Origin of the sequence: Caballeronia sp. EK (assembly GCF_014384845.1) — a bacterium.
GTDB classification, from domain to species: domain Bacteria; phylum Pseudomonadota; class Gammaproteobacteria; order Burkholderiales; family Burkholderiaceae; genus Caballeronia; species Caballeronia jiangsuensis.
On the sequence record NZ_JACSUE010000006.1, the window covers coordinates 280695 to 338365 of the forward strand.

51 protein-coding genes and 1 pseudogene (2 of these 52 cut by a window edge) are annotated in these 57671 nt (G+C 64.5%); 23 read left to right on the plus strand and 29 right to left on the minus strand.

The window, feature by feature from the left end; genetic code table 11:
* Nucleotides 1-1070, plus strand: the 3' portion of a protein-coding gene (locus IAG25_RS41470; protein WP_255503817.1) for a hypothetical protein. The gene continues 70 nt to the left of window position 1, outside the view; the window shows 1070 of its 1140 coding nt (coding positions 71-1140); its start codon lies off the left edge, out of view; its stop codon occupies nt 1068-1070.
* Here the strand turns inward: IAG25_RS41470 and IAG25_RS42260 are convergent.
* The 4 genes and pseudogenes from IAG25_RS42260 to IAG25_RS19800 form a co-directional block, all read right to left on the minus strand.
* Nucleotides 971-1489, minus strand: a pseudogene (locus IAG25_RS42260) (ESPR domain-containing protein); the annotation flags it as partial. The gene IAG25_RS41470 and the pseudogene IAG25_RS42260 sit on opposite strands and share 100 nt — an antisense overlap.
* 766 nt (nt 1490-2255) lie before the next feature.
* Entirely contained in the window at nt 2256-3092 is an 837-nt protein-coding gene (locus IAG25_RS19790) for a 3-keto-5-aminohexanoate cleavage protein (RefSeq protein ID WP_187606362.1), read from the minus strand.
* 185 nt (nt 3093-3277) lie between these two features.
* A complete protein-coding gene (locus tag IAG25_RS19795) occupies nt 3278-3682 on the minus strand; it encodes a DUF3303 domain-containing protein (protein WP_309243948.1) in 405 nt (134 codons plus the stop codon).
* Between the two features lie 36 nt (nt 3683-3718).
* Nucleotides 3719-4060, minus strand: a complete 342-nt coding sequence (locus IAG25_RS19800; protein WP_255503819.1) for a hypothetical protein — start codon at nt 4058-4060, stop codon at nt 3719-3721.
* Between the two features lie 249 nt (nt 4061-4309).
* Here IAG25_RS19800 and IAG25_RS19805 point away from each other — a divergent pair, with 249 nt between their 5' ends.
* From IAG25_RS19805 to IAG25_RS19815, 3 genes are read left to right on the plus strand one after another with little or no spacing between them, the layout of a single operon-like run.
* On the plus strand, nt 4310-4612 hold the full coding sequence (locus IAG25_RS19805) for an EF-hand domain-containing protein (RefSeq protein ID WP_187606364.1): 303 nt from the start codon (nt 4310-4312) through the stop codon (nt 4610-4612).
* Between the two features lie 12 nt (nt 4613-4624).
* A complete protein-coding gene (locus tag IAG25_RS19810; protein ID WP_035501976.1) occupies nt 4625-5338 on the plus strand; it encodes a response regulator in 714 nt (237 codons plus the stop codon).
* A 23-nt stretch (nt 5339-5361) separates the two neighbouring features.
* Nucleotides 5362-6708, plus strand: a complete 1347-nt coding sequence (locus IAG25_RS19815) for an ATP-binding protein (RefSeq protein WP_187606630.1) — start codon at nt 5362-5364, stop codon at nt 6706-6708.
* Nucleotides 6709-6711: 3 nt separating this feature from the next.
* Here the strand turns inward: IAG25_RS19815 and IAG25_RS19820 are convergent, their stop codons facing one another.
* Nucleotides 6712-8103, minus strand: a complete 1392-nt coding sequence (locus tag IAG25_RS19820) for a polyhydroxyalkanoate depolymerase (RefSeq protein ID WP_187606365.1) — start codon at nt 8101-8103, stop codon at nt 6712-6714.
* A gap of 209 nt (nt 8104-8312) precedes the next feature.
* Here IAG25_RS19820 and IAG25_RS19825 point away from each other — a divergent pair, with 209 nt between their 5' ends.
* Nucleotides 8313-8966: a glutathione S-transferase family protein gene (locus tag IAG25_RS19825; protein ID WP_187606366.1), complete on the plus strand. Its 654-nt coding sequence runs from the start codon at nt 8313-8315 to the stop codon at nt 8964-8966.
* A 77-nt stretch (nt 8967-9043) separates the two neighbouring features.
* Nucleotides 9044-9751 carry a Crp/Fnr family transcriptional regulator gene (locus tag IAG25_RS19830; RefSeq protein WP_187606367.1) on the plus strand — a complete coding sequence of 236 codons (708 nt, stop codon included), beginning with the start codon at nt 9044-9046 and terminating at the stop codon, nt 9749-9751.
* A 24-nt stretch (nt 9752-9775) separates the two neighbouring features.
* Here the strand turns inward: IAG25_RS19830 and IAG25_RS19835 are convergent, their stop codons facing one another.
* Nucleotides 9776-10765 (minus strand): zinc-dependent alcohol dehydrogenase family protein, encoded by a 990-nt coding sequence (locus IAG25_RS19835; protein ID WP_187606368.1) that lies wholly within the window; start codon nt 10763-10765, stop codon nt 9776-9778.
* 383 nt (nt 10766-11148) lie between these two features.
* Entirely contained in the window at nt 11149-11295 is a 147-nt protein-coding gene (locus IAG25_RS19840; RefSeq protein WP_187606369.1) for a hypothetical protein, read from the minus strand.
* Between the two features lie 23 nt (nt 11296-11318).
* Between IAG25_RS19840 and IAG25_RS19845 the strand changes: the two genes are divergently transcribed.
* Nucleotides 11319-11693 (plus strand): DUF3564 family protein, encoded by a 375-nt coding sequence (locus IAG25_RS19845; RefSeq protein WP_255503821.1) that lies wholly within the window; start codon nt 11319-11321, stop codon nt 11691-11693.
* Nucleotides 11694-11709: 16 nt separating this feature from the next.
* Here IAG25_RS19845 and IAG25_RS19850 read toward each other — a convergent pair whose 3' ends face one another.
* Nucleotides 11710-11901: a DUF2964 family protein gene (locus tag IAG25_RS19850; protein WP_187606371.1), complete on the minus strand. Its 192-nt coding sequence runs from the start codon at nt 11899-11901 to the stop codon at nt 11710-11712.
* A 343-nt stretch (nt 11902-12244) separates the two neighbouring features.
* On the opposite strand from IAG25_RS19850, the gene phaP reads away from it, so the two are divergent.
* A complete protein-coding gene (phaP, locus tag IAG25_RS19855; protein WP_035501984.1) occupies nt 12245-12667 on the plus strand; it encodes a phasin family protein in 423 nt (140 codons plus the stop codon).
* 49 nt (nt 12668-12716) lie between these two features.
* Here phaP and IAG25_RS19860 read toward each other — a convergent pair whose 3' ends face one another.
* A complete protein-coding gene (locus IAG25_RS19860; RefSeq protein ID WP_187606372.1) occupies nt 12717-14861 on the minus strand; it encodes a serine/threonine protein kinase in 2145 nt (714 codons plus the stop codon).
* A 454-nt stretch (nt 14862-15315) separates the two neighbouring features.
* On the opposite strand from IAG25_RS19860, the gene IAG25_RS19865 reads away from it, so the two are divergent.
* Entirely contained in the window at nt 15316-15537 is a 222-nt protein-coding gene (locus IAG25_RS19865; protein WP_035501985.1) for a hypothetical protein, read from the plus strand.
* 36 nt (nt 15538-15573) lie between these two features.
* Here the strand turns inward: IAG25_RS19865 and IAG25_RS19870 are convergent, their stop codons facing one another.
* Complete coding sequence (locus IAG25_RS19870) at nt 15574-19941, minus strand: Lhr family helicase (protein WP_187606373.1); 4368 nt, start codon at nt 19939-19941, stop codon at nt 15574-15576.
* A gap of 173 nt (nt 19942-20114) precedes the next feature.
* Here IAG25_RS19870 and IAG25_RS19875 point away from each other — a divergent pair, with 173 nt between their 5' ends.
* Together IAG25_RS19875 and IAG25_RS19880 are read left to right on the plus strand one after the other, a co-directional pair.
* Nucleotides 20115-21407, plus strand: a complete 1293-nt coding sequence (locus IAG25_RS19875; protein ID WP_187606374.1) for a hypothetical protein — start codon at nt 20115-20117, stop codon at nt 21405-21407.
* Between the two features lie 163 nt (nt 21408-21570).
* A complete protein-coding gene (locus IAG25_RS19880) occupies nt 21571-23970 on the plus strand; it encodes a phosphoketolase family protein (RefSeq protein ID WP_187606375.1) in 2400 nt (799 codons plus the stop codon).
* 76 nt (nt 23971-24046) lie between these two features.
* Here IAG25_RS19880 and IAG25_RS19885 read toward each other — a convergent pair whose 3' ends face one another.
* The 8 genes from IAG25_RS19885 to amaB form a co-directional block, all read right to left on the minus strand.
* Nucleotides 24047-25384, minus strand: a complete 1338-nt coding sequence (locus tag IAG25_RS19885) for an MFS transporter (RefSeq protein WP_187606376.1) — start codon at nt 25382-25384, stop codon at nt 24047-24049.
* Nucleotides 25385-25415: 31 nt separating this feature from the next.
* Entirely contained in the window at nt 25416-26363 is a 948-nt protein-coding gene (locus IAG25_RS19890) for a hydroxymethylglutaryl-CoA lyase (protein WP_187606377.1), read from the minus strand.
* On the minus strand, nt 26360-27553 hold the full coding sequence (locus IAG25_RS19895; protein WP_187606378.1) for a CaiB/BaiF CoA transferase family protein: 1194 nt from the start codon (nt 27551-27553) through the stop codon (nt 26360-26362). Before IAG25_RS19895 ends, IAG25_RS19890 begins: the two co-directional genes overlap by 4 nt.
* 814 nt (nt 27554-28367) lie before the next feature.
* Complete coding sequence (locus IAG25_RS19900) at nt 28368-29285, minus strand: LysR family transcriptional regulator (RefSeq protein WP_187606379.1); 918 nt, start codon at nt 29283-29285, stop codon at nt 28368-28370.
* A 17-nt stretch (nt 29286-29302) separates the two neighbouring features.
* A complete protein-coding gene (locus IAG25_RS19905; protein WP_187606380.1) occupies nt 29303-29689 on the minus strand; it encodes a PaaI family thioesterase in 387 nt (128 codons plus the stop codon).
* A gap of 302 nt (nt 29690-29991) precedes the next feature.
* Nucleotides 29992-30183 carry a hypothetical protein gene (locus tag IAG25_RS19910; protein ID WP_035507395.1) on the minus strand — a complete coding sequence of 64 codons (192 nt, stop codon included), beginning with the start codon at nt 30181-30183 and terminating at the stop codon, nt 29992-29994.
* A 268-nt stretch (nt 30184-30451) separates the two neighbouring features.
* Nucleotides 30452-31624, minus strand: coding sequence for an NAD(P)/FAD-dependent oxidoreductase (locus IAG25_RS19915; protein ID WP_187606381.1), 1173 nt, complete (start codon nt 31622-31624; stop codon nt 30452-30454).
* 7 nt (nt 31625-31631) lie between these two features.
* Entirely contained in the window at nt 31632-33131 is a 1500-nt protein-coding gene (gene amaB, locus IAG25_RS19920) for an L-piperidine-6-carboxylate dehydrogenase (RefSeq protein WP_187606382.1), read from the minus strand.
* A gap of 234 nt (nt 33132-33365) precedes the next feature.
* On the opposite strand from amaB, the gene IAG25_RS19925 reads away from it, so the two are divergent.
* Nucleotides 33366-34007 carry a helix-turn-helix domain-containing protein gene (locus IAG25_RS19925; RefSeq protein ID WP_187606383.1) on the plus strand — a complete coding sequence of 214 codons (642 nt, stop codon included), beginning with the start codon at nt 33366-33368 and terminating at the stop codon, nt 34005-34007.
* 4 nt (nt 34008-34011) lie between these two features.
* Here IAG25_RS19925 and IAG25_RS19930 read toward each other — a convergent pair whose 3' ends face one another.
* From IAG25_RS19930 to IAG25_RS19965, 8 genes are all read right to left on the minus strand, one after another.
* A complete protein-coding gene (locus tag IAG25_RS19930; protein WP_187606384.1) occupies nt 34012-35478 on the minus strand; it encodes a cytochrome P450 in 1467 nt (488 codons plus the stop codon).
* Nucleotides 35479-35579: 101 nt separating this feature from the next.
* The gene (locus IAG25_RS19935; RefSeq protein ID WP_187606385.1) at nt 35580-35864 is read right to left on the minus strand and encodes a type II toxin-antitoxin system RelE/ParE family toxin; all 285 of its coding nucleotides are present in this window, start codon (nt 35862-35864) and stop codon (nt 35580-35582) included.
* Entirely contained in the window at nt 35861-36058 is a 198-nt protein-coding gene (gene relB / locus IAG25_RS19940; RefSeq protein ID WP_187606631.1) for a type II toxin-antitoxin system RelB family antitoxin, read from the minus strand. The genes IAG25_RS19935 and relB overlap by 4 nt, the downstream gene beginning before the upstream one ends.
* Nucleotides 36059-36145: 87 nt before the next feature.
* Nucleotides 36146-36994 carry an IclR family transcriptional regulator gene (locus IAG25_RS19945; RefSeq protein WP_187606386.1) on the minus strand — a complete coding sequence of 283 codons (849 nt, stop codon included), beginning with the start codon at nt 36992-36994 and terminating at the stop codon, nt 36146-36148.
* A 72-nt stretch (nt 36995-37066) separates the two neighbouring features.
* Entirely contained in the window at nt 37067-37891 is an 825-nt protein-coding gene (locus tag IAG25_RS19950) for a sugar phosphate isomerase/epimerase family protein (protein ID WP_187606387.1), read from the minus strand.
* 12 nt (nt 37892-37903) lie between these two features.
* Entirely contained in the window at nt 37904-38515 is a 612-nt protein-coding gene (locus IAG25_RS19955) for an NIPSNAP family protein (RefSeq protein WP_187606388.1), read from the minus strand.
* Nucleotides 38512-40248, minus strand: a complete 1737-nt coding sequence (locus IAG25_RS19960; protein WP_187606389.1) for an FAD-dependent oxidoreductase — start codon at nt 40246-40248, stop codon at nt 38512-38514. Before IAG25_RS19960 ends, IAG25_RS19955 begins: the two co-directional genes overlap by 4 nt.
* Complete coding sequence (locus IAG25_RS19965; RefSeq protein WP_187606390.1) at nt 40245-42041, minus strand: FAD-dependent oxidoreductase; 1797 nt, start codon at nt 42039-42041, stop codon at nt 40245-40247. Before IAG25_RS19965 ends, IAG25_RS19960 begins: the two co-directional genes overlap by 4 nt.
* Before the next feature lie 145 nt (nt 42042-42186).
* On the opposite strand from IAG25_RS19965, the gene IAG25_RS19970 reads away from it, so the two are divergent.
* From IAG25_RS19970 to IAG25_RS19995, 6 genes are all read left to right on the plus strand, one after another.
* Nucleotides 42187-43074 (plus strand): NAD-dependent epimerase/dehydratase family protein, encoded by an 888-nt coding sequence (locus tag IAG25_RS19970; protein WP_187606391.1) that lies wholly within the window; start codon nt 42187-42189, stop codon nt 43072-43074.
* A gap of 69 nt (nt 43075-43143) precedes the next feature.
* The gene (locus tag IAG25_RS19975) at nt 43144-44862 is read left to right on the plus strand and encodes a SulP family inorganic anion transporter (protein WP_187606392.1); all 1719 of its coding nucleotides are present in this window, start codon (nt 43144-43146) and stop codon (nt 44860-44862) included.
* 223 nt (nt 44863-45085) lie between these two features.
* A complete protein-coding gene (locus IAG25_RS19980) occupies nt 45086-45913 on the plus strand; it encodes a shikimate dehydrogenase family protein (RefSeq protein WP_187606393.1) in 828 nt (275 codons plus the stop codon).
* 273 nt (nt 45914-46186) lie between these two features.
* Nucleotides 46187-46651: a hypothetical protein gene (locus tag IAG25_RS19985; protein WP_187606394.1), complete on the plus strand. Its 465-nt coding sequence runs from the start codon at nt 46187-46189 to the stop codon at nt 46649-46651.
* A gap of 300 nt (nt 46652-46951) precedes the next feature.
* Nucleotides 46952-47821, plus strand: a complete 870-nt coding sequence (locus IAG25_RS19990; protein WP_187606395.1) for an alpha/beta fold hydrolase — start codon at nt 46952-46954, stop codon at nt 47819-47821.
* Nucleotides 47822-48048: 227 nt separating this feature from the next.
* Entirely contained in the window at nt 48049-48531 is a 483-nt protein-coding gene (locus IAG25_RS19995; RefSeq protein ID WP_187606396.1) for a hypothetical protein, read from the plus strand.
* On the opposite strand, the gene IAG25_RS20000 is transcribed toward IAG25_RS19995, so the two are convergent.
* Together IAG25_RS20000 and IAG25_RS20005 are read right to left on the minus strand one after the other, a co-directional pair.
* The gene (locus tag IAG25_RS20000) at nt 48525-49874 is read right to left on the minus strand and encodes an MFS transporter (RefSeq protein WP_187606397.1); all 1350 of its coding nucleotides are present in this window, start codon (nt 49872-49874) and stop codon (nt 48525-48527) included. The two genes, IAG25_RS19995 and IAG25_RS20000, sit on opposite strands and share 7 nt — an antisense overlap.
* Before the next feature lie 106 nt (nt 49875-49980).
* The gene (locus IAG25_RS20005) at nt 49981-50940 is read right to left on the minus strand and encodes an MBL fold metallo-hydrolase (protein ID WP_187606398.1); all 960 of its coding nucleotides are present in this window, start codon (nt 50938-50940) and stop codon (nt 49981-49983) included.
* 181 nt (nt 50941-51121) lie between these two features.
* Between IAG25_RS20005 and IAG25_RS42130 the strand changes: the two genes are divergently transcribed.
* Nucleotides 51122-51901, plus strand: a complete 780-nt coding sequence (locus tag IAG25_RS42130) for an IclR family transcriptional regulator (RefSeq protein ID WP_222946565.1) — start codon at nt 51122-51124, stop codon at nt 51899-51901.
* Nucleotides 51898-52704: an IclR family transcriptional regulator gene (locus IAG25_RS42135; protein ID WP_187606400.1), complete on the plus strand. Its 807-nt coding sequence runs from the start codon at nt 51898-51900 to the stop codon at nt 52702-52704. The genes IAG25_RS42130 and IAG25_RS42135 overlap by 4 nt, the downstream gene beginning before the upstream one ends.
* On the opposite strand, the gene pdxY is transcribed toward IAG25_RS42135, so the two are convergent.
* Entirely contained in the window at nt 52701-53582 is an 882-nt protein-coding gene (pdxY, locus tag IAG25_RS20020; RefSeq protein ID WP_187606401.1) for a pyridoxal kinase PdxY, read from the minus strand. The genes IAG25_RS42135 and pdxY overlap by 4 nt on opposite strands.
* A gap of 483 nt (nt 53583-54065) precedes the next feature.
* Between pdxY and glgC the strand changes: the two genes are divergently transcribed.
* The 3 genes from glgC to IAG25_RS20035 form a co-directional block, all read left to right on the plus strand.
* Nucleotides 54066-55340 (plus strand): glucose-1-phosphate adenylyltransferase, encoded by a 1275-nt coding sequence (gene glgC / locus IAG25_RS20025; RefSeq protein WP_035507443.1) that lies wholly within the window; start codon nt 54066-54068, stop codon nt 55338-55340.
* A gap of 54 nt (nt 55341-55394) precedes the next feature.
* Entirely contained in the window at nt 55395-56858 is a 1464-nt protein-coding gene (gene glgA / locus IAG25_RS20030) for a glycogen synthase GlgA (RefSeq protein WP_187606402.1), read from the plus strand.
* Nucleotides 56859-56921: 63 nt separating this feature from the next.
* Nucleotides 56922-57671 carry the 5' portion of an SDR family oxidoreductase gene (locus tag IAG25_RS20035; RefSeq protein WP_187606403.1) on the plus strand. It continues 51 nt past the right edge of the window, so 750 of the gene's 801 nt are visible here — the first part of the coding sequence; the start codon lies at nt 56922-56924; the stop codon falls past the right edge of the window.

The window sequence follows — 57671 nt, forward strand, 5'->3', positions numbered from 1 at the left end:
GTGATGTCACCGCCGTGGATGTGGACGCGGACAGCGTGTCGATGCCCGTCGACAGGGATATGATGCCGGAAGTTACCGTGCTGAGGCCGGTCGACAGCGAGGCGACGTTCGACGTTACCGTGCTCAAACCCGTCGAGGTCGATGTCGACAGCGAATCGAGGCCCGAGGTCACCGTGCTCAAACCTGTCGAAGTCGATGTCGATAGCGTGTCGAGGCCCGACGCTACCGTGCTGAGGCCTGTGGACAGTGAGCTCACGTTGGACGTGATCGTGCTCATGCCCGTCGAGAGCGAACTCACATCGGAAGTCACCGTGCTGAGACCTGTGGACAGCGAGCTCACGTTGGAGGTTATCGTGCTCATGCCCGTCGAGAGCGAACTCACGTCTGAAGTCACCGTACTGAGACCTGTGGACAGCGAGCTCACGTTGGACGTGATCGTGCTCATGCCCGTCGAGAGCGAACTCACATCGGAAGTCACCGTACTGAGGCCGGTGGAAAGCGAAGTGACACCCGAGGTCACCGTACTCAGACCTGTCGAGGTCGATGTCGACAGCGAGTTGAGGCCCGAGGTCGCCGTGCTAAGCCCTGTGGAAAGCGAGCTCACGTTGGAGGTGATCGTGCTCATGCCCGTCGAGAGCGAACTCACGCCTGAAGTCACCGTACTGAGGCCGGTGGAAAGCGAAGTGACGCCCGAGGTCACCGTACTCAGACCTGTAGAGGTCGATGCCGACAGCGAGGTGAGGCCCGAAGCCACCGTACTGAGGCCTGTGGACAGTGAGTTCACACCGGAGGTCACCGTGCTGAGGCCGGTGGAAAGCGAAGCGACGCCCGAGGTCACCGTGCTCAAGCCCGTCGAGGTCGATGTCGACAATGAATCGAGATTCAAATTCACTGTGCTCAGGCCCGTCGATAGCGAAGTCACTCTGCTTGCCGCAGTGCTCAAGCCCGCGGACATCGAACTGGACACCCCGAATAGCTGGGTGCCGTTGACCGCGTCGAAGCTACCATTACTCAACATTCCCGCCGCCACGCCCGTGATCTTGTTCCGGTTCATGTTGATCGGCGCATAAGCGTTGATCGTGGTCGTTCCAGCGATGGGATCCGTGACGATGGCGAGCTGGTCGGCCCCCGCGGTGCCAAAAAGAAGCGTATTGGAGTCTGGGGCGAGTGCATAAGCGCCGGCCAAGGCGGCTTGATCGAACGCGACAAACCCTACACCAGTCTTGCCGCCGCTGTCACAACCTGCGCCGTTCTGCGGACCGCTAGCTGTCGATGAGAAACAATTCGAAAGCCCGCTCGAATCGAAGACGCCATTCATGTAGCTACTCGCATCCGCCGCGTGCGCAGACCCGCCCGCAATCGTCGCCATCGCGGAAGCGGCCACAACCACCGATCGCTTCGTGCTCTTTCCCCTGGTTCGAGCGAGTTCAGGCACGACAACCCACTTTTGACCCGCCTGGCTCCATACCACTTTATATGTCTTGTTCACTCAAAAACCTCGTAGATTCAATCGCTCAAATTTTGTGACTCGGCGTTAGACGCCTGCTCGCCAGGACAGGTAAAAAGAAATAGCGCGTCATTGCTCGGGGTTCGATTGCATCGGATCGCGCCGACAATCGAAATACAAGAGCACTCAATGGAGTTGATCAGACTTGTTGATTCGTTATACTGATCTTATAAACCAAAATAGGGAATCACTTACGCCACCCGGTCCAGGCGAATTCACGCAATTCTTGGCGTTCCTATCGAAATTTTCAATTGATATATTCCGAAAATCGCCACTTGATGCCTAAAAATCGCAACCTCACGGGCGATTCACGCGCGTTATCGGAAAACCTTTTTAACCGTAAATAGCGCTTCGAAATTTTTAATAACTGATTCTAGTCAGCTAATTAAACCAATTGATTGCCAATGACAGACAAATCAAATTCGCGAGCGATTGAAAAACCGGCTGAAACAAGTCGGGAATTGAGAGCGATAAGCGCCGAGACAAAATTCGCCTCTGCCCTCGGCTTCGTTGTGCTCACGAGGTCCAGCCCTCGACACCGTCCGTCAATCTGTCGGAGCCATTGAGCAGAAGATCGCCGCGGAGAAATCTGCGTCGACCATCGGCAGGAAGCAGGCGCGCGGCCGGGCACTTCGTCGCCAATGAACCTGGAGAAGCAAAGAAAGCGTAATGCGCATCCCTCGCACACCACAAACAAAAAGCGCGCCGCGGTTTCCCGACGGCGCGCCTCGACCCGCACAGACAACACTCAAATCGACAACAACTCGCGCGCTTCCTTCGCCGTCGCCACCGGCCTTCCATACTCCGCACACAGCGACGCCACCCGACTCACCAGTTGCGCGTTGCTCTTCGCGAGCGTGTCCTTGTCCCAGCGCACGTTGTCTTCCAGCCCCGTCCGACAATGCCCGCCCAACTGCAACGTCCAGTGATTCACTTCGAGCTGATGACGCCCAATGCCCGCAGCCGTCCACGTCGCATCGGGCAAATGCTTCTTCAACTGCTCGACTTCGAACTCGAGAATCTCGAGCCGCGCGGGCAACGCATTCTTCACGCCGAGCACGAACTGCACGTGAACAGGCGGCTTCAGCAGACCCTGATTCACGAGATCCACGGTGCTATACAGCATCGCCAGATCGAAAATCTCGATCTCGGGCTTCACGTTGTGATCGAGCATCATCTGCGCGAGCGAGCGCACGAAATCGGGCGGATTCTCATACACGATCGTCGGAAAGTTGACCGAGCCCGTCGCGAGCGATGCCATGTCGGGCTTCAGGTCGAGCATCGCGCCGCGTTGTTCGAACGAGCGTCCGCGACCGCCCGTCGAGAACTGGATGATGATGTCCGGACAATGCTTGCGAATGCCCTCCTGCAATTCCGCGAACCGATGCCGGTCCGAACTCGAGCGTTCGTCTTCGTCGCGCACATGCAGGTGCACGAGTGTCGCGCCCGCTTCATACGCCTCGTGCGTGCTCTCGATCTGCTCGGCGATCGTGATCGGCACCGCGGGATTGTCCTTCTTGCGCGGCACCGAGCCGGTGATCGCCACCGATATCACGCAGGGTTCTTTCGTAGGGGATTGGGTCACGCTTCGCTCCTTGACGGCGCCATCCTTGCGGCAACAATGCGGGATCGCGAACGGCGCTCAAATTTGAACTAACTAGTACGTTTGTAATGATGGGGCATCGTGCGTTCCGCTGCAAGCCAAACAAACCCTAACGCGCCGGTCCTCGCGGAGTCGCCGTTCGTACGAAGAATCGGCGCGCTTTTCGTCTACTGCCGCTCCGCGTGTTCCGCGAGCATTTTTCCGACCTGCTCGTCGGTGATCGCCGGTTTGATGTCGAACATGAACAGATCGGCCCACTCATGTGCCCAGCGCGCGAGCGGGTCGATTTCGTCGCATTCGCATACGGCCACACCCCAGATGGAACCGATCGCATGCCAGCGTCCCAGCAGCCTGATGCCGTCGGGCGGCGCGCCGCGCGTTTGCAGGAATCGTTCGGCCGCCTGTCGTTCGACCTCGGGCTGCGCAGTCCAGTTGACGATGAATAGCATGGCTCGATCCTCCTGTTGGAACGCCATGAAACGGCGCGAAGCGCCGGGTCGCCGCCGCATCGGCACATCGGGCCCGACGCGGTTCATCCAGTATAGGAGGCGGCGGTCGAGCCAGCCGTGCAATGCATCGCTGCTTGTCGCGATCGATGCGCATTGCGGTCAATGCATCACGACGACCGGCGCCGCGAGCACCGGCTGCGCATAGGTGATCCTGACGGCCGGCGCGACCGCATAAGGCGACACGACGACGACGGGCCTCGGCGGCGGCGGAGGCGGCGGCACGGCGACCGCCACGGGCGCGACGACTACGGTGCGCGCGGGCACATAGTAATAAGTGGGCCTCGGCGGCGGCGCGTAGTAATACACGGGACGCGGCGGCGGTGCATAGACGACGGCGGGCGCGACATAGGAAACCTGCACGCTCGTTCCGGCGAACGCGGATTCCGCGCAGGTCAGGCTGATGGCGGCAACGGCGGAAACGCTGAGCAAACGGATGTTCATGGTGAAGTCCTCATGCATCGTGAGTCATGGATTTCGGCAGCGTGAACGAAACACATCTGCCGGCGATGAGAACGATAGCGAAGCGTCGCCCGAACCGTGAGCCCTAACTTGTGTCGCCGCATGTCGGCGCAATCTCGCATGCAATCCGGCGACATGATTCGTAGCATTCACGAGATTGCGTTCGCCGCGCGGCTCAATAGAATGACATCACCGTCGACGTTCATTCGTACCCGGACCAGGGAGAGAGCCATGCGAAAATTTCTTGTCATCCTTGCCGCATGCGCGGCGTGCGCCACATCGGGCGGCGCGTTCGCGCAAACCGCCACTCAGCCGATGGGCGCGAGCCCGCGCGTCGAGCACGCGCTCGGGCAGTTGCAGACCCGCTTCTCGAGCGCCAACACGACGCACGACGGCAAGCTCACGCGCGCGCAGGCGTCGGCGGGCATGCCGATGGTGGCCAAGCACTTCGACCAGATCGACACGCAGAAGAACGGCTACGTGACGCTGCCGCAAATCGAAGCCTTCATGCGCGAGCACGCCGCGCAACGCTGATCCGGAGCGTCCATGGAAATCCTGCCGAAGATCATCGTGCTCGACGACGAAGCCGAGTTGCGCAACATGCTGCAGCGTTTTCTGAGTTCGCAAGGTTTCGAGGTGCGCGTCGTCGAAAATGGCAAGCGGCTCGACCGCTACCTTCAGCGCGAGCCTTTCGACCTGCTCGTGCTCGACTGGATGATGGAGCCCGAAGACGGCCTCTCGGTCTGCAAGCGCCTGCGCGCCGAAGGCCAGACGTTGCCCATCCTCATGCTCACGGCCAAGGGAGATCCCGTCGACAAGGTGATCGGCCTCGAAACCGGCGCCGACGATTACCTCGCCAAGCCCTTCCTGCCGCAGGAACTGGTCGCTCGCGTGCGCGCGTTGCTGCGCCGCCAGAAAATCGCCGCCGGCGATCCGACGCACACGCAGCAGGTCGTCCGCTTCGGCGAATTCCGTCTCGATCTCGCCAAGCAGAAGCTCTATCGCAACGGCGAGCCGTTCGAAATGCATTCCGCGCAGATGCAGTTGCTTCACGCGCTCGGCTCGTCGCCGAACCGCGCGGTGAGCCGCGACAACCTCATCGCACGCACGCGCGGCCGCGATCACGACGCGCTCGATCGCAGCATCGACGTGCAGGTGCTGCGGCTGCGTCAGATCATCGAGGAAGACTCGGGCAAGCCGCGCTTCATCAAGACCGTCTGGGGCGTCGGCTACATGCTGCTCGCCGAAATCGAATCGTGAGCGCCGCGCCTCGCTTGCGCCCTGTGTCGCTCGTGCCGCGCTCGATCTTCGCGCGCAATATCCTGCTGCTCGTCGCGCTCGTCGCGGTGAGTCAGGTGTGCGCGATCGCGGTGCTGCTGCACTTCATCCAGACGCCGCGCATCGAGCGGGCGGCCGCGACGTTCGCGAGCTATATCGTCACGCTCGACACGCTCCTGAAAACGACGCCGCCCGACGCAGCGCAAACCGTCGCCGCGCATCTCGACATTCACGCCGAGTTGCCCGCCGGCGCGCACGAAACGGCGCCGGGATCGCGCCTGCGCTTCTATCAAACATATCAGCGCCAGACGTTCGTCGAGAGCTTGCGGCGGCATCTGCCCGCCGACATGCTCGTGCGCTGGCAAGGCAGCGACACGGCCGACGACGGCCAGCAGCGATTGTGGATCCGCGCGCATCTGTCGGGCGAGCCGCGCTGGCTTGCGCTGCCGGTGCCCGAAGCCGCGCACGACGACGGCCTCGTGACCGCCCTCCTTCTTTCGCTCGGACTCGGCGCGCTCGCGTTCGCGACGGCCTATGTGATCCAGCGTCACCTGAATCGCCCGCTCGCGCATCTCGCCGATGCCGCGCGGCTCGTTTCAGCGGGCGGGGAGCCCGGCGTCCTGCCGACGGACGGCCCGACCGAAATCGCGCAGGTGAGCGGCGCATTCAATCGCATGACAGCGGCGCTCAAGGAGGCCGAAGCGACGCGCGCACTGATGCTCGCGGGCATCTCGCACGACATCCGCACGCCGATGACCAAGTTGCGCCTCGCCATGGCGATGTCCTCCGTACCGTCGAAGGACGCGTCGTTCGCGGCATCGGCGGAGGGCTATCTCGACACCATCGACACGATTCTTCAGCAGTTCATGGATTACGCGGGCAGCGGCGCGAAGGAGACGCCCATCGTCGGCGATCTCAACGCACTCGTCGCCAATCTCGCAGCCGATTTTGCGGGACTGGGACACGAGTTTGCGCTCGATCTCGGTGCTATCGAACCGTTCCCGTTCCGCCCCATCAGCATGATGCGCATACTCATGAACCTGATGCAGAACGCGGTGCTGTACGGCGTCGTCGGGCTGGAAGTGCGCACGTGGACGGATACGCAGGCGAAGGCCGCCTGCGTCGTGATCGCGGATCGCGGCAAGGGACTCGGCGGACAGGATCCGGAAGCGCTCAAGCAGCCGTTCAAACGCGGCGGCGGCGAAGGCCAGCCGAAAGGCACGGGGCTGGGTCTCGCGATCGTCGAGCGCATCGCGCGGCTGCACGGCGGCACGCTCGAATTGCGCGCGCGCGAAGGCGGCGGCGCGGAAGCGCGCATCGTGCTGCCGCTTTCGGGCGTGGCGGCGAGCTAGCGGCTATTCCGTTGCGTGGGCGTCGTCGGGATCGGCGATCGCCTGTTTGCCGCCGCCCTGCTGCGCCGCCTGCGCCTGTTCCTCGACGACCGTCGATTCGCGCGCGAGCGGCGCGATCGCCTGCAACGGGACCAGCGGCTGCGCACGCGCGTTGACGCCGGCCGGACTCGGCTCGTTATCGTGGATCAAGGCGCGGATGCGCGGATAAATCTGCCGCTCCCAGCGCTTGCCGTTGAACACGCCGTAGTGCCCGACGCCCGTCTGCACGTGATGCGCCTTCAGGTAAGGCCGCAGCTTGTCGCACAGATCCTGCGCGGCGAGCGTCTGACCGACCGCGCAGATGTCGTCGCGCTCGCCCTCGACAGTGAAGAGCGCGGTGCGCCGGATTGCCGACGGATCGACCTTGCGGCCGCGCACTTCGAGCTGCTTCAACGGCAGCGCGTGCCGCTGAAAGATGGTATCGACGGTCTCGAGATAAAACTCCGCGGTGAGGTCCATCGTCGCGAAATATTCCTCGTAGAAAACGCGGATCGCGTCCGCCTGCGCCGGGTCGCCTTTCGCGCGCTGATAGTGCATCTCCTCGAACGATTCGAGGTGACGCGGGAGATTCATCGACATGAACGCGCCCAGCTGCACGAAGCCCGGATAGACGCGCCGCATCGCGCCCGCGAAGCCGAACGGCACCATGCCGATCAGGTTGCGCTCGAACCATTCGATCGGTTTGCTCTTCGCGAGCTCGTTCACGCGCGTCGGATTCACGCGCGTGTCGATCGGACCGGCCATCAGCGTCATGCTCGCCGGCTCGGCGGGATGCCGGTCCTCGGCCATCAGCGCGGCCGCCGACAGCGCCGCGACGGTCGGCTGACACACCGCGAGCAGATGCGTCCCCGGCCCGATCGTTTCGATGAAGTCGATGAGGTGGTGCACGTACTCGTCGAAACCGAAACGGCCGTGCATCAGCGAGACGTCGCGCGGATTGCGCCAGTCGGTGATATAGACGTCGTGGTCCGCGAGCATCGTGCGCACGGTGCCGCGCAGCAGGGTCGCGAAGTGGCCGGACATCGGCGCGATAACGAGCACGCGCGGCTGCGCGACGGATACATCGTCCTTGCGGAAATGCAGCAGGTCGCAGAACGGCGTGCGCGCGGCGACCTCTTCCACGACGCGCATCGGCTTGCCATCGACGTTCACTTCCGCGATATCGAAGGCCGGACGAGTATGCGTGAGCCCGGACAACTCAATCAGTTCGCAGATCGCCGTGAGGCCGCGGCCCTGCGGCGTTGCGCCGATCTCCGTCCAGACCCGAAGCGCGCTCTCGACGAGCGCGGCGGCGTGGCGCATGGGCAGCATCGAATCGGACCAGGCCTGATAGCCCGCGTAAGCAAAGGGATTCATCTCTCTTGCACGCGGGCGGCGCATGCGTCGATATGGAGCGTCGAAATAAGGCAATAGCTATGCCAGTCGACCGAGGCGGCGGCTCACCCGACTGAACGATTGGCATACCCTTTGCACTGTTACCATTCACGAGCGCGTTTTGCCGCCTTTCGGTGCCAACACGCACCATGCTCGATCCGTCCTGGTGCACGACGTCCGAGGAGACGCTCATGGCGAACGCCACGCTCACCATCAGCAGCAAGAACTATTCGTCCTGGTCGCTGCGTGGCTGGCTGCTCACGAAGTTTAGCGGGCTGCCGTTCGATGAAGTCGTGATGCCCGCCGACGATCCCGGTGCGCGCGCCGAGCTCCTGCTGCTCTCGCCATCGATTCTCGTGCCCTGTCTCTTTCATGATGGCATCAAAGTCTGGGACACGCTCGCGATTGCGGAATATCTGAACGAAGTATGTCCCGATGCCGGACTGCTGCCGAAGGAACGCGCCGAGCGCGCGCATTGCCGGGCGATCTGCGGCGAGATGCATTCGGGCTTCGCCGCGCTGCGTTCCGCCCTGCCGATGAACCTCAAGGCGCACTTTCCCGGCTTCAAGGTGTGGGCGCGCGCGCAGACCGATGTCGAGCGCATCGTGACCATCTGGCACGAATGTCTCGCGCAATACGGCGGCCCGTATCTGTTCGGCGAACGTTCGTGCGCGGATGCGATGTTCGCGCCGGTCGTCACGCGCTTCGTCACCTACGACGTGAAGCTCGACCCCGATATCGTCGCGTATGGCGAGCGCATTCTCGCGATGCCGGAAATGCGCCAGTGGATTGCGGATGCACAGCAGGAAGCCGAAGAGATCGACGAGCTGGATATCGAATTCTGAACGCCAGCACCGCGAACGCGCCGGGTTGTCCTTTCCTTCGTCCGTGAACCATACTGGGTTGTAGGAGGAAATTCCTCATGGAACCGTCTATCGATCCAGGCGCTTCGGCGAGGCGCGCCGCGCCGACGCTGCACGTGCGCTTCTCCGACGCCGACGCCATTCCGTTTCCGACGCGCACCGTCGAGCGCGGCGACGCGCTTTACTGCATGGGCGAGCCGCTGCGCAGCGTCTATACGGTGCAAAGCGGATGCTTCAAGACCGTCGCGACCTTTCCCAGCAGCAACGACGACAGCGCCCCGCACACACAGGTCACGGGTTTTCACTTCGCGGACGAAACGCTCGGTCTCGACGGCGTGTGCACAGGCCGGCACGAAAGCGACGCCATCGCGCTCGAATCGAGTGTCGTGCGCATCATGCCGGTCGGCATACTCGAACCCTTGTGCCGCGAGTACGCGGCGATGCAGCACGAACTGCTCGCGATCATGAGCGCGGAAATCGTGCGCGCGTCGCGTCTCGCGCTGATGCTCGGCACGATGCCCGCGCGCGAACGCGTCGCCGCCTTCCTGCTCGATTTCGCGGAACGGCTCGACGCACGCAGCGCGTCCGCCGGCGACCAGGCGAACGAACTAATTCTGCCGATGACCCGCGCGGATATCGGCAGCTATCTCGGCCTGGAGCTGGAAACCGTGAGCCGCACGCTTTCGAAGCTGCAACGCGAGGGCGCGATCGGGCTCAATGGGCGGCAGGTGCGCATCGTGGATCGCACGATGCTCGAACATCACTGACGAACGTTCGTCGATTTATCGAACCTACGCGCGCATCGTGAGCACGGCCGCGCCCGTCAGCCTGCCTTCGCGAAGATCGGCTAGCGCGCGGTTCGCCTCGTCGAGCGGATAAGGCGTCGTGTGCAGATCCAGATGAAACTGCCCGGCGATGTCCATGAACGCGCGCCCGTCCTCGCGCGTGAGATTCGCCACGGACATGACGCGGCGCTCGCCCCACAGCAACGCGTACGGAAACGAAGGAATGTCGCTCATGTGGATGCCGCCGCACACCACGGCGCCGCCCTTCGCGACCGCCTTGAGCGCCGCGGGCACGAGCGCGCCGGCCGGCGCGAAGATGAGCGCGGCGTCGAGTTCGTCGGGCGGGGTCTCGTCGCTGCCGCCCGCCCAATGCGCCTTCAGGTCGAGCGCGAGCCGATGCGCGGCGGCATCGCCCGGACGCGTGAACGCATAGACCGAACGCCCCTCATGGTTCGCCACCTGCGCGACGATATGCGCGGCCGCGCCGAAGCCATAGATGCCGATGCGCTTCGCATCGCCCGCCATCGCGAGCGTGCGATAGCCGATGAGTCCCGCGCACAGGAGCGGCGCCGCTTCGACATCCGAATAACGCTGCGGCAGGTGCAGGCAATAGCGCGCATCGGCGACGACACGTTCCGCATAGCCGCCGTCGATCGTATAGCCCGTGAAGCCGGGCGTATCGCACAGATTCTCGCGGCCCGCCGCGCAGTAGCGGCAGTGCCCGCATGTATGACCGAGCCACGGCACGCCCACGCGATCGCCGGGCGCGAAGTCCGTCACGTCAGCGCCGAGTTGCGCGACCGTTCCCACGATCTCGTGTCCCGGAACCACCGGCCGCTTCGGATGAGCGAGCTCGCCGTCGACCACATGCAGATCCGTGCGACACACGCCGCACGCATGGACGTCGATGAGCAGTTCGCCCGCGCGCGGCGTGGGATCGGGCACATCGAGCATTTGCAGAACGGGAGCGTTGCCGTCGAAAACCATTGCACGCATGAGTACGTCTCCTGAATTTTTCGATATTGCAGCGCAGCGTTTTACGTTGCGAGTGGTGCGATACATCGTGCGCGTCGGCAATGCCGTGGGGCGCGCGAAGCCGGCGTGGTGCACGTATGCACGACCAGCGAGCGTTGACGTAACGTGACATCGCTCGATGATGCGCCGCATTCATCGACCGTCGATCGCGCGGACATGCGGCAATGTGCCTCCGATGCTTGTCTCCGAAGCGTCAGATTGTCGTACTAAACTAAAGCCATGCAGTTCAGAAGCAAAGCGGCATTTCGGCATCGGTCTTGCTTTATCGGTTCGACTGTCATCGCTGTTGCAGCGCGGCGCATTTCAAGGTCGCATCGGCGATGGAACCCATTACATGCGCGGCGTTAAAACTTATCCGCCGCGCGCAGTTCGAACCTGTCATCGCGGTCCGTTTGGGCCGCGCAGTAACGCCTTAACAATACGCGCGGCGCAAGCCGCCATTCATCGACGACGCTCATGGCCAGTGCGAAAGTGCTGAGCGTCTCGTCCATCGAATCGTTTCATGGAGGATGACATGCGTATCACGGTCAAGCTGGATGGCTTCGAAGGCGCTCAATCGGCGGCCTACGCCATCCTGTGGCTCGACAAGGAAACACGGCGCTGGTCGCGCGAGGGCCACCTGGCAGTCGAAGTGCCGGACTGGGGAGGCTTGCGCTCAGGTTCGAACGGCACGATGATCTGCGGCCAGCAAGTCGGCGACCCGATCTGCGTGCTGGAACGCCTCGACGTCGACGCACCCGACGGCCCGTGCGAAGGCCTCGCCGGACGCGTGCTGTGGTATGCGGACGGCACGGCGACCAAGAGCACCGGACGCTGGCACGTGCAGTGCATCGACCGCGAACAGATCAAGGCGGAGCACGGCGTGTTCGCCGGCGAGGAGGGAATCTGATCGAAGTGGGGGAACGTCAGGGCTCGTCGCTCGGAAACGGTGTGAGCATCACGACGAACGACGCAGCCCCGATGAGAATCGCGAGCACGCCGTAATACATCACGGCCGTCTCATCGAAGAGCAGGCCGCGCAACGAAGCATGAATGCCGCCCAGCGTCACGAACACGGCGCCCAAGGCCGCGACGATGCGCCCTTCACCATTGATCATGATGTTCTCCCGAGCATCGGACGGCGCTGGCCGCTCGCGTGGTCGCGGTTCGCGGCCACATCGGGTTTTATGCCGATATCGCGCCGGCATGATTTCATGGTCGTTTGCGCGGCGCGGCATGCGTTGACCTGCATCAACCTGCTTCGCCGGAACGCTCCCCGCGATAACGATCGCTCGTTCTGGTGTTTTCCCTTGCCCCATTTCCGGCGCTTATATTGGTAGTATCAGGTGCTCGTCGCGCGTTGGCATGATTTCGCGCGCACGGCGCATGCTGCCCGGGTCATCCTCGCCTTTGCCCGCAAGAATGGCTCGCATTCGACCGACAGAACCCTGGGGAGGCACGATGAATCAAAATTTCAGCGACCCGTTCAGCCAGTTTGCCGCCATGTTCCAGCAGTACCAGCTTCCCGGGTTCGACGTCACCGCGATCATGGAATCGCGGCGCAAGGACGTGGAAGCGCTCGCGGCGACCAACCGCGTTGCGTTCGGCGGCATGGAAGCGCTGCGCGACAAGCAAGTCGAGATTCTGCGGCGTACCTTGAGCGATCTGGAAAACATCGCAAAGCAATTCGCCAATACGTCGACGCAACCTCCGTTCAACGCCAATGAAGTCGTGCAACGCGCGCTGCACAACGCGCTCGCCGACATGCAGGACATCGCGCGCACCACTCAGCAGACTCAGGCGGAAGCCTATGCGCTCGTCAGCAAGCGCATGGAAGACGCGCTGAAGGAACTGAAGGCGTCTATCGAGAAGCCCAAGAGCTAGCCTCGCGCGTCTCTGACGAGGGCCGGCGTCCGGTAACGGCGAGCCGGCCTTATTTCTTTCCCTGCGTCGTGATCTGGAAAATATCGACAGCCACGCGATCGCGGCCATACTTGCCCGTTAGCGCGGCAAGGCGTTTCTCGACGGCACGCAGATATTCCGGCTTCGCTTCGCTGTCGGGGCGCGCCGAATCGAAGAGCGGCGCGGGCGTGACCGTCAGCACGATCATCTCCGAACCGAATGGCTTGCCGACGACCCAGTCGCCCATCGTGCCGATGGTCGCCGTGTAGTTCGCCGGCGCCTGGTTGTCGCGCGAGCGCGTATTGGGCAGCAGATGCACGACGCTGCCATCGAGCATGAAGTAATCGACGTTGACGTAAGACTCGAACGCGGGCGTCATCAGATCGATGATCAGCGGATCGCCTTCGATGAGACGTGTCGCGCGCGAACGCGTGTGCACCGACGCGGGCCGACCCGACTGCCGGTTGGCCGTCCAGAACGGGCCGTACACCTTGAGCAGATCGCACTTGTCGTCGGCGACCTGCTGCACGCCGAAATTCGTGGTCTTCACGCCCGGCACGCGGCCGAGCGTTTCCTTCAGGCGCGCGAGACCGAACTTCTGCGACACGAAGCCCTGCACGTCGACGGTCTGATCGTGCACCGACGCGACGAGCGCCGAACACGGCACGCTCGCGAGCACGGGCGTGACGGCTGCCATCGTGAGTTCGGGAACGGGTGTCGGCGGGGCTGCGGGCGTGATTGCTACCGCGGAAGCCGGCGCCGCGTTCTCGGGCGCGTGCGTCGTGACCGCGCCCGTGGCGCTTCCTTCCGATGGACGCGACGGCGTTTCGCGCGCGCTTTCCTCGCCGCGTCCCGACTGGTCGTAGAAGTAATAACCCGCCCCCGCGATCAACGCCGCCACGACTGCCGCCGCGCCGATCGCGAGCTTCGGCCCGCCGCCCTTTTTCTGCTTGCGGCCCGTGGCCGGCGCGGCGTGCTCCTCGGCGATCTCTTCGAGGAATTGCGCGACGGTCGGTGTGCGCGCCTCGCGCTCGAACGCGAGCGCGGCCTTCAACGCTTTCCACTGCCTGTTGCCGAGATGCTCGGGGCGCTGCGGCTTCATGCCCGCGCTCCTCGCCTGCAGGGCGGGCACGCGGTCGAACGGATGCTTGCCCGTCAGCAGTTCATACGTGATGCAGCCGAGCGCGTAGATATCGTCGCGCGGATCGGGTTCGCGATGCTCCATCATCTCCGGGCTCGCGTACGCGGGTGTCATCGCGCCGAGACTGCCGGGATCGAACACGGTCGCTTCGGTTTCTTCCTCGGGCCGTTGAATGACGCGCGAAATGCCGAAATCGATCACCTTCACTTCCGACGTGTCCGTCAGAAACACGTTGGGCGGCTTGAAATCGCAGTGAACGAATCCGCGTTCGTGCGCGTAGGCGAGCGCGTTGGCCATGCCCTTGAAGATCGGAAAGACCTCGGAGAACGGCATGCCCTTGAAATTCGGGTTCCGAAGCAATCGGGACAGCGGCTGGCCGGAGAGATATTCCATCGTCAGATAGACGATCTGGCCGTCGCGGTCGAAGTCGTAAACAGTGACGATGTTCCGGTGCGCGAGCTGTTGCGCCTTGCGCGCCTCGCGTTGGAGCGCGATCAGCGATTTCGGATTGCCGCGGAACTGGAGATTGAGCACCTTGATCGCGACATAGGGCCGCCGATCCGACGCTTCGAGCTTGCGCAGATCGAGCGCCTTGTACACGGTGCCCATTCCGCCGATGCCGAGACATTCCTCCAGCACGAAGCGGCTGTTGAGCGTGTCGCCGACGCCTTTCATCTGCTGATCGTGATCGACCATCACCTGCGTCGCCTGGCTGCCGGTGCCGCTGCTCGGATCACGTGACTGCGGCGGCGCAAAGCCGGGTGAGGTTTGCAGACGCGTCTCGTCGCGGCTCGCGGGGCCCGTGGGGGAATCGGCTTCCGGACGCATGCGCCCCGTATGCTCGATGCGGCGGCGGATGGCCGCATAGATGTCGGGAGGCAACGGTCGCGCCGCATGCTCCTCGTCGAGGATTTCCATGAGCCGCTTCGCCGGAGTCTGCTCGGTCGCCAATGCGCCGTCCACTCCCGCGAAGAACTCGTCGCGCGACCCGCCGTCGCCCCGAAAAGTACGAATCGCTTGCGCAAAACTTGTCATCTGTGCGTCGCGATGCGTCTCCATCGATCGAAACTACTTGTAGTAACAAAACCCCGGTGCTCGTTCGATACTAGCCTTCACATGACGCTTTCGCAAATGGCGTTTTCGATCATGAGCGGCATCGCGCACATGTCGTTCGGAGACCGACACATCGGTGGCGAGTGTCGGCGCGGCGGCGGCAGATCGCGCGCCGCATCATTGTTCCGATTATGGGCGACATCGGATAAAACGCTGGCAAATCAGGGTCTTGCGCGATTTATCCGGGTTTGTACCGCGCCTTGGCACGGCTTTCGCAAGAGAAATTGCGAACGTCCTTGCGGCAGAAGGCATGCGCCTTTCGCCGCCATCGGCGTTTGCCGACCGAAGTATGGCGCGCGGATCGTGGAGTCGGTCCGGCGCGGCAGGGCGGATTGTCTATACTCGACTACGACTCCCCATTCTGGAGGAAACATCCATGGCCGTCCTCAAAATCAGAGATCTCGCCGACAGCGTCGAACTCGACAGGCAGGCGATGCATACGATCGTCGGCGGCGCGCGTGAGGGCTCGCGGGCGTCGTTTCGCATCCGGCCGGCGTCGAACACGAATCGTGTCGTCGATTATCCGGGCGTGCCGGTGAAGGACGTGCCGGCTGCGCAAACCGGGCCGTTCACGACCAAGATCGTCACGAAGAAGTGACGTCGGCAATAGCGAGGGATCGCATCCCTCGCTGCTTCAATGGCGCACCGGTATGCCGGTGTCCGTCATCCCGCTTCCGAACGACGTACCCAGCGAACGCGCCGAGCGCTTGACGAGCGCGAGGCGCACACGCTCGCGCCCTTCTCCTTCGACATCGCCGAAATAGCGCGTCTTGCCGGCGACCACCGCGCCGACCGGCAAGCCGTCGAGATACACCACACGATTGCCCGCGAGCGCCGGCACCTTCTCGCCCGGCAGCAAGGTGCCGACAAGATTGAGCGGATCGACCGCCGATAGCGCGACGAACGCGCCATCCTTCGGCCGCTTGCGCATGTCGCGCAGGAGCGGCACCGCGTCGGGCAGCGCGAACTGCTCGCCCGCCAGCCCGGCGACGAAGCGCCCGCCACGAATCTCGCCACGCGCTTCCAGCCGATGATAGACGCGCAGCAAGTCGCGCCACGGCGGCAGCCATTGCGCCTCGCGTTCCAGAAGCCGCCAGAACACGACGCCATAGCGCCGCAGCAGCGTCAGCGCGACGTGCTCGATATCGCCTTCCTCGCGCGCATCGTCGGGCTTCGCGCGGCGCAGGAGCGCCCAGCGCCCGGCATCGTCCATTCCGCCGATGAAGAGGCCTCCGCGCCTCGGACGACGCGCGAACGCGTTGCGCTTCGCCGCGGGCGCGAGCAGCGCGCGCAGGCCCGCGAAGCTGTCGGCGTTGACGAGCCCGAGCGCGACGAGTTCGCCGAGCGCGTCTTCGAGCTCGGTGCGCAAGAGCCGCACGTCGCCGAGCAGCTCGTCGAAGAACATCGCGCCGTGAGCCTTCAGCGCGTCGAAGACGCGTTCGGCGCGCGACGAAAGCTGCGGCGCTTCGTCCGGGCGCATCAGCCCGTTCCACGCATCGAGATGACGGCGCGGCAGCAGCACGATCGGCGTGCCGCGCACCGGGCCGCCCGACGCACGCGAACGGCCCGCCGGTCGCGTCCACACCAGCTTGCCCGCGCGGCAGAGATCGTCGAGCCACATGCCGGAATAATCGGCGATGCGCGCCGGCAGGATTTCATCCTCCCACGCGACGGCGGGCGCCTCGAATCCTTCGAGCTGCTCCAGCACGGCGCCCAGCGCGTCGCGGCCCTCGCCATGCGCTTCGGGCGCGACGCGCTGCCATTCGAGCAGAAAGCGCATGAAATCCTGACGCTCGACCGGCTCGATCTCGCGACGCAGCCGCCGCACCGTATAGCGATGAATCCGCGCGAGCAGATGGCGTTCGCACCATTCCTCGGCTTGAGCGCCCGGCGTGAAACGTCCGCGCATCACGTAGCCCTGCGCTTCGAGCCGCGTCAATGCGAGCGCGATCGCCGATGCGGGCAGCGCGAGCGGGCGCGCGATCTCCGGCACCGTCAGCGGTCCGAATCCCGACAATCGTGCGCGCACGATCTCGACGAGCGCATCGTCGGGCGCCCAGGCGTCGTCGAAACCGGGCGGCGGCTGCAGCGCGGGATGCATCGGCGCGTGCTCATAGACCGCGCGCACGCACGCGAGGCGCTCGACGGGCGTCCACAGCGCGTCGTGCTCCGCGATCCGCAAGCGCGTCGCGCGGCCGGAGCGAGCCAGCGCGTCGAGCCACGCGGGCCATTGCGGGTTGCGTTGCGCTTCGGTCTCGGCGATGCAGGCGAGCGTCGTCAGCGCCTCGTGCATTTCGTCGGCGCTCGTGACGTCGGGCCAGGCTTCGTCGCGCACGCTCGCGATCGCCTCGGGATCGAGCGCGCCGAGATCGTCCGCCGAGCGCGGATCGGTCCAGCGGCGCGCGAGCACGGCCTGCGTGCGGCGTTCCTCGATCGGCGCATCGTCGAGAAAAGCGTAGGGACGCGCCGACAGAATCTCGGCCGCGAGCGGCGACGGCGCGGGCAGTTCGCGGGTGACGAGCCGCACATCGCCCGTTTCGATGCGCCGCAGAAGCTCGAGCCACGCGTCGCTGTCCATCGCGTCGTGCAGACAATCGTCGATGGTCTGCTCGACGAGCGGATGCGCCGGCACGTCGCGTTCGCCCGCGATGTTCTCCGCGCACGCGACCTGATCCGGAAACACGGCCGCGAGCAGATCCTCGCTTTTCATGCGCTGCAGTTGCGGCGCGACCTTGCGCCCGCCGGTGTAGCGCGGCAGCGCGAGCGAATTGGTCGCGTTCCAGCGCCAGCGCACGCCGAACAGCGGCGCGTCGAGCAGCGCCTGGATCAGCACGTGTTCCGCCGTCGCCGATTTCAGATAGCGCCACACTTCGTCGAGCGCGAAGCTGTGGCTGCCCGTCAGCGACAGCACGATCGCGTCTTCCGTCGCCGCCGCCTGCAATTCGAAGTTGAACGTGCGGCAAAAGCGCTTGCGCAGCGCGAGACCCCATGCGCGATTCACGCGGCTGCCGAACGGCGCGTGGATGACGAGCTGCGTGCCGCCGGATTCGTCGAAGAAGCGCTCCATGACGAGCGTGTCCTGCGTCGGCAGCACGGTGAGCGCGGCACGCGAGCGCGCCAGATAATCGACGATCTGCCGCGCCGGTTCGTCTCCGATGCCGCTTTCCCCCGTGAGCCAGGCAACCGTGGAATCCACGCCGTCATCGAGCCGCGCGTCGATGTCCGCGCGCAGACGGGAAATCGCGTGCGAAAGCTCGTCGCTGCGCCCCGGCGCCTCGCCGAGCCAGAACGGGATATTCGGCGGCTGGCCGTTGGCGTTTTCCACGCGCACGCGCCCGCCTTCCACGCGCATGATCCGGTACGACGTATTGCCGAGCTGGAAGATGTCGCCCGCGAGGCTTTCGACCGCGAAATCCTCGTTCACCGTGCCGATCTGCAGGCCCTGCGGTTCGAGGATCACGGAGAAGTCGGCGTTGTCGGGAATCGCGCCGCCCGAGGTCACCGCCGTCAGCTTGCCGCCGCGCCGGCCGCGCAGCGTGCGCGAGACGGCATCGCGATGCACGTAAGCCGCGCGCACGCCCTGCCGGCCCGTATAGCCTTCCGCGAGCGTGCGCAGCACGGCCTCGTAATGCGCGCGGTCGAGCGTCGCGTACGGATACGCACGCGTGATGCGCTCGAACAGTTCGTCTTCGCCCCATTCCCGGCACGCGACTTCGGCGGTGATCTGCTGCGCGAGCACGTCGAGCGGCGCGCGCGGAATCGTCAGCGCGTCGAGTTCGCCGCGCCGCACGCAATCGACGAGCGCCGCGCATTCGATCAGATCGTCGCGCGAGGTCGGAAAAAGTCGCCCTTTCGGCACGCCGCCGACGTGATGCCCCGAACGCCCGACGCGCTGCAAGAACGCGCCGATCGATCCCGGCGAGCCGATCTGGCAGACGAGATCGACATCGCCGATATCGATGCCCAGTTCCAGCGACGCCGTCGCGATCAGCACCCGCAACTCGCCGCGCTTCAGCCGCTGTTCCGCCTCCAGCCGATGTTCCCGCGCGAGGCTGCCGTGATGCGCCGCGACCGCTTCCTTGCCGAGGCGCTCGGTCAGATGCCGCGCCGCGCGCTCGGCCATGCGGCGCGTGTTGACGAAGACGAGCGTCGTGCGATGCTGCCCGGCGAGTTCCGCGAGGCGGTCGTAGACGCGCTCCCACATATCGTTCGACATGATCGCTTCGAGCGGCATCGGCGGGATATCGAGCGCGAGATCGCGCGCGCGCACGTGGCCGACATCGACGATCTCGCACGGCTCATTTTCGCCGACGAGAAACTTCGCGACGAGTTCGATCGGCTTTTGCGTCGCCGACAAACCGACGCGCACCGGCCGCTCGCCGCCCGCGTCCTCGCACAGCGCGTCGAACCGCGCGAGCGAAAGGCTCAGGTGCGAACCGCGCTTGCTGCCCGCGACCGCATGAATTTCGTCGACGATCACCGTGCGCGTGGTCGAAAGCATCGCGCGGCCCGAATCGGACGAAAGCAGCACGTAGAGCGACTCGGGCGTCGTCACGAGAATATGCGGCGGGCGCTTCTTGACCGCGTTGCGCTCCTGCTGCGTCGTGTCGCCGGTGCGCACGGCCGCGCGGATCTCGGGCGCGGCCACGCCCGCTTCACGCAGCGTCTGCGCGATGCCCGCGAGCGGCTCCTCCAGATTCACATGGATGTCGTTCGACAGCGCCTTCAGCGGCGACACGTACACGACGCGCGTCTCGTCGGGCAGCGTCCCGCCAAGCGCGACGCCGTCACGCACGAGCTCGTCGATGGCGGCGAGAAAGGCGGTGAGCGTCTTGCCCGAGCCCGTCGGCGCGGCGACGAGCGTCGAGCGGCGCGCGTGGACGAGCGGCCACGCGCGCGCCTGCGCGGCGGTCGGCGCGGGAAAACGCGAGCGGAACCAGCCGGCGACGGCCGGATGGAAGCCTTGCAGGGCGTCTGCCTCTGAAGCGGATTTTCGGATCATTCGGACATTCTATGAGTGCTTGAAAAATGGCGTACTGCGTGCGGTTTTCGGATAGTTCCCATCCGGACAAATCGGTCTTCGGGCGAAGCTAGACGGTTCGCTCACCCGAGCGGCTCTTAATGCGGCGCCACCTCGTGCGCCGAAGCGCAATTTCCCATTCGCTCACAGCTTCCATGATCGTCATCAGCCTTCTTTTCGACCACGCGCCCGCGACGCTCGTCAACCATCGCCACTATGCGCGCGAGCACGGGTATCGCCACGTCGAGATCGACTTCTCCGAACTGTCCGGCAGCAGCGATCACGCCCGCTGGCTCTATAAGTACGAAACCCTTCTGCGCCATCTCGCGCAGGCCCAATCCAACGAAATCGTCCTGTTGCTGAGCGAGAACGCCGCCATCCTGCGCTCGATGCCGCTGCCTGAGATGATGGCGGGCCGCGACTGGCTCATCGTTTGCGTTGATTCCGAACTGCCGCAAACCGACGTCCTCATGTTCCGCAACACGCAGGCGATCCGTGAGAAGGTCGCGGATCTCGTCGAGCGCTGCCGTTTCGGGGTCGTGCTGCCGGAACGCGAGGCCGGGTTGCTGCACGCGTTCACCGCATGCCCGTTCCAGCATCGCGTTGGCGATGATGTGCACTTCGTCCTCCCGGCAGCGTCCAACCTCGACAGCATCTGGGCCAGGTGGAAGGTGTTCTCCATCAGCGTTCGCGATGAGAAGCAGCATCGCCGCTTTCGCACGGCGCTCATCGAGCACATCAACGAGTGCCGCGTGCGCGGCGTGCCCTATATGACGCTCGCCGACACCGGCGTGCGCGAAGCGTCGACGCACAGCGTTGTCCAGCCAAATCGGCCGATTGCGCTCGTCGCGCTCTATACGCCGAATGTTGCGAACTACGGGCGCATCGCGGAGACGAACTTCACGCGCTACTGCGAGCGTCACGGCTACACGCTCTACGTCCATCGCGACATCCCGGCGCAACTGAACGACGGCAAGACTTCCGGCAACTGGTTCAAGGCCGCGCTGCTGCGCGAGTATCTGCCGGATCATCAATGGGTATTCTGGATCGACGCCGACGTGCTCATCAACGACATGAACCAGCGGCTCGAACCCTTCACGCACGGACGCGACATCGTGCTTGCGCGCGATGCGGGAACGTGGGCCTTCAACTCCGGCATCATGGGCTTTCAGCGCAATCAGCAAAACTACGACGCCCTGGCACGCGTGATAGATGAGTGCGCGAAACTGGAAGACAAGTCCGACGTCTACGCGAGCATGGGCGATCAGAGTCGATTCGTACAGACGTTGGAGGAGCGGCCGGATTTGCACGTGTCGTCTTTCATCGACATCAACACGCCGTGGATCTATCGGCGTCCGGACAGCTTCATGGTCCACTATATCGGTATGTGGAATGACAACCGGGCGCTTCTGATGGACCACGACCTGCGTCTCGCCGCGATGGAATGACGCGCCCTTATGATGTTTCGCGGCGCCCGGCCCGCGCCGCACCATCTTTGCCAACATAACGCCACAAACATTTCCGATCATTGAACGACGCGCAGGCCCCGGTCTTGCGCGAATCCGCACGCCCGACGCTCGACCAATCCTCCCACTCGCCAAGGAGACGCAATTGAACGACGACATCCTTCGCACGGCCCCTCCGGAAACGCCCCTCGACGCCGACCTCCTCGCAAACATCGACGCCTACTGGCGGGCCTGCAACTATCTGTCGGCCGGCATGATCTACCTGCGCGCGAATCCGCTGCTGCGCGAGCCGCTCAGGCCCGAGCACATCAAACGGCGCCTCCTCGGCCACTGGGGTTCGGATCCGGGCCAGTCGTTCGTGTGGGTGCATCTGAACCGGCTGATCAGGCGCGACGACCTGAACGTGCTGTTCGTCTCCGGCCCCGGCCACGGCGCGCCCGCGACGCTCGCCAATGCCTGGCTCGAAGGCCACTACTCGGAAATCTATCCTGATCGCAGCGCCGACGAGCGCGGCATGCTCAGACTCTTTCGCGCGTTTTCGTCGCCGGGCGGCATCGGCTCGCACTGCACGCCGGAAACGCCGGGATCGATACACGAAGGCGGCGAGCTCGGCTACAGCCTGTCGCACGCGTTCGGCGCGGCGTTCGACAATCCGGATCTGATCGTCGCGACCGTCGTCGGTGACGGCGAGGCGGAGACCGGCCCGCTCGCCACGTCGTGGCATTCGAACAAGTTCCTCAATCCGGCGACCGACGGCGCGGTGCTGCCGATCCTCCATCTGAACGGCTACAAGATCGCCAATCCGACGATCCTCGCGCGCATTCCGCACGACGAGCTGGAAGACCTCTTCAAGGGCTATGGCTACGCGCCGCATTTCGTCGAAGGCGACGACCCGGCGACGATGCACCAGCGCATGGCCGCGACGCTGGAACGCTGCATCGGCGAGATCCGCGCCATTCAAACGAACGCGCGCGCCGATCCGCAAAACGTGACGCGCCCGCGCTGGCCGATGATCGTCCTGCGTACGCCGAAAGGCTGGACCGGGCCGAAGGAAGTCGACGGCCATAAGGTCGAGAATTTCTGGCGCTCGCATCAGGTGCCGATCGCCGATCCGGCCAGCAATCATCGCAATCTCGCGCTGCTGGAAAACTGGCTGCGCAGCTATAGGCCGGAGGAACTGTTCGATGAAGACGGCCGCCTGATCGAGACGCTGCGCGCGCTCGCGCCCGAAGGCACGCGACGCATCAGCGCGAATCCGCATGCGAACGGCGGCCTGCTGCGCCGGTCGCTGGATTTGCCCGATATCCGCGATTACGCATTCGAGTTCAAGCGCGCGGCGAGCGTCTATCAGTCACCGACGGCCGTGCTCGCCACCTTCCTGCGCGACGTGATCCGTCGCAACATGACGAGCTTCCGTCTTTTCGGCCCGGACGAAACCGCCAGCAACAAGCTCGACGGCGTGTACGAAGCATCGGGCAAGCGCTGGCTCGCAAAAACGCTTCCCGAAGACGCCGACGGCGGCGCGCTCTCCATCGATGGCCGCGTGATGGAGATGCTCTCCGAGCACACGCTCGAAGGCTGGTTCGAAGGTTACGTGCTGACTGGGCGTCACGGTCTTTTCGCGACTTACGAAGCGTTCGTGCACGTGATCGACTCGATGTTCAATCAGCACGCGAAGTGGCTGGAAAAGGCGAAGAACGAGCTCGACTGGCGCGCGCCGGTGCCGTCGATCAATCTGCTTATCACGTCGCTCGTGTGGCGTCAGGATCACAACGGCTTCACGCATCAGGACCCCGGTTTTCTCGATGTCGTCACGAACAAGAGCCCGGGCGTCGTGCGCATCTATCTGCCGCCCGACGCGAACTGCCTGTTGAGCGTCGCGGATCACTGCCTGCGCACGCATGATTACGTCAACGTGATCGTCGCGGACAAGCAGCCGCATTTGCAGTATCTGAGCATGCGGGATGCGATCGTGCATTGCGCGAAGGGCATCGGCATCTGGGACTGGGCTTCGACGGATCAGGGTGCGGAGCCGGATGTCGTGATCGCGTGCGCGGGCGATATCGCGACGATGGAAGCGCTCGCGGCCGTCGAAATCCTGAAGGCGAATTGCGCGGATCTGAAGATCCGCTTCGTCAATGTCGTCGATCTCTTCAGGCTGTTGCCGGACACGGATCATCCGCACGGCCTGTCGCATCGCGATTTCGATTCGATCTTCACGCGCGACAAACCGGTGATCTTCAACTTCCATTCATACCCCACGCTCGTGCATAAGCTCACGTATAACCGCACGAATCACGAGAACATGCACGTGCACGGCTATCGCGAGCGCGGCAACATCAACACGCCGTTCGAGCTCGCGATCATCAACGGCGTGGACCGCTATACGCTTGCGATCGACGTGATCGACCGCGTGCCGCGCATCGCCGGCAGCGCCGCGCATACGAAGGAATGGCTCAAGAATCAGATCATCGAGAGCGTGCGGTATGCGCATGAGGAAGGCATCGACCGCGACGAGATTCGTGAGTGGACGTGGAAGGATTGAGGCGGCACAGATAAAAAACGCCCGGCGAACGAGCAATGTTGCGCCGGGCGTTTTCACATTCGAGGCAGGCGCTGCATCAGGCCTTGTGCTCCGAATGATCGCGCTGCCTGAGCGATTGCGGCAAGCCGAACAGCAGCAACAGCGCGCACACCACGCTCATCGCGCCGATCGCGTACAGCGCGGGCGTCGTGCTGCCCATCGTGTCGCGGATGCGGCCGACCATTACCGGGCTCACGATGCCGCCGAGCTGTCCCAGCGTATTGATCAATGCGATGCCGCCCGCCGCGCCCGCGCCGGTCAGAAGCTTCGGCGGCAGCGCCCAGAACGCCGGGATCGAAGCGATCACGCCCGCGCCCATCACGCCCAACGCGGCGATGAGAAGCGTCGTCTGCTTGTCGAAGATGCCCGCCGCGAAGAAGCCGATCGCCGCCATCACGAGCAGGATCGCCACGAACTTGCGGCGCTCGCCCGAGCGATCCGACATGCGGCCGACCACGACCATGCAGATCGCGCCGCAGATATACGGTACCGCCGTCAGGAGACCGATGATCGTCGGATTCTGCGTGCCCGCCGCGCGAATCAGGTGCGGCGCCCAGAAATTCAGGCCATACGACGCGATCTGAATCAGGAAGTAGATCAGGCCGAGCATCAGGAAGCCAGGCGTCTTGATCGCGCCGAACAGCGAATGGCCGGTGTCGGTATGCTGGCTTTGCGTCGAAATCTGACTCTTCAGATAGGTCTTCTCCGCGCCCGTGAGCCACGCGGCGTCATCGATGCGATCTTTCAGCACCTTCAGCACGAGCACGCCGAGCAGCACGCAAGGCAGGCCGCCCAACAGGAACAGCCAGTGCCAGCCGGCAATGCCGAACACGCCGTTCATATGACCGAGCACGAGACCCGAAAGCGGCGCGCCCACCAGACCCGAAAACGCCGACGCGAGAAAAAGCAGCGACGTGATGCGCCCACGATAGCTCGCCGGGAACCACAGCGTCAGGTAGTACAGCACGCCCGGCGCGAAGCCTGCTTCCATCGCGCCGATGATGAAGCGCAATCCGTAGAACTGCCACTCCGTCTGCACGAACACCATCAGCGCGGTCGCGATGCCCCACGAGATCATGATGCGCGCGATCCAGCGTCGTGCGCCGACCTTGTAGAGCAGCATGTTGCTCGGCACTTCGAACAGCACGTAGCCGATCACGAAGAGACTCGCGCCGAGGCCGTAAGCCGTATCGGAGAAACCGAGCGTGCTTTGTAGCTGAAACTTCGCGAAGCTGATGTTGATGCGGTCGAAGAACGCGAAGAGATAACACAGCATGATGAGCGGCATCAGCCGCCATGCCACCTTGCGGATGATGTCCGCGGTGTTTTCGGTTGTTTGCGGCTTGTCCGCCGCGCTTACGCTCAGATCGCTCATGAATGTCTCCAATATTGTTGTGGTCTTTGAATCAGATGGCCCGCACGTACTCGGGCACCGGATGCAGATCGCAATTGCGTCCCGCCTTCGCGACTTGTCCCGATACCTCGTGTCCGACGAGCGCGGGCAATGTGCGCGACAGCGCGATCAGCTTCTGCAGATCGATGCCTGTCGGAATGCCCATCTCCTCGCACATGTTCACGAGGTCTTCGGTGCAGATGTTTCCCGATGCGCCCGGCGCGAACGGACAGCCGCCGAGGCCGCCGAGCGCGGCATCGAAACGGCGCGCGCCGGCGTCGTAGGCGGCGAGGACGTTGGCGAGGCCGAGGCCGCGCGTGTTGTGAAAGTGCAGCGTCAGGTCCGCGGCAGGCACGTCTTCGAGCACCCGCGTAACGAGCCGCGCGACCTGGCGCGGATTCGCCATGCCGGTGGTGTCGGCGAGCGTGATGCCGGCGATGCCCATTTCCCGATAGCTCCGCACGATCGACACGACGCGGTCCTCGTCGATGCGCCCTTCGAACGGACAGCCGAACGCGGTGGCCACGGTGGCGTTCAAAGAGACCTTCGAAGCAGCGCCCTCGACGAGACGCACGACATCGCCGAACCCGGCCAGCGACGACTCGCAGCTCATGCGCATGTTCGCGCGGTTGTGCGTCTGGCTCGCGGACATCACGAGATTGAGTTCATCGGCACGGGCGGCGAGCGCGCGTTCCGCGCCCTTCACGTTCGGCACGAGCGCGACATAGATCACGCCCGCTTCGCGCCGGATGCCGTTGAACACCGCGTCGCCGTCGCGCAGCGCAGGAATCGCCTTGGGCGACACGAACGAGCCCGCTTCGATACGCGTGAATCCGCACGCCGACAGTCCGTCGATCAGCGCGATCTTGTCTTCGGTCTCGACCCATTGCTTTTCGATCTGCAAGCCGTCGCGCGGCGCGACTTCCTGAACGATCAGTGGTTCTTTGTATGCATGATTCATTGAACCGCTCCTTCGGTACGCAGCCGCTGCACTTCATCGGCGTGAAAGCCGAGCGATTCCAGCACCGCTTGCGTGTGCTCGCCGAGCGCCGGACCTTGCCAGCGCACTTCGCCCGGCGTGTCGGAGAGCTTTGGCACGATGCCGGGCATCTTCACCGATGCGCCGCCCGGCAAGTCCGCCTGCAAGAGCATGTCGCGCGCTCGATAGTGCGCATCGTCGACGATGTCCGCGACCGAGTAGATGCGGCCCGACGGCACTTCCTCGCGTTCGAGCGTCGCGAGCACGTCGTCCATGGAGTGATGCGAGGTCCAGGCGGTGATCGCTTCGTCGAGCATCGCGCTTTGCTTCACGCGGCCGTCGTTGTGGGCGAGCGCGGGATCGTCGGCGAGATCGGGGCGGCCGATCACGTTCATCAGGCGCTTGTAGATCGGATCGCTATTGCCCGCGATCACGACGAAGCCGCCATCTTCCGTGCGATACGTATTCGACGGCGCGATACCCGGCAGCGCTCCGCCGCTGCGCTCGCGCACATGGCCGAGCAGGTCGTATTCGGGGACGAGGCTTTCCATCAGGTTGAAGACGCTTTCGACGAGCGAGACATCGACCACTTGTCCATCGCCCTGACCGGTCTTCACGCGCAACACCGACATCAGCGCGCCGATCACGCCATGCAGCGACGCGAGCGAATCGCCGAGGCTCACGCCGACGCGCGCCGGCAGGCCTTCGGCGTCGCCCGTCGTGTAGCGGATGCCGCCCATCGCTTCGCCGATCGCGCCGAAGCCCGGCCGATCGCGATACGGGCCCGTCTGGCCGTAGCCGGAGATGCGGACCATCGTGAGCTTGGGATTGATCGCGTGCAGCACGTCCCAGCCGAGGCCGAGCTTTTCGAGCGCGCCAGGACGCATGTTTTCGATGACGATGTCGGCATCCACGGCCAGCCGCTTGATGACGTCCGCGCCTTCGGGCGACTTGAGATTCACGCACACCGATTTCTTGTTGCGCGATTGCAGATACCACCAGAGCGACGTGCCCTCGTGCAGTTTTCGCCATTTGCGAAGGGGATCGCCGCTGTTTGGCGCTTCGATCTTGATGACTTCCGCGCCGAACTCGGCCAGCATGCGCGCCGCGAAAGGCGCTGCGATCAGCGTGCCGATTTCGATGACGCGAATGCCTTGAAGGGGTCCGCTCATGGTGCCTGTCTCCTGATTTGTACTGTGGAGACAAGCTTATTGGCGAACGCTCGTGGGCGTCCAACCGCATTTCGGCAAGGATCGTTCGTGGAATGCGAACGGTCGGTGGGGGGCGTGTTTTTTCCGAATGCGTGTGGCCGTTCGCCGGATCCCGGTTTCTTGGTGGTCTATTAGCACTGCCCCTGTGCGGGGCGGCAGTCACTTTCTTTGCTGCTGCAAAGAAAGTAACCAAAGAAAGCAGCTCGTTTAGGCCCGCGGTCACACGCAGTTTGGCCATGCTTGCCAGCCCGCGGTGGCCCTCGCCTAAGTGTCGCCCTCACAGGCCCAATCGGGCTTGGCTCGCGCACGGTCTGCCGCCTCGCGCCGCTTCACTGACTGGTTCAGCACCAAATAGCTCCGGCCCGCTTCGCGGCCGACCGGTCAATCGGGTCGGCGCGGGCTTTTTTGCCAATGCCGTTATCTCAATGCGCCGCGTACACCGATGGTTTCCCTTGCAGACCCAACGGCAGCGCGTAGCGCTGTGCCGAAGCTATTTCGTCCTGAACCAGCGCGCCAAGACATTTGCAGCGACAGACCGTGCGCGAGCCAAGCCCGGTAAGTCCTTTGGGGGCGACACTTAGGCGAGTGCCACCGGCGGCTGGCAAGCATGGCCAAACTGCGTGTGACCGCGGGCTTAAACGAGCTGCTTTCTTTGGTTACTTTCTTTGCAGCAGCAAAGAAAGTGACCCCCGCCCCGGGGAGGGGCAGTGCTAATAGACCACTAAGAAAACGGGACCCAGCGAAAAACAACCAGCAAAAGTCCCAACAACAACCCCTACCCCCGCGCTTCGACGGTCCGCAAATGCTCGAACAGCAACCGACTCACAGGCGAGAGCGCGTCCGAATCCCGCACGACGATCACGAGACTACGCGCGGCCCATTCGTCATCGAGCGGCACAGCCGCAAGTCCGAGCTGACGGCCCATCGCTTCAAACACCTGCAACGGCAGCACGCCCACGCCCATGCCGGCCTGCACCATGCGGCACACGGCATCGAAACCGGGCACATGGATGCGCAGCCGCAGCGCACGCCCCGCCTGTCGCGCCGCGAGATGCGTGCGCATATTGATGGAGCTCGCCGAATGCAGGCCGATGTGATCGAAATCCAGCGTCTCAGCGAACGCGACGCTCTCGCGCCGCGCCAGCGGATGATCGCCGGGCATGACGAGCGCCAGCCGATCATGACGGTAATGCGCGCTTTCGAGTCCGCGCGTGTCGGCATCGCCGGAACAGATACCGAGATCGACGAGACTGTCCGCCACGCCTTCCACGATACCGCCGCTCGGCCGCTCTTCGAGATCGATCTTGATCTGGTCGTGCACGGACGAAAATGCGCGCAAATCCTCCGGCAGGAATTCGACGATCGCAGACAGGTTCGCCATCATCCGCACATAGCCGCGCACGCCGCTCGCATGTTCGGCGAGTTCGATGCCGATGTTCTCGACATCGCGCAACACACGCCGCGCGTGATGAAGCAGCGTTTCGCCCGCGGGCGTCAGTTGCATGCCGCGCGCCTTGCGCTCGAACAGCACGGCGCCAACGGCCTGCTCCAGTTCGAGCAGCCGCTTGCTCGCCGCCGACACCGCGATCGACTCGCGCTCGGCCGCGCGCGTGAGCGTGCCCTCCTCGAACACCGCGAGAAAGAGCTGCAGCGTCGTGAGATCGAGGCGTCTGAGGAGGTTTCGCGTGGCCATCGGCGGACGTGCCGGAATCAGCGGGCGTATTTGAACGTGCCTTGCGCGCTCGCGATCATCACGCGATCGTCGACCCACGCCTCGCCGCGCGCGAAGTACACGGAGCGTCCCTGCCGCTCGAGAAAGCCTTTCGCGACGACCTTGTCGCCGGTGCCGCGATCGAGATAGTTCACGGTCAGCGAGAGCGTGAAGCCGTGCACAGGCGCGTCGCCCATCGTGAAAAGGCCCGCGTAGCCGCACGCCGCGTCGAGCAGCGTGGCGATCGCGCCGCCCTGCAGGATGCGCTGCCGGTTCAGATGTCCCGCCTGGATCGGCATCGTGAATTCGGCATAGCCCGCGTGCCATTCGGTGAAGGTCGCGCCGAGCGCTTCGAGAAACGGATTGTCCAGATCCAGATTCGCCACTTCTGCTCCTGATTGCGTGCGTTTGCGAGCGATTGTGCCATCGCCGGGCGCGGACTGCCGAACGGATCGAACGCCTTGCAGAATGCGCCGTGCATGAAAAAACCCGCACACGGCGGGTTCTATTTACAAATCAACGGTTATTTCCGTTTGACAACGCACACAAGAATCACCACGCCGGCTTGATTAAACCGGCATTATGCGTTTCATGAAGCTTCTTCATGAATAGCGCCGTGCGCATTTTCATGCGCTTTTATGTGCGCCGTGAAAAACCGTGTCACGCGCGCAACACTTGCATTAAGTCGTCAGTTATAACCACGAATCACGCAGGAATTTTTTTCCTCTTCCGTCTTTGCGAAACGTCCGCAAATTTCGGCGACATATTCCGGTGCCGCGGATACCTGGCTGGAACGATGCGACACAGTAACGCTCGTGTCCGGCGGCAGTTCGCCGTCGTCGATCCAGGCATAGAAATGCGCGCTCGTATTCGCTTCCATGTTTTGTCTCCTTTCTGTGAAGCGCGAAGAAAAAAGCGTCTCGATGGTTCCAGAATGCGCTTATCGAAAGCCCGTGGCCCTAGTGGATTACGTTGATGGACTTCGCACGCAAGCGTGACGATGATGATAAGAATGCCCGTTCGAAACGCATTCCGGCCAGTTTTCTACCCGCCTGTCTATTCCGTAGCTAAAAAAATGCCCGGTGCAAAAGACCGGGCAGACTTAAATGATCCGTTATGGAATGCGGCGTTTCCAGGTCATCTATCAGTTATACGACATTCTTTTCGATGATCGGCCGGCCTTCGAGCACGCGTGTCCAGTCCAGCGGCGATAAATCGAGCGTCTCGTAACGTCCGCGCAAAATCAGTTCGCTTACGCCGCGTCCCGTTGCCGGGCCTTGTTGCAGGCCGTGGCCGCTGAATCCGTTCGCGAAAATGCAGTTCTCCAGATCCGGGTGGAAACCGATGATCGCGTTCTGATCGAGCACGTTGTATTCGTAATAGCCGGACCAGCAACGCTCCACCCGCAACGCCTCGAATTCCGGCACGCGATGCGCGAGCGTCGGCCAGATCACATCGTCGAAGAGCGCGTGATCGACTTCGTCGAGCGGCAGGTCGTCGGGATCGTTGTCCGCCGAGGGCGACGTGCCGCAGATATACGTGCGCCCTTCCGGACGGAAATAGACGCCGGTCGGATCGATCAGCAACGGCGCGCGCTCGAGCTTCGCCGGCGACGATACGTTGAAGATGCTGCGCCGGCGCGCGTACACCGGAATGTCGATGCCGAGCATGGCCGCGATCGCGCGCGACCACGCGCCCGCCGCATTGACGACGACATCGCACGGATACGTTTCGCCGTTGGCCGCGCGCACAATGCTCGCGCGCCGTCCTTCGCGTTCGATCCCGACGACTTCCGTCGTCACATAGCGCGCGCCCAGCGACTGCGCCTTGCGCCGCAGTGCCTGGACGAGTCCGTAGCCATCGAACCAGCCTTCGCCGCTTTCGCCGAACGCACCCGCGGCGAGATCGTCCGTGTTGAGCCACGGAAAGCGCGCATGCAGTTGCGTGGCATCGAGCAGGCTGATGTCCGCGCCGAGTTCGCGTTGCAGCGCGTGGTTCTCGCGCAGCGTCGCCGCGCCCGCCGGCGTCGCGAGAAAGAGATAGCCGCCTTCGTGCAGATCGATCGACGGACGTTCGCCGTTCACTTCGAGCCGTTCGCCGATCGAGCGCAGGAAGTCGATGCCGAAGAGCGACATGCGCACCGAAAGCGGTGTCGAGAACTGCTGCCGGATCGATGCCGCCGACAGCGCCGACGAGGAGCGCGCGTAAGTCGGATCACGCTCGATCACCGTCACCTGCACCGTCGGGTCCGATGCGCGCAGGAAGTACGCGACCGAACTGCCGATCACCCCGCCGCCCACGATGACAACGCTTGAACTCACATCGCCCTCAGCTCAGATTGAAGTCGATGCCCTGCGCCAGCGGCAATTCCGACGAGTAGTTGATCGTGTTGGTCGCGCGGCGCATGTAGGCCTTCCACGCATCCGAGCCCGATTCGCGTCCGCCGCCGGTTTCCTTCTCGCCGCCGAATGCGCCGCCGATCTCCGCGCCGCTCGGCCCGATGTTCACGTTGGCGATGCCGCAATCGCTGCCCGACGCGGACAGGAAGCGCTCCGCCTCGCGCAGATCCGTCGTGAACGCGCACGACGACAGACCATGCGCGGCGGCGTTGTTCGCGGCGATGGCTTCATCGAAGTCGGAGTAGCGCATCACGTAGAGGATCGGCGCGAAGGTTTCCTTCAGCACGACATCCGTTTGCGACGGCATTTCGACGAGCGCCGGGCGCACGTAGTAGCCGTTTTCCTGGCCCTTCACGGTGACGCGCTCGCCGCCGGACACCTTGCCGCCCTCGCCCTTCGCCTGCTCCAGCGCGTCCTGCATGCGCGCGAATGCCTGCGCGTCGATGAGCGGGCCCATCAGCACGCCCGGCTCCAGCGGATTGCCGACCGGCACCTTCGCGTAGAGATCTTTCAGGCGCGCGACGGTTTCGTCGTAGATGCTGTCATGCACGAAAAGACGCCGCAGCGACGTGCAGCGCTGTCCCGCCGTGCCGACCGCCGAGAACAGGATGCCGCGCAGCGCGAGATCGCGATTCGCGGTCTGCGAGACGATGCCCGCGTTGTTGCCGCCCAGTTCGAGAATCGAGCGGCCGAAACGCTCCGCCACCGCGACGCCGACCTTGCGGCCCATTTCCGTGCTGCCCGTCGCGCTGACGATATCGGAGCGCTTGTCCGCGACGAGCGCCGCGCCGACTTCACGCCCGCCGATGATCACCGACGCGAGGCCCGCCGGCGCCGAGCCGAATTCCTCGATGGCGTCGCGCAGAATGCGATCGACGGCGAGCGCGGTGAGCGGCGTCTTCTCCGACGGCTTCCACACGACCGCATTGCCGCACACGAGCGCGAGCGCCGCGTTCCACGACCACACCGCGACCGGAAAATTGAATGCCGAGATGATCGTGCACACGCCGAACGGATGCCACGTCTCCGCCATCCGATGCCCGGGGCGCTCGGACGCGATCGTCAGCCCGTACAACTGGCGCGAGAGACCGACGGCGAAATCGCAGATGTCGATCATTTCCTGCACTTCGCCCAAGCCTTCCTGAAGAATCTTGCCCGCTTCGAGCGACACCAGGCGGCCGAGCGCCTCCTTTTTCTCGCGCAGACGGTTGCCGAGCAGACGCACGAGCTCGCCGCGTCGCGGTGCGGGCACGTTGCGCCACGTGGCGAACGCGGTGCGCGCGGCGCCGAGCGCGGCATCGACGTCGGCGGTGGTGTTCTGCTTCACCCGGCCGATGACTTCGCCCGTGATCGGTGAAGTCACGGCGATGTCGCCATCGGTGACAAGGCTCGCAATGCCGAGGTCGGAAAGAATCGATTGTGCGTTCACGATGGGAGTCCTTTTGAAGCGCTGCGTTCTTCAGATCGAAGTTTCTGATAAGAAACTTTCGTAAGTCCGGCCACTATACGCGCTGCCGCCGCCGCTCACAACAGCGGACAATATTGGGGTTGTCACCAATGCGGGCGGCCTTTTGCGGCGGTAGATTCGGGTTGTTTCGCGGCGTCGCTCCGCATTCTGGCGGCGCTCGCGCGATGTTATGATCGGAAACAAAACGATTCTCCTATGCCTAGCCCCAGCACGAAAAATTCGCCCGAACAATCCGCATCCGATCTCGGACGCCGGGTGAAACGCGCACGGCTCGCGCATGATCTGACGCTCGAAACCGCGAGCCGGCTTTGCGGCGTATCGCGCTCGGCGCTGTCGAAAATCGAAAACGGCTTGATGTCGCCGACTTTCGACGTACTCCAGAAAATCGTGCGCGGGCTGCAGATCGACCTCGCCGAACTGTTCGGCACGGCGCCCGCGCCGAACGCGAGCGGCCGGCGCGCGCTCACGCGCCGCGACGAGGGGCAGCGCCACGCGTATCGCGGCTATCAGATGGAATTGCTCGCAACGGAACTCGCGCACAAGGCGATGCTGCCGTTTCGCATCCGCATTTCGGCGCATACGCTCGATGCTTTCGACGACTGGGGCCGTCATGAAGGCGAGGAATTTCTGTACGTGATGAGCGGCAGCGTGTGCCTCTACTCCGAACTCTACGCGCCGACGCATCTGAATGCCGGCGACAGCATCTACTTCGACAGCCGCACCGGCCACGCGGCCATATCGACAAGCGAGGAAGACGCCGAAGTGCTGTGGATGGCGACGGGCGGCGGCGTACCGGCGCCATCGTCAACCGCCGCCGATGCGGTGGACGCGGGCTGACGCGTTATCGCAGGGCGAGACGCATCGGCATTTCGCTCGGGACCGCGGTGAACGTGCAGACTTCGCGAATATCGGCGGGATTGGTGGCGAGCCGGGCGGTGAAGTTCGCCGTCAGCATCGACACGACGAGGCGCATCTCCACCGCTGCCAGATGCCGCCCCGGACACACGCGCGGCCCCGCGCCGAATTGCAGATAAGCGCGCGGTTCATGCGCGCCGCGCTGTGATGCGCTTTCATGCCGATGGTCGTGCAGCCATCGGTCGGGATCGTAATGCCCGGGATCGGCGTAGTTGTTCGGATCCATCATCGCGGGACGGTTGAGCATGAACATCTTCGTGCCCGCGGGCAAGCGCACCCCTTGCAGCCGCACTTCCTCGAGCGGTTCGAACGACAGATACGGCGCGACCGGATGCAGACGGCTCGCTTCCGTGCACACCGCTTCGCACAGGTCGAGTTCGCGCATCGCGCCATAGCTCGGGCACACCGTCGAGCCTTCCAGCACACGCCGCGCGGATGTGGCGACGCGCGTCTGCAGCGCATCGTCGGAGCCGAGAAAGAGCAGCGCCCACGCGATCGACGTCGCCGTCGTCTCCTCGCCCGCGACGAGCATCGTCAGCACGTTGGCGGCGACTTCGTCGTCGGTGATGCCGGAGTCGGGCGCATCGCGCAGGGCGAGCATCGCTTCGAGCAGATTGCGCGGCGCGTGGGGCGTCTCGCCGAGCGGCGTCGCGCACGCTTCGGCCGCCGCTTCCTCGCGCATGCGGGCGCGTGCTCTCGCCATCAGTTCGCGGATGTGACGATGCACGTCGATCAGCGCTTCATCGAACTTGCGGTCGCGCGGGAACTTCACGTAGTGCCAGTAGGCGAAGGGCGCGTTCACGCGCGCCATCAGCATCGGCAGCAGCATCGCCAGTTGCTCCTGGATCAGCACGCGCTCGTTTTCCAGCGTGTTCGGATCTTCGCCGAATGCGAGCGCGCTCGTCACATCGACCGTGAAGCGCTTTAGATCGTCGGTCATGTCGACCACGCGCGCCTCGCGCGCCGCGGCTTCCCAGCGCCGCCGCAACCGCTCGGTGATCGCGGCGAGCGTCGGGTAAAACGCCTTGATGTGGGGAATCGACAGCGCCTGCATCACGAGGCGGCGCTGCGGCTCCCAGGCCGCGCCCTCGATCGAGAAAAGCCCGTTGCAGCCGAATTCCTTCAGGATATTTTCGATGGGCGCATAGCGGCGGTAACGATGCGGACGCTCGCGCATCACGGCGTGGGACAGTTCGATGTCGTTCCAGACCGTGACGGGCGTCGTGCCGAAGCGGAACGCGTAAGGCGTGCCGAGTTCGGCGGCCCAGCGTTCGAGCGTCAGATGGTGCGTGGCGGGCGGCAACTGATGCAGGTTACCCAGGAGCGGCAGGCCGCGCGGCGACGGCAGGTCATCGATTTCGCGCAGGGACGTGGTGATGGGCGCCGCGTTCATGATCGGCCTCGTGTGGGCTTGATCTGTGGAGGATAGTGCAGGAGCGGGGGATGGGGTGTCTTATCCGTCAGCGTCAAGTGCTGACTCACTGCGACCGTCACTCATTCGAACGGATAGCATTGTCTTGCATGCAGCACATTCAGCACTTCGATGCGGTCTGTCATTACCGCGTAAACGACGATGTAATTCGGGTGAACGACAATCTCACGAGTCCCCAGAATACGACCATTGCGATATAGGTAGGGTGCGATCGCAGCAGATTGCGGTGCTGCTTCAATCGCGCTCTTTATTGCTCGTGCAGCGGACGGGTTGCGTTCGGCGATATAACGGATGATCTGCAGGAGGTCGAGGCGCGCGGTTTGAGTCCAAACAATCTGGAACGTCAAGCGGCCCTCGACTTGTGACGTTTCTCGGCCTCAGTGATGATCTTTTCCACTTCGGCCATCACCTGGTCATGCGGCACGCGCGGCCGCGTATCCGCCATCGAGCGTCTTACTTTCTCCCGAAACCACTGGTCATAAGCTTCCGCTTCCTCAACAGTGGCGAATTCGGAGACGATCGGATCAAGTGGAGTAGGCATTTCAAATTCTCGTTTCATAGTGAAAACGATGATAACGCAGGCGTTTCCCGCCCGTCACCTCGTCCGTCCGGCCGATTGCGTGTGGCATCAAATAGTGTTCACGTTCTTCCTTTTCACCTTCCCCACCGCAACCGCTTCCTCCGTCTTCACCACCGGCCGCTTGAAATAAGGCGAACTCAACGTCGCCGCGCCCATGTCCGATGCCGCTTCCAGCAGCGCCGGCGCAAGCTCCTTCAGCCGTGCGTCGGGCAAACGGCTCGTCGGCCCGGCGAGACTCACGACCCCGACGACCACACCGGTCACCGGATGATGAATCGGCGCGGCCATCGACGTCATGCCGGCCTCGTACGTTTCGCTCGCGATCCCATAGCCGCGCTCGCGGGCCGCCTGCAGGTCCGCGAGAAATTGCGCAATCGTCTTCGGCGCCTTCGGACCGCCCGCGCCCGGCTTGCCCAGGCCGCCCTGCTTCGACACGAGTTCGAGCGCTTCCTCGTCCGTGAGCGACGACAGCCACGCCTGCCCGCTCGCCGTGCAATGCAGCGGCGGCTGGCTGCCCATGTCGGGGTCGTAGCGCAGCCCGGACTTCGCGCCCTGCGCCTTGCCGACGAACGTGATGTGATCGCCCTCGACCACGCCGAGCCGCGCCAGTTCGCCCGACTGCGCGGCGAGCCGGTCGAGCACCGGCTGCGACACATCGAGCACGCCGCCGGTCGACAGATAGATGAGCGCGAGCGACACGAGCTTCAGCGCGAGCATGTACTCGCCGTGATCCTCGTCCTGCCGGACATAGCCTTCGTCGATCAGCATCGCGAGCAGGCGGTGCGTGCCGCTGCGCGGAATGTTGAGCGTATCGGCGATGGCGGCGAGCTGCATCCGCCCGCCGTTTTTCGCCAGCAACTCGATGATCGACAACGCCCGCTCAAGGTTTCCTGCCATCTTTCAGTCTCTCGAAGTTCCGATGCGGCATGAGTAGAACACGATTCCACCTCGGAATTCAACCGGCACGCATCAATGTTCGGCGTAGGTCTCCTGAAGCACCGCCAGCGTCGCCTCACGCAGACGCCTCGCGCGAGTCAGCGCGTTCGCGGTCGTCGCCCATTGGTTCATCGGCACTTCGATCGAGAGCGGCAAGCCGTCCGGCAACGCGCGCAGGATGCCCGCGAGATCGATCCCGCCCTCGCCCGGAATCATGCGCTCGGCGCGCGCCTGATAAAGCAGCGTGTCGAGATCGGCCGGACGCTCGGCGGGCGCATCGCAGAACTGCACGTAGCCGAACCATTCGCGCGGCAATTCGCGCAGCGTTTCTGTCGACGATCCCGCGCGGTCGAAATGAATCGGATCGACGATCAGGCCCGTGTTCGCGCGCCCTGCCGCCCTCACGATGCGCGCGCCCTGCACGATGTCTTTCGCGTCGGTCCAGGGCATCGGTTCGAGCGATGGGGACAAGCCATACGGTTTCGCGAGATCGCAGAGCGCCGCGAGCCGGTCGGCCGTGCGCGCCTCGTCGGGATCGTTGCCCGCGACGAGCACGTAGCGCGCCCCGAGCGCCGCGGCGGTTTCGAGCATCGGCTCGTAATCGGCGACGTTCGTATCGGGCTTGAGGCGCAGGATTTCGGCATCGAGCACGCCGATTCCGGTGTCTTTCAACGCCGCGAGCGTTTCGCGCCGCAACGGCGTCGCGCCGACGATCTCATGGCGTACCTCGGTATCGGTCGCCGGCAAGAGCCGCAGGCCGACGAAATCGTAGCCCGCCTGCGCCGCGCACTCGACCATCTGCGGCGGCGTCAATTCGAGAACCGTCAGCGCGGACAAAGACAGCTTGCGTTGTGACATCGATGTCTCCGGTTAGCGCAGCGGCGAGAACGGCGCGGGCATGTAGATGGTCGATTCCATCGTCGTCAGATGGGCCGGTCCGCCCTTCGGCGGCCAGATGCCGTCCTTCACGGCTTCCGCGCGAATGCGCGAGCGCTCGTCGACACTCTTGTACGGCCAGATGTTGAGAAAGCGCGGCACGGTGCCATCCAGCGCGTACATCGCGCCGATGAGCGGCGAGCGCGTCGTGCGCTCCGGCACGGCGTTCTTCCATGCATCGATCGTATGTTGCAGGCTCGCGAGCTTGGTGCCGTAGACGCGCATCTCGTAGATGCCGCCGTGGACAGCGGGCTCGATCGGCGGCAGAAACGGAAAGAGCGCATAGCTGCTCACTTCGACATCGGTGATGAATTCGCCGCAGCCGAACGGATTGCCTTCGAGCAGCAGGCGCTGGCGTTCCGTGATCAGCGCCGCCTCCGATTCGAAGCCGCGCAGCACCATGACCTTGCCGAGCGCGCCGATATCCGAATACCAGCAGCCGAGCAGCTTCGAGCCGGGCGCATCGCCGCTCGCCTTGATGTTCTCGAAGACTTGCGCGTTCGCGCCGATCTTCACCGTCAACGTAACTGTGTCGTACAGAGTCATTGCAGAGTCCTTGCCTGTTTGAAGTTGGAGAGATTCGTGATGTCGACGCGGGCCGGTTCGGCCAGTTCGAGACCCGCGAGATAGCCGAAGGTCATCGCCGGTCCGAGCGTGATGCCGCCCGCGGGATAGTGGCCGCCCATCATGCTCGCGGCGTCGTTGCCGACCGCGTAGAGGCCGCGAATCGGCGTGCGCGATTCGTCGAGCACGCGCGAGCGCGCATCCGTCGAGAGTCCGGCGAAGGTGCCGAGGCTGCCCGGCAAGAGCTTCACCGCGTGAAACGGGCCGTCGGCGATCGGCGCGAGACACGGATTCGGCGTGTGCGATGCATCGCCCTGCACGCGGTTGTACGGCGTCGAACCTTTGTGGAATTGCGGATCGAAGCCGTCTTTCGCGTAGCCGTTGTATGTGGCGACGGTATCGGCGAGGCCGCGCGCATCGATGCCGCATTGCTGCGCGAGCGCTTCGAGCGTCGGCGCGGATTTCAGATAACCCGAGCGCTCATACGGGCCGAGCGGGAACGGAAACGGCTTCGCGAAACCGAGACCATATCTGCGCTGAAACCGATGATCGCAGACGAGCCACGCGCATGCTTCCTCGCCCGGCGCCGTCGTGCCGATCAGCGCGGAGATGAAGTCGTAGTACGACGACGCCTCGTTCGTGAAGCGCCTGCCCGCGCGCGTCACCGCGATCACGCCTGGCTTTGCGCGCTCGATCAGATGCGGAAACGCGGCCGCATCGCCCTTGGCCTTCGGCACGAGCGAAACCGGCGCCCACGCGGCGGGCGCTTCGAGCGACGCATCGAAATGCGCGCCGGCCGCTTCGCCGATACGAATGCCATCGCCGGTATTGCTCTTCGGCGCCGCCGACCAGTGCGGCGTATACGGGAACGTCTCGGCCTGACGCTTCGCGTCGTGCGGATAACCGCCGCACGCGAGCACGACGCCGCGCCGCGCGCGCACTTCATGCATCACGCCGTCGACCTCGACCCGCGCGCCCGTCACGCGATTCTCCTCGCGCATGAGCGACACCGCGCGCGCGCCGGTGCGCAGATCGACACCGCGATCCGCCGCCGACTTCAACAGGCGCGCGACGAGCGCATTGCCGTTCACGAGATGCATCGAACGGCGATAGCGCAGCATGTGCCACGCGAACGCGGCGAAGCGCTTCGTCACGTGCCACGCCGACTTTGCGCTGCGCGTCGCGTTCAGGAAATGCGCGAGGTCTTGTCCCGACGCGATCGCCATGCCCTTGATCGTCACTTCGGCCAGCGGCGGACGAAGCTTGTCGATCAGCGGACCGAGTTCGCGCCCGTCGAACGGCATCGCGCAGACCGAGCGCCCGCCCGTGGCCGCGCCTTGCGTCGTGTGGAAATCGGGAATGCGATTGCCGTCGATGAAACGCATCGACGTATTGCGCTCGAAGAATTCGATCATGCGCGGCCCGTGCTCGATGAGCGCGTCGGCCTTCGCGGCGTCGAACTGCGCGCCGAGCTCGCTTTTCAGATACGTGCGCGGCACGCTTTCATCTTCGACGATGCCCGCGCGCGTTGCGAGCGGATTGCGCGGAATCCACATCCAGCCGCCCGACCACGCGGTCGTGCCGCCGAACACATCTTCCTTTTCGCAGACGAGCACGGAGAGGCCCTGCGCCGCCGCTGTAACGGCCGTCGACAAACCGCCCGCGCCGGAACCCAGCACGAGGACGTCGCATTCGAGAATCGGTTCGAGCTTCATTTGGCGTGTGCGGGCGATTGAAGTTCGACGGGCAACGTGAGCGCTTCATCGCGCGCGTCCGTCAACGCCGCGAGCGATGCCTTGCCGCGCGCTACCGCATGCCGCGCCGCCAGATAGCCGAACGCGAGACCCGGACCGAGCGTGATGCCGGGGCCGGGATAGACGCCGCCCATCACCGATTGCATGTCGTTGCCGCACGCGTAGAGGCCGCCGATCGGGCGATCGTCGCGATCGAGCACGCGCGCGTGCGTGTCGGTGACGAGGCCGGTCGCCGCACCGATATCGCCGGGATAGAGCCGCACCGCATAGAACGGCGCCTGGCCGATCGGACCGAGGCACTTGTTCGGGCCGTGCCAGTTGGCGTCGCCATTGGCGTTCTGATAATCCGTCGTGCCGCGCTGAAAATCCTCATCGACGCCGGTCTGCGCATAGCGATTCATGCGCGCGACGCTATCGGCGAGACCTGTCTTGTCGATGCCGAGCTTGGTCGCCAGTTCGTCGAGCGTCTTGCCTTCGACCAGATAGCCATCGGCGAGAAACGGCGCAAGCCCTTTGCCGCCCGGACGCACCATGCCGAGTCCGTACTTGCGCAATCCTTCGGAGTCCGTGACGAGATACGCGGGCACAGAAGGCGTCGTTTCGTTCGCTTTCTGCATCGCGATGCCGAACAGGTGATACGACGTGTTTTCGTTGAGGAAGCGCTTGCCGGTCTTGTCGACGGTGATCATGCCGGGCTTGCCGCGATCCATGATGAAGTGCGGGAACACGGCGGTCGTGCCGTCAGCGCGCTTGCGCACGGAAACCGGCGCCCAGAACGCGTTCGACAACGCGCTCTCGCCGAAGCGCGCGCCCACGTCGAGCGCGAGATCCTGCGCGCTGCCGGTGTGGCCGGGCGCGCCGGGGCACCAAGACGGATCGGCGCCCGGCAACATCTCCCTGCGACGCGTCGGATGACGGTTGAAGCCGCCGCTCGCGAGAATCACGCCGCCTTTTACATTCACGCGACGCCGCTCGTTGACATGGCTCAGCGTCACGGCTTCGATACCGTTCGGGCCGCTCTCCAATGCATCGACTTTCGTGCTCGTCAGCACCGTGACGCCGCGCTGAAGCAACGAATGCAGCAATCTTCCGATCAACGCGTTGCCCATCACGAGCCGCGTGCCGCGCGGCGCGCTCATGCGGTCGCGTGCGTGACGCGCGAGCAGCTTCGCCGCGTGTCCGAACGACGCGAACGACTTCGTCATGTTGAGCAGGTGCCCGACGTCGTCGCGATCGACCATCATGCCGCCGAGCACGGTGAACTCGGGAATCGGCGGACGGATCAGCGAAAACGCGCGGCCGAGCTTGCGGCCGTCGAAGGGCAGCGGCTCGAGCGCGCGTCCGCGCAGCGTCGAGCCTTCGATCTCGGACAGATAATCCGGATGAAACGGGCGCGCGCGATATTTCACGTCGGAGTTCGCTTCGATATGCGCGACCGCTTTCGGGCCGGCATCGAGAAACGCGCGGCGCATCGCGACGCTGCTGCGTTCGCCGACCGCGCGATTCAGAAATCCTTCGGCGTTCGCGGATGTATCGTCGCGATTGACGCTCGCCGCGTGCATCGACGCGGGAATCCACGTCGTTCCCGCCGAAAAGGCCGTCGTGCCGCCGACGTATTCCGTGCTTTCGACGAGCAGCACGCGCGCACCGTCGATGGCCGCGACGAGCGCCGCCGACATGCCCGCGCCGCCAGCGCCGACCACGATTACATCGAACGTTTCGTTCTGTTCCAGATTGTTCAGTGTCTCCACCATTCGTCCGCTCCGTCGCGCTGCGAATCGTCGTTCCATCCGACGATCCGAAACGCGTGTTTTCAGTAGAACTCGCTTTGATATTGGAATACTATTCCAGAAACACAGATGAAGCCAAGTTCTTTTTTGCGACGAACGGAGGAACGATATGCGAGTGCTGGTGACAGGCGGGAGCGGTTTTCTGGCGGCGTGGGTGATGCGGCGGCTGCTCGCCCGCGACATGAACGTGCGCGCTTTCGACGTGCGCGAGGACGCGCGGCTCCTGCGCGCGCTCGCGCCCGCACGCGCCGATGACGTGCAATGGCGGATCGGCGATATCGGCGACGCGCGCGATGTCGCGCTCGCGCTGGAAGGCTGCGACGCCGTCATCCATCTCGCGGGCGTGCTCACGCCCGCCTGCGCCGCCGATCCGGTGCGCGGCGCGCGCATCAATCTGATCGGCACGCTCAACGTGTTCGACGCGGCCATCGCGTGCGGCTTGCGCTCGGTGCTGTATGCGAGCAGCGCGGGCGTCTTCGGCCCCGACGACGGCGCGACGCCGTTCCCCACGACGCACTACGGCGCGTTCAAGCTCGCGTGCGAAGGCTCGGCGCGCGCGTACTGGCACGATCGCGGGATCGCGAGCATCGGCTTCCGGCCGCTCGTCGTGTACGGCGCGGGGCGCGAGACGGGATCGAGCGCGGGTCCGAGCCTCGCCTGCCGTGCGGCCGCGCGCGGCGAGCCGTACACGATTCCCTTCACCGGCGCGACGGGCCTCGTCTACGCCGATGACGTCGCCGCCGCCTACGAACGCGCGCTCACCCACACGTTCGACGGCGCGCACGCGTTCACGCTCGCGGGCGATATCACGCCGATGCAAAGCGTGATCGCGACCCTTACGCAGATCGCGCCGGACGCGCGCATCGACGCGGCGGGCGCGCCCTTGCCCATCGCGACATCCTTTCCCGACGATCCCGCGCTCGCGCGAATGCTCCCTTGCCTCGCGAAGACGCCGCTCATCGACGGATTGCGGCAAACCGTGGCGTTCTACCGGTAGAGAAAGCAGGCCTTGGCACCGCCTGTTCCTTGGGGCACGATTCGCTACTTCAGGAACACGGTGCCACGCATGCAAGACACGACCCGAACGACCCCGGCAAGTACGAAGCTGCTCAAAGGCATCCTGCCGATCAACCGCGCCGCCGCATTACGCGACGCGCTCGCCGGCATTTCGCTCGCGTCGATGGACATTCCGCAGGTGCTCGGCTATGCGCGCATCGCCGGCATGCCCGCGGTGACGGGCCTCTACACGGCGTTCCTGCCGCTCTTCGCGTTCGCGCTCTTCGGCGCATCGCGGCATCTCGTGGTGGCCGCCGACTCCGCGACGGCGACGATCTTCGCGAGCAGGCTTTCGTCGATGGCCGCCGCGGGCAGTCCGGAATATGTCGCGCTTGCGGGCATGGTCGCGCTGCAGACCGCCGCGCTCCTGCTGCTCGCGCGCCTCTTCAAGCTCGGCTTTCTCGCCGATTTTCTGTCGCGCACCGTGCTGACGGGCTTTCTCGCGGGCGTCGGCGTGCAGGTGTCGATCGCGATGCTCGGCGACCTCTTCGGCATGACCGTGCCGTATCCGTCCTCGCGCAGCCTCGCGCAACTCGTCTACGTGATCGGGCATGTCATGCACGCGCACGGGCCGACGCTCCTGCTCGCGCTCGTGGTGATCGTCGCCATCCTGGGCAGCAAGCGCTTCGCGCCTCGTCTGCCGATACCGCTCGTCGCGGTGATCGGCAGCATCGTCGCGAGCAAGTTCTTCGACTTCGCGGCGCGCGGCATTTCGGTGCTGGGTCCCATCGACGGCGGCTTGCCCCCGATCCGCTTTCCTCAGGTCACGTGGCAGCAATGTCTCGATATCGTGCCCGTCGCGGCGTCGTGCTTCGTGATGATCATCGCGCAGAGCGCGGCTGCCGCGCGCGTGTTCGCGCAGCAGTATCACGAGGACGTCGATACCAACAGCGACATTCTCGGCCTCGCCGCGGCGAACGCGGCGGCGTCGCTGAGCGGCACGTTCGTCGTCAACGGCAGTCCGACGCAGACCGCGATGGCCGAGCGCGCCGGCACGCGCAGCCAGTTCGGACAGCTCGTGTTCGCGGCGGTCGTCGCCGTCGTGCTGCTGTTTCTGAGCGGCTATCTGCGCTATCTGCCGCACTGCGTGCTGGCGGGCATCGTGTTCACGATCGCGATCGGCCTCGTCAACGTGCAGAGCCTGAAGGACATCCGCGCCGAAAGCCCGGGCGAATTCGCGCTCGCGCTCATCACGGCGGCCGCGGTGGTGCTGGCGGGCGTCGAGCACGGCATTCTGCTCGCGGTCGCGCTCTCGTTGATGCGGCATGTGCGCCATAGCTATCACCCGCACACGATGGTGCTCACGCCCGTCGCGCCCGGCAAACCCTGGCAGTTCATGCCGACGAAACCCGGCGCGATGACCACGCCGCAACTGATCGTCTACCGCTTCGGCGCGGATCTGTTCTACGCGAACGATCATTTTTTCGCGTCGGAAGTGACGAAGCTCGTCGATACGGCATCCGACGGATTGCGTCATCTCGTCGTCGATGCCGGCGCGATCACCGATCTCGACTACTCGGCGGCCCGCACGATCGGCGAGCTGATCGAAACGCTGAGGGCGCGCGGCGTCGCGGTGATCTTCGGCCGCGTGAACCGCTTTCTGCGCAACGACATGGATCGGCACGGGCTTACGCCGGTGCTCGGAGCGTCGAACGTGTTCGACACGCTGCACGAGGCGCTCGCAGCGGCCGGCGTGAATTCGGGCGCGCATGTGCCTGATGCGTTGTGAGGCGTGACGGGCTCGTTTTGGCGCGGATCGATGCAGGGCAGAAGCCGCAACGATTCGCGTTCGACCTCGCAGTGCTCGTCCAGTCTCATGGAGGTGTGAATGACTGACCGTTAGTTGCTTAAACTAGCAAACACGATTTTGTTGAATGCTATTCCATATTCAACTACTATTCACACAACGGGCAACCACAGATTTCGATCACGATTCAGGAGGCAGGCAAGGCATGGCGCAGGACACTTCCTTTTCCGCATCGCTTGATGCGGGCTTGAGCGGCGCGACGCGCGTCTATTTCATCGTCGGCGATCCGATCGCGCAGGTGCGCTCGCCCTCCGGCGTGACGGCGGCGCTGAGAGCGGCGGGCCGCGACGCAATCGTGATTCCGGCGCACGTCGCGCCCGGCGATCTCGACGCGTTCTTCGCGGGCATCGCGCCCTTGCAGAACTGCGACGGCGTCATCATCACCGTGCCGCACAAGTTCAGCGCGACGGCGCATTGCAAGTCGCTGACGGACGAAGGCGCGTTTCTCGGCGCGGTCAACATGCTCAAGCGCAACGCCGACGGCACCTGGCACGGCGGCGCATCGGATGGCATCGGCATGGTCGCCGCGCTGCGGGATGCGGGCTGCGAGCCGAAGGCCAAACGCGCACTGCTGATCGGCGCGGGCGGCGCGGGCTCGGCGATCGGCCACGCGCTCGTCGATGCGGGCGTTGCGTCGCTCGCGATCCGCGATTTCGATGCCGAGCGCACGAGCGCCCTCGCCTCGCGGCTCGCCGCGCTGGGCCACGGCGCGGTGAGCGTTGCCGACGATGCGCCCGCCGAAAGCTACGACCTCATCGTGAACGCGTCGCCGGCGGGCATGCGTCCCGGCGATGCGCTGCCGATCGACGTCTCGCGCCTGCCACCGACGACTTTCGTCGGCGACGTGGTGACGAAACCGCCGCTTACGCCCTTCATCGAAGCTGCTCGCGCGCGCGGCTGCACGACCGTCACCGGCACGCAGATGTTCGGCCGCGTGTGCGATGCGATCGTCGCTTATCTGTTGAAAGACTGACGACGCACAACATTCGCCGCGCAAGGAATCGGAGCATTCTGGTTCAATCGCGGCGCGCATTCGTTCAACATTCCGGCCGCGCATCGCGTCCCTCGCGATGGGCACCGGCCTGCTGGTTTCGAAGCGAATCGCAGACAAGCGCCGCCCTCCTTCGGGCGGCGTTTTTTTGCGCGACGTTTCGGACACGCCGGCGCGAGCGCGCGTTTCTCATGAGACTCGCGCGCTCGCTTCGAGGGCCAATGAAACGCGTGCAGGCGCACGCAAGAGGCTGGAATGAAATTGAATCGAAAAGGACTTCGACGCGCGGCGCATGCGTGCTTCGCGGCCGTCGCATTCGCCACGCTCGCCGCGTGCGCGACCGGGCCGGGTGCATCGGCGCCGCTGCCGGCGGACAGCAAGCTATCGATCGGGCGAATCGTCGGAAAGCAATATCTGACGACCGTGTCGACGGGCGCGGCGCCGTCTTCGGGCCCATCGGTCGGCGTGGGGGCCGGCGGCATCGGCGGGAATGGCTGGAATGGCGTGGGCGGCGGCGCCGGACTGAGCTTCGATCTGACGAGCCTGTTCGAGAAGGCGCCGGAACAGACCGCGAAGGTGTACCGCTATAGCGTGCAGATGAACAACGGCTCGAAGCGCGACGTCGACAGCACGCTCGATCTCAACGAAGGCGCGTGCGTGACGACGATCGATTCCAGCCAGCCCGGCTATCCGAGGCTGACGAGCGCGGACGCCTGCTGACAGCAGCGAAACTCGCAACGATCCAATCAATTCATTCGCATATCGAACGATCCACGCGATCGATCCTGAAACGCAGTAATTCGCGGCCGCGATTGTGTTTCGTGCAGGGCTTTGCCATACTGGGTTGCCCCACCTCCTCATGCGTCCGCCCTCGGAATATCGAGCCCCCACACGGATGCACTCCCGCCGCCTCTCCAGGCGGCGTCTTTTTGCTTGCGGCCTATTACCTTTGACGTAATTGCCCGGCCCACCTCCTCCTGCGACGATGCAATCACACTGATCATCGACAAGGAGACGGACATGCCCGCGAATCATCATCGAGTTCACGCCGAAATCGGCCGCCCGAATTACGTCGCGACGAGCGGCGGCGTCGAGCTCTTTTATCGCGACTGGCAGCCCGAAGCTATGCACGGCAACGGCAAGACCATCGTATTCGTCCCCAGCTATTCGCTGCCGGGCGACATGTGGGCGTACCAGATGCTGCCGCTCGCGCGTCAGGGCTTTCGCTGCATCGCCTACGACAGGCGCGGCCACGGCCGCTCCAGCGATCCGGGCGGCGGCTACGATTACGACACGCTCGCGGACGATCTCGCCGCCGTCATGAACGCACTCGATCTTTCGAATGTCACGCTCGTCGGCTATTCGATGGGCGGCGCGGAAGCGGTGCGCTATCTGACGCGTCACGGCAGCGCGCGCGTCGCACGCCTGGCGTTGATCGCATCGACGTTGCCGATGCTGGCGAAGACGCCGGACAATCCGGATGGCATCGACCGCGCATACGTAGACGCATTCCAGCACGACTTGATGACCGACTATCCGAAGTGGCTCGCCGACAATGCGCGGCCGTTCGCCGGGCCGGGCGCATCGCAGGCGATGATCGACTGGATCCGGGAAATGGCGTTGCGCACGTCGCATCAGGCGCTGTTCGCGTGCAACGAAACGGTAAGCAGCGGCGATTTCCGCGACGAGCTGCGCGATATCGACATGCCGACGCTCATCGTGCAGGGCGACCGCGACGTGTCGAATCCGCTCGAACTGACCTCGCAACGCACGGCGCGGCTGATTCCGAACGCGCGGGTCGTCGTCTACGAAGGCGCGCCGCACGGCGTTTTTCTGAGCGATGCGGCGCGACTGACGGCGGATATCGGGGCGTTTGCTTCGGCGTTGTGAACCGCGGTCTGTGGTAGTGGCTTAATACCACCGTCGCGTCGGGGCTCGATCCGCTTTTCCATCAGCGTTTGTCGGATAAGCGCTGAGTCCTGACGCGTTTGAAAACACTCATAACAATAGACTCTGGAAGAATCCCGGCACACCGTAGCACTGCGAATTGACATCACAGCGCGCGACATGAAAGCATCGCCGCGCAGTCCTGCCCACCTCCATCGGAGTCCACCGCGATGATCTTCCACGCATCCATTCCCGCCAACGATCCGAAGCACGTCGCGCACGTGCTTGCCGAACTGTGGGACGGCTTCGCCGCGCCCTTCTCGCCGTTTCCCGACGCGTGGATGGCAGTGGCCGGCGACGATCGCGGCAGCATCATCGAGGTCTATCCGAGCGATCAGGTCATCACGCCGGGCGGCGGCCACGAGGAAAGCGTCAGCTACGGCGCCAATACTTTGAAGCGTCCGCAGTACAGCGCGTTCCACATGGCGATCGCGACGAAGCTGAGCGCGGAAGACGTCCTCGCGATCGGCGAGCGCGAAGGCTGGCGCGCGGTGCGCTGCACGCGCGGCGACAACTTCTTCCACGTGATCGAATTCTGGATCGAAAACTCGACGATGCTCGAATTCCTCACGCCCGAGATGCAGGCCGAATATCTCGCTTTCGCCACGCCCGAAAACTTCAAGGCGATGGCGGCCGCCACCGTGCCTCAGTAAGCGCTTTGCGTTGAGGACCGGTCGCCGCGCAGCCCGAACAGCAGCGCGGCGCCGCTCGCGAAGAGCAACAGCGAAAGCAGGTGCACGGCGAGATCCATGCTGCCCGTCACGGTGCGGATCTGGCCGATCACCCACGGACTCACGATGCCGCTCGTGATGCCGATACTGCTGATGACCGCGATGCCCGCCGCCGCGCTCTTGCCCGGAAGATGGCTCGCGGGCACGGCCCAGAAAATCGGCAGCGCGGCGAAAATCAGGGTCGCGGCGAGCGAGAGAATCGCGAGCATCAGCGGAAAGCTCGGAAAGTGCAGCGTGAGCGCCGCGAGCGCGATGCCGCCGCCGATCGTGCAGCACGCGAAATGCTTGCGCCGCTCGGCGACGCGATCCGAATGGCGCGCGATCAGAATCAGTCCCACGGCGCCGATCGCGTTCGGCACGACGGTGTAGAGGCTGACGGACAGCACATCGGTGATGCCGAAATCGCGGATCATCAGCGGCATCCAGAAACTCAGCGTCAGCGATGCGCACGTCAGCGAAAAATAGATGAACGCGAAGAGATAGAGGCGCGGGTTGCGCAGCGCGTCGAGCAGGCCGCGACGGTCGTGCGCATCGGCGTTGGCGTTCGTCTCCGGGCACAGCGCGGCCAGGCGCTCCTGTTCTCCTTGCGTGAGCCAGTGCGCATCGCGCGGCGTGTCCACCAGGAGCCGCAGGGCGACGAGGCCGAGCAGCACCGCGGGTGCGCCCTCGATCGCGAACATCCATTGCCAGCCGTGCAGGCCCATCACGCCTGCCATGTCGCGCATGATCCAGCCGGACACCAGTCCGCCGAACACGCCCGCCACCGCGACGCCCGCGAAAAACACCGACATCACCCCGGCGCGCCGCTTCGCCGGAAACCAGTACGTCAGATACAGCACGATGCCCGGAAAGAAGCCCGCCTCGAACACGCCGAGGAGAAAGCGCAGCAGATAGAAATGCCCGGGCGTCGCGACGAACATCATGCCGACCGATGCCGCGCCCCACAGCAGCATGATCCGCGTGAACGTGCGGCGTGCGCCGAACTTCGCGAGCAGCAGGTTGCTCGGCACTTCGAAGAGCACATAGCCGACGTAGAACACGGCGGCGCCGAGGCCGTACATCGCATCGGAGAAACCGAGATCGTGCTTCATCTGCAACTGCGCGAAGCCGATATTGATACGGTCCAGAAACGACACCACGTAGCACAGAAACAAAAACGGAATGATGCGCCACGCGATTTTGCGAAACAGCGCATCGTCCGACAGGGCGTGTATTTCCGCGACGGAACTCGGGCTGAGCGCCGCCGTGCTGATCGACTTCGACATGTCTCGCTCCAGATGGGCGTGAGAAGGCCGGCGTCTTGAGCGCGCCTTTTTGCCTGAAGAGAAGGAAGAGCGGCGCGTTTTTAGTACGCGCCGCGAGGGATGACCGTCAGTCCTGCAGCGCGGCCCACATTTCCTTGTCGCGCTGGGCCGTCCAGATACGCGGATGCGCGATGCCGCTCGCCTCGTCATAGGCGCGCGACACGTCGAACGGCAGGCAGTGTTCGTAGATGAAGACGTGGCCGAACTTGGGGTCCATCGCGCGGCGGGTGAGCGCCATCGAGCCCTTCAGATCGAGCTTCTCGGCGACGGCTTCGCGGCCCGCCTGCAACAGCGTCGTGACGAAATCCTTCGTGTAGTCGAGGCCCTTGTCGACTTCCGCCGGCGACAGCAGCGCCGGACCGCGGCCCGGCACGAGCTTGTCCGCCTTCAGCGCGCGCAACGCTTCGAGCGTCGTGGGCCATTCTTCGAGTTGCGCGTCGCCGCAATAACAGGCGGCGTCGTACTCGACCAGATCGCCGGAAAACAGCACCTTCTGCGACGGCAGCCAGACGACCGTGTCGCCCTTCGTATGGCCCGCGCCGAGATGGGCGATCTTCACTTCGAGCTTGCCGAGGAACAGCGTGATTTCCTTCTCGAAGACGAGCGTCGGCCACGTGAGGCCGGGCACCGTCTCGACGCCGGCGAACAGACGCGGGAAGCGCTCGATTTCCGACTTCATGTCCTGCTCGCCGCGCTCGACGATCATTTCGTACGTGCCCCGGCTCGCGATGACCTGCTCTGCGCCTTCCGCGAAATACGCCGACGCGCCGAGCACGCGCACCGCGTGGTAATGCGACAGCACGACGTATTTGATCGGCTTGTCGGTGACGCTGCGGATCTTCGCGATGAGGTCCTGCGCCATTGCCGGAGTGGCGGTCGTATCGACGATCAGAACGCCGTCGTCACCGATGATCACGCCCGAGTTCGGATCGCCCTCAGCCGTGTACGCGTACGCGTTCTCGGAAAGCTGCGTGAAGGTGACCTTCTTCTCTTCCAGATCGGCCTGCGATGCGAATGCTTTTGCCATGATCGTGTCTCGATTCCATTCTCGTGGGGATGAATGGATGATCGTCGTGGCGATGATCTTTGTCAACAGCAAGTGCGCTTGTTATTTGCAAATCAAGGGTAAATACCGAATCGCGTCATCGGATGATTCCTGCTCGGCTAACATCTGCCATTCGTTCACTTTTATCGATCGCGGAGTGCTCTTGGTTCGTCCCACTCATGCCACGCCTGACGCCGAAGCCGGCGAAGAGAAAAAACAGCGCGGCATTCAGAGCGTCGAAGTCGGCGCGCGTCTGCTCGATGCGCTCGCCGCACGGCGCGAGCCGCTCGCGTTGAGCGCGCTGGCCGAAGCCGCCGGGCTCTCGACCGCGCAGGCGCATACCTATCTCGTGAGTCTCACGCGTCTCGGGCTCGTCAAGCGCGACGCGCTCACCGGCAACTACGAGCCGGGTCCGCTTTCGCTGCGTCTCGGTCTATTGAATCTGGAACATCAGCCGGCGTATCGCGCGGCCGCGTCGCGCGTTCCGGCACTGGCGCTCGCGACCGGCATGAGCGTCGCGGTCAGCGTCGCCGGGCCGCAAGGGCCGACCATCGTGCGTTACGAGCGCGGCGGCTATCCGCTGCATGTCAATTTGCACGTCGGCACAGTGATGTCGCTTTCCGCGACGGCGACCGGACGCGTCTTCCGCGCTTTCGACGATGACGTCCGCGTCGCCGCGATGCTCGCGCATCAGGCCGAAGCCGACGCGCCGGAGATGAGCGCGCGCATCGGCGAGATACGGGCGCGTGGCATCGAACGCGGCGTCGATGCGCCGAGTCCGGGCGTCAGCAGCATAAGCGTGCCGGTATTCGACGGCGCGCAGCGGATGCAACTCGCACTGACGGCGATCGGCCCGACCGGCCTGTGCGATGTCGATTGGGATGGCCCGCTGGCACACGCGTTGAAAGACGCGGCACGCGATATCACCGGATTGCTTTCATGACGACGTTCGACGAAGACATCAAGCCGCAGCGCGGCATCAACGCACTCGACGCGACCGGCGATCTGTTGCGCGCACTGGTTGCGGCAGGCCAGCCGCTCACGCTGCGCGATCTGGCCGCCGCTGCCGGCATGCCGCCCGCGAAAGCGTTCGCGCATCTGGTGAGTCTGGTGAAGGTCGGCCTGCTCGCGCGCGACGACGCCGGGCTGTTCCACGCGGGCCGTCTGAGCCGCGAGCTCGGGCTCATCGCGCTGCAACGTCTCTCGCCGATCCGCGACGCGGAAAGCGAAATCGTCGCGCTCGCCGCGAGTACTTCGATGACGGTTGCCGCCGCCGCGCTCGGCCCGCTCGGCCCGACCGTGGTCCGGCTGGAAGAATCGGCGCGGCCGCAGCATGTCAGCTTGAGAGTCGGCACGGCGATGTCGCTTGTCAACACGGCGATCGGGCGCGTCTACGCCGCGCATCTGCCGGCGGACATGCTTGCATCGTTGATGGAACAGGATCACATCCGCCTGGCGGGTTCGGCGCCGGATGCGGGACTGGACGCCGCATATCGCGCGCGGCTGGACGGTATCAGGGAACGAGGCCTCGAAACGGCGCTCGGTGTGCCGGTGCCCGGCATTCATGCGCTGGCCGCGCCGGTTTTCGATCACACCGGGAGCGTGTGCCTCGTGATTGCGCTGATCGGCTCGTCGGGCGGCTTCGACAGCGCTGCGGACGGCCCGCTGGCACGCGCCCTTCTCGCCGCGACGCGGCGTCTGTCGTGGCGATTCGGCCTGATGGAAGCGAACGGCCGGGCGATCTAGCGGCCCCTGGCTCGCTCCGTGCCCGTTACGCGGATCGCGGGAAAACGATCGGTCGGCTTCGCGATCTCATCCTGCGACGCGACAATTTCCAGCTCGTAGCGCCCTGCATCGTAAGTCGCCTTGACGACGGCATTCACCGCCGCGAGCGTGTGCTCAAGCGCCGTGCGCAGCGAATCGCCCTGCAGGGTGCGCGCGACGAACACCGCGCTCGTCAGATCGCCGACGCCCACCGGCTGCCGCGCGAACGGATAGAGCGGGCGCTGCGCGAACCACGCTTCGGACGGCGACACGGCGAGCATGTTGAAGGTGTCGGCGCGGCTGTTGCGATCGAGCAGATGTTTCACCATCACGATGCGCGGGCCGCGCGCGATCACGTCGCGGCACGCGTCGACCGCTTCCTCCACCGTTTCGATGGTGCGCCCGACGAGCTTTTCCAGCTCGACGTGATTGGGGATGATCGCATCGGCGATTTCGGGCATGGTCGTGACGAGGAAATCCTCGATGCCCGGCGCGACCGTGCATCCGCCCGTCTGACCCATGACCGGATCGCAGAAATAGAGCGCGCGCGGGTTCACGGCCTTCACCATCTTCACGATTTCAACCACGGCGCGAGCCTGCTCAGGCGCGCCGAGATAGCCGGACAGCACCGCGTTGCAGCGCGCGAGCACGCCGATCGCGCCGATGCCTTCGATCACGTTCTGAAGCTCGTCGGCGTCGAACGCGCTGCCAGTCCAGCGGCCATACTGCGTGTGATTGGAGAACTGCACGGTGTTGAGCGGCCAGACGTTGACGCCCAGACGCCGCATCGGGAAAACCGCGGCGCTGTTGCCCGCATGGCCGAACACCACATGCGATTGAATGCTCAGGACGTTGTTCATGTTCTGCTTTCCCGATTGATCGTGTCCGGACTGGTGAAACGTTTGTCGCGCCGATGGTCGTGCGGCGCAGCGCAACAGCGACTTTACGAAGAGCGCCCGTGGACGCCGTCTGCGGGCGTGCGCAGGCAACTCGATCTTCGTATTGTGCCGTGCCTCGACGCACTGCGGCATGGCCCGTTCGATATAAATTGCCAACACGCGTTTTATCAAGCGATCCGATCGATCAGAAGCCCAAAAGGTCGCGCGGCTGCAACACCATCATCGGCCGAAGACGCCGCGCAGCACGCCCGTGCGCCGTTCGGCACGCCGCTTGCTCGATCGATCCGATTGCATCGGCGGTGCATCAACGCGAAAAAAACGAGCGAGTTCAGCACACGGAGTCGAATGCGCGCCGGATAATGCTCATCGACGCAACAGCGAAAGCACACGAGGACGAACACACGGCAAGACATCAATAGTCGCAGGTCAAATCAGGAGGCTGGCATGGAGACGCTGTCTAAGAATCGCACCGATTTGCAAAAGTCGACCCTCGCAATCGTTCTCGCCGGCGGGCGCGGCACCCGCCTCGGCCCGCTCACCGACAAGCGCGTGAAGCCGGCCGTCCACTTCGGCGGCAAGTACCGCATCGTCGATTTCGCGCTGTCCAACTGCCTCAATTCCGGCATCCGCCGCATCGCCGTCGTCACGCAATACAAGGCCCATTCGCTCATCCGGCACCTCCAGCGCGGCTGGGGTTTTCTGCGCGGCGAGTTCAATGAGTTCATCGATATCTGGCCGGCGCAGCAGCGCGTCGATTCGAGTTGGTATCGCGGCACGGCCGACGCCGTCTATCAGAACCTCGATATCGTCCGTTCGATCGGGCCGGAATTCGTCATCGTGCTGGCGGGCGATCACATCTACAAGATGGATTACACGCGCATGGTGCTCGACCATGTGGAGAGCGGCGCGGACTGCACGGTCGGCTGCATCGAGGTGCCGCGCATGGACGCCGTCGCGTTCGGCGTGATGCACGTCGACGAGAACCGCCGCGTCACGGACTTCCTCGAAAAGCCCGCCGATCCGCCCGCCATGCCGGGCAAGCCGGATATCGCGCTCGCGAGCATGGGCATCTACGTGTTCAGCGCGAAATATCTCTACGACATGCTGCAGGAGAACATCGAGACGTCGAACACGGATCACGACTTCGGCAAGGACATCATTCCGCGCGTCGTCACGACCGGCAAGGCGATCGCGCATCCGTTCGGCATGTCGTGCGTCACGTCGAGCACCGATCCCGAAGCGCCCGCCTACTGGCGCGACGTCGGCACGGTGGACGCGTACTGGTCGGCGAACCTCGATCTCGCCTCGACCATCCCCGAACTCGATCTCTACGACCGCAACTGGCCGATCTGGACCAATCAGGAACAGTTGCCGCCCGGCAAGTTCGTGCGCGACCTGAACGGCCAGCAAGGCGCGATCACGAATCTGCTCGTGTGCGGCGGCTGCGTGATTTCGGGATCGCAGGTGTCGAAGTCGGTGTTTTCGTCGGCGGTGCGGGTGCACTCGTTCTGTAACATCAATGAGGCAGTCTTGTTGCCTCAGGTGACCATCGGGCCGAGTTGCAGATTGCAGCGCGTCGTGATCGATCGCGGTTGCACGGTGCCCGAAGGTCTCGTGGTCGGCGAGGATCCGGACGACGACGCCGCGCGTTTCTTCCGCACGGAGTCGGGCGTCACGCTCATCACGCGCGATGCACTGGCGCGACTGCCGCAAAGCTAGGCGTCGGCGCGCCGGACGACCACGACAACACGAATCCATTCGACGGGAGCGCCGATGACCGTATGCGTGCTGCATGCCGCAGCAGAAATGTTTCCGCTGTTGAAAACCGGCGGCCTCGCCGATGTAGTCGGCGCGCTGCCGCCCGCGCAGTCGCAACTGGGCACGGATGCGCGCGTCGTGCTGCCGGGCTTTCCCGCCGTGCTCGCGGGCCTCGACGACCTTCAGCCGGTCGCCGATCTGGGCGCCGCGTTCGGCGCGGGCAACGTGCGGCTCGAACGTGGCGTGCTGCAACCGCACGGCGTCGCGGTGTACGTCGTGCGCGCGGATCAGTTCTACGATCGCCCGGGCAATCCGTATCTCGATGCCGCGCATCGCTCATATGCCGACAACGACCGCCGCTTCGCGCTGCTCGGCTGGGCGGCGGCGCGCATCGCGACGGGCGCCGATCCGGCGTGGAAACCGCATATCGTCCACGCGCACGACTGGCACGCGGGACTCGCGCCCGCGTATCTGCGCGCATTCGAGCGCGACGGCGCGGCCAGGGTCGCGAGCGTGATGACCGTGCACAACCTCGCGTATCAGGGCACGTTCGCCGCGTCGGAATTCGGGGCGCTCCAATTGCCCGCCGACTTTTACGCGGTGGACGGCGTGGAGTTCTACGGTCACGTCTCGTTCCTGAAGGCGGGCCTCTACTACGCGGACCGCATCACGACGGTGAGCCCGACCTACGCGCGCGAAATCCAGACGCAAGCGCACGGCGCCGGGCTGCACGGCTTGTTGCAGACGCGCACCTACGACATCACCGGCATCCTGAACGGCGTCGATTATTCGATCTGGAGCCCGTCGGTCGACGAATCCATCGCGGCGAAGTACACCGCGTCGAAGCCATCGGCGAAATCGAAGTGCAAGGCGGCGCTGCAGGAACGCATGGGACTCGCGCGCGATGGCGACGCCCTGCTCTTCGGCGTCGTCAGCCGGCTCACCGAGCAGAAAGGGCTCGATCTATTGCTCTCGGCCGTGCCCGATATCGTCCAGCGCGGCGGCCAGCTGGCGGTGCTCGGCACGGGCGATCCGGCGCTCGAAACCGGCATGAAGAACGCGGCGGCGGCGCATCCGGGCGCGGTCGCGATCGAGCTGGGTTTCGACGAGACGCTCTCGCATTCGATCATCGCGGGCAGCGATGTGGTGATGGTGCCGTCGCGCTTCGAGCCGTGCGGCCTCACGCAGCTCTATGCGCTCGCCTACGGCTCGCTGCCGCTCGTGCATCGTGTGGGCGGGCTTGCCGACACCGTCGTCGATAGCTCGCTGGAAAATCTTGCCGACGACCTCGCGACCGGCTTCGTCTTCGATACCTTCGATCGCGCGGGCATCGTCGGCGCGATCCGGCGCGCGTTCGCACTCAAGGCGCGGCGCACGGACTGGAAGGCCGTCGTCAAGCGCGCGATGGGCCAGAGCTTCAGTTGGGAAGCGGCCGCGCTCAAATACGCCGAAGTGTATGAGGAATTGAAGAGTCGCTGAAGCCTTCCTTCCGTGGGCGCACGCCTTGCTGCCGAGGAACGACTGACCATCACGGAACTGCACATGCACAAACCCCTCGCAGGCCAGATCGCGCTCGTGACGGGCGCGAGTTCGGGCATCGGCGCGGGCGTCGCCACCGCGCTCGCCGACGCGGGCGCGCACGTCGCCATCAACTATCACTCGCACGCGGAACCGGCCGAAGAACTCTCCGCCGCGATCACGGCGAAAGGCGGCGAAGCATTCGCCGTCGGCGCGGACGTGTCCGACGAAACCCAGATCGACGCGATGTTCGATGCCGTCGTGAAGCGCTTCGGGACCATCGATATCGTCGTTGCGAATTCCGGGCTGCAGAAGGACGCGAAGTTTTCCGCGCTTACGCTCGCCGACTGGAACACGGTCATCGAAACGAACCTCACCGGACAATTCCTGACCGCGCAACGCGCCGTGCGCATATTCGAGCGGCGCGGCATGCGCGACGTGTCGAAGGCGCTCGGCAAGATCATCTGCATGAGCTCGGTTCACGAGGTCATTCCGTGGGCGGGACACGTGAACTACGCAGCGTCCAAAGGCGGCATCCAGATGATGATGAAAACGATCGCGCAGGAAGTCGCGCCGCAGCGTATTCGCGTGAACGGCATCGCGCCCGGCGCAATCCGCACGCCGATCAACAAGAACGCATGGGATACGCAGGAGAAGCTCGACAAGCTGCTGACGTTGATTCCGTACGGGCGAGTCGGGGAAGTGGAGGATATCGGCCGCGCGGCGGTCTGGCTCGCGTCCGATGACAGCGATTACGTCGTCGGTACGACGCTG

Bases quoted from the DNA above. Each gene is read 5' to 3' on its own strand.
- IAG25_RS19800 (WP_255503819.1), bottom strand. From the start codon at position 4,060: ATGAACATCCGTTTGCTCAGCGTTTCCGCCGTTGCCGCCATCAGCCTG.
- IAG25_RS19805 (WP_187606364.1), top strand. From the start codon at position 4,310: ATGCGAAAATTTCTTGTCATCCTTGCCGCATGCGCGGCGTGCGCCACA.
- IAG25_RS19810 (WP_035501976.1), top strand. From the start codon at position 4,625: ATGGAAATCCTGCCGAAGATCATCGTGCTCGACGACGAAGCCGAGTTG.
- IAG25_RS19820 (WP_187606365.1), bottom strand. From the start codon at position 8,103: ATGAATCCCTTTGCTTACGCGGGCTATCAGGCCTGGTCCGATTCGATG.
- IAG25_RS19825 (WP_187606366.1), top strand. From the start codon at position 8,313: ATGGCGAACGCCACGCTCACCATCAGCAGCAAGAACTATTCGTCCTGG.
- IAG25_RS19830 (WP_187606367.1), top strand. From the start codon at position 9,044: ATGGAACCGTCTATCGATCCAGGCGCTTCGGCGAGGCGCGCCGCGCCG.
- IAG25_RS19835 (WP_187606368.1), bottom strand. From the start codon at position 10,765: ATGCGTGCAATGGTTTTCGACGGCAACGCTCCCGTTCTGCAAATGCTC.
- IAG25_RS19840 (WP_187606369.1), bottom strand. From the start codon at position 11,295: ATGGACGAGACGCTCAGCACTTTCGCACTGGCCATGAGCGTCGTCGAT.
- IAG25_RS19845 (WP_255503821.1), top strand. From the start codon at position 11,319: ATGCGTATCACGGTCAAGCTGGATGGCTTCGAAGGCGCTCAATCGGCG.
- IAG25_RS19850 (WP_187606371.1), bottom strand. From the start codon at position 11,901: ATGATCAATGGTGAAGGGCGCATCGTCGCGGCCTTGGGCGCCGTGTTC.
- phaP (WP_035501984.1), top strand. From the start codon at position 12,245: ATGAATCAAAATTTCAGCGACCCGTTCAGCCAGTTTGCCGCCATGTTC.
- IAG25_RS19860 (WP_187606372.1), bottom strand. From the start codon at position 14,861: ATGACAAGTTTTGCGCAAGCGATTCGTACTTTTCGGGGCGACGGCGGG.
- IAG25_RS19865 (WP_035501985.1), top strand. From the start codon at position 15,316: ATGGCCGTCCTCAAAATCAGAGATCTCGCCGACAGCGTCGAACTCGAC.
- IAG25_RS19870 (WP_187606373.1), bottom strand. From the start codon at position 19,941: ATGATCCGAAAATCCGCTTCAGAGGCAGACGCCCTGCAAGGCTTCCAT.
- IAG25_RS19875 (WP_187606374.1), top strand. From the start codon at position 20,115: ATGATCGTCATCAGCCTTCTTTTCGACCACGCGCCCGCGACGCTCGTC.
- IAG25_RS19885 (WP_187606376.1), bottom strand. From the start codon at position 25,384: ATGAGCGATCTGAGCGTAAGCGCGGCGGACAAGCCGCAAACAACCGAA.
- IAG25_RS19890 (WP_187606377.1), bottom strand. From the start codon at position 26,363: ATGAATCATGCATACAAAGAACCACTGATCGTTCAGGAAGTCGCGCCG.
- IAG25_RS19895 (WP_187606378.1), bottom strand. From the start codon at position 27,553: ATGAGCGGACCCCTTCAAGGCATTCGCGTCATCGAAATCGGCACGCTG.
- IAG25_RS19900 (WP_187606379.1), bottom strand. From the start codon at position 29,285: ATGGCCACGCGAAACCTCCTCAGACGCCTCGATCTCACGACGCTGCAG.
- IAG25_RS19910 (WP_035507395.1), bottom strand. From the start codon at position 30,183: ATGGAAGCGAATACGAGCGCGCATTTCTATGCCTGGATCGACGACGGC.
- IAG25_RS19925 (WP_187606383.1), top strand. From the start codon at position 33,366: ATGCCTAGCCCCAGCACGAAAAATTCGCCCGAACAATCCGCATCCGAT.
- IAG25_RS19930 (WP_187606384.1), bottom strand. From the start codon at position 35,478: ATGAACGCGGCGCCCATCACCACGTCCCTGCGCGAAATCGATGACCTG.
- relB (WP_187606631.1), bottom strand. From the start codon at position 36,058: ATGCCTACTCCACTTGATCCGATCGTCTCCGAATTCGCCACTGTTGAG.
- IAG25_RS19945 (WP_187606386.1), bottom strand. From the start codon at position 36,994: ATGGCAGGAAACCTTGAGCGGGCGTTGTCGATCATCGAGTTGCTGGCG.
- IAG25_RS19950 (WP_187606387.1), bottom strand. From the start codon at position 37,891: ATGTCACAACGCAAGCTGTCTTTGTCCGCGCTGACGGTTCTCGAATTG.
- IAG25_RS19955 (WP_187606388.1), bottom strand. From the start codon at position 38,515: ATGACTCTGTACGACACAGTTACGTTGACGGTGAAGATCGGCGCGAAC.
- IAG25_RS19960 (WP_187606389.1), bottom strand. From the start codon at position 40,248: ATGAAGCTCGAACCGATTCTCGAATGCGACGTCCTCGTGCTGGGTTCC.
- IAG25_RS19965 (WP_187606390.1), bottom strand. From the start codon at position 42,041: ATGGTGGAGACACTGAACAATCTGGAACAGAACGAAACGTTCGATGTA.
- IAG25_RS19970 (WP_187606391.1), top strand. From the start codon at position 42,187: ATGCGAGTGCTGGTGACAGGCGGGAGCGGTTTTCTGGCGGCGTGGGTG.
- IAG25_RS19975 (WP_187606392.1), top strand. From the start codon at position 43,144: ATGCAAGACACGACCCGAACGACCCCGGCAAGTACGAAGCTGCTCAAA.
- IAG25_RS19980 (WP_187606393.1), top strand. From the start codon at position 45,086: ATGGCGCAGGACACTTCCTTTTCCGCATCGCTTGATGCGGGCTTGAGC.
- IAG25_RS19985 (WP_187606394.1), top strand. From the start codon at position 46,187: ATGAAATTGAATCGAAAAGGACTTCGACGCGCGGCGCATGCGTGCTTC.
- IAG25_RS19990 (WP_187606395.1), top strand. From the start codon at position 46,952: ATGCCCGCGAATCATCATCGAGTTCACGCCGAAATCGGCCGCCCGAAT.
- IAG25_RS19995 (WP_187606396.1), top strand. From the start codon at position 48,049: ATGATCTTCCACGCATCCATTCCCGCCAACGATCCGAAGCACGTCGCG.
- IAG25_RS20000 (WP_187606397.1), bottom strand. From the start codon at position 49,874: ATGTCGAAGTCGATCAGCACGGCGGCGCTCAGCCCGAGTTCCGTCGCG.
- IAG25_RS20005 (WP_187606398.1), bottom strand. From the start codon at position 50,940: ATGGCAAAAGCATTCGCATCGCAGGCCGATCTGGAAGAGAAGAAGGTC.
- IAG25_RS42135 (WP_187606400.1), top strand. From the start codon at position 51,898: ATGACGACGTTCGACGAAGACATCAAGCCGCAGCGCGGCATCAACGCA.
- pdxY (WP_187606401.1), bottom strand. From the start codon at position 53,582: ATGAACAACGTCCTGAGCATTCAATCGCATGTGGTGTTCGGCCATGCG.
- glgC (WP_035507443.1), top strand. From the start codon at position 54,066: ATGGAGACGCTGTCTAAGAATCGCACCGATTTGCAAAAGTCGACCCTC.
- glgA (WP_187606402.1), top strand. From the start codon at position 55,395: ATGACCGTATGCGTGCTGCATGCCGCAGCAGAAATGTTTCCGCTGTTG.